The 57671-nt window shown below is 66.6% G+C and carries 39 protein-coding genes and 11 pseudogenes; 32 read left to right on the top strand and 18 right to left on the bottom strand.

The features are described from left to right. Positions 1-531 precede the first annotated feature (531 nt). The 3 genes and pseudogenes from AAFF41_RS42560 to AAFF41_RS42550 all read right to left on the bottom strand — a co-directional run bounded on the left by AAFF41_RS42560 (position 532) and on the right by AAFF41_RS42550 (position 5684). Positions 532-3264, bottom strand: coding sequence for an ATP-binding protein (locus AAFF41_RS42560; RefSeq protein ID WP_343325736.1), 2733 nt, complete (start codon positions 3262-3264; stop codon positions 532-534). Between the two features lie 500 nt (positions 3265-3764). Beyond that, positions 3765-4453: pseudogene (locus AAFF41_RS42555) on the bottom strand (transposase). A 727-nt stretch (positions 4454-5180) separates the two neighbouring features. Further along, positions 5181-5684: an SsgA family sporulation/cell division regulator gene (locus AAFF41_RS42550; RefSeq protein WP_343325735.1), complete on the bottom strand. Its 504-nt coding sequence runs from the start codon at positions 5682-5684 to the stop codon at positions 5181-5183. Between the two features lie 439 nt (positions 5685-6123). Here AAFF41_RS42550 and AAFF41_RS42545 point away from each other — a divergent pair, with 439 nt between their 5' ends. The 4 genes from AAFF41_RS42545 to AAFF41_RS51890 all read left to right on the top strand — a co-directional run bounded on the left by AAFF41_RS42545 (position 6124) and on the right by AAFF41_RS51890 (position 8900). Continuing rightward, positions 6124-6501 carry a hypothetical protein gene (locus AAFF41_RS42545; RefSeq protein WP_343325734.1) on the top strand — a complete coding sequence of 126 codons (378 nt, stop codon included), beginning with the start codon at positions 6124-6126 and terminating at the stop codon, positions 6499-6501. A 101-nt stretch (positions 6502-6602) separates the two neighbouring features. Further along, the gene (locus tag AAFF41_RS42540; RefSeq protein WP_319753063.1) at positions 6603-7097 is read left to right on the top strand and encodes a MarR family winged helix-turn-helix transcriptional regulator; all 495 of its coding nucleotides are present in this window, start codon (positions 6603-6605) and stop codon (positions 7095-7097) included. A gap of 569 nt (positions 7098-7666) precedes the next feature. After that, positions 7667-8335, top strand: coding sequence for a nitroreductase (locus AAFF41_RS42535; RefSeq protein ID WP_319753064.1), 669 nt, complete (start codon positions 7667-7669; stop codon positions 8333-8335). Positions 8336-8474: 139 nt separating this feature from the next. After that, positions 8475-8900 (top strand): hypothetical protein, encoded by a 426-nt coding sequence (locus AAFF41_RS51890; RefSeq protein ID WP_351524068.1) that lies wholly within the window; start codon positions 8475-8477, stop codon positions 8898-8900. Here the strand turns inward: AAFF41_RS51890 and AAFF41_RS42530 are convergent. After that, entirely contained in the window at positions 8897-9781 is an 885-nt protein-coding gene (locus tag AAFF41_RS42530) for a sigma-70 family RNA polymerase sigma factor family protein (RefSeq protein WP_343325733.1), read from the bottom strand. The genes AAFF41_RS51890 and AAFF41_RS42530 overlap by 4 nt on opposite strands. Before the next feature lie 669 nt (positions 9782-10450). Between AAFF41_RS42530 and AAFF41_RS42525 the strand changes: the two genes are divergently transcribed. From AAFF41_RS42525 to AAFF41_RS42515, 3 genes are all read left to right on the top strand, one after another. After that, on the top strand, positions 10451-11410 hold the full coding sequence (locus AAFF41_RS42525) for an IS481 family transposase (RefSeq protein WP_343325732.1): 960 nt from the start codon (positions 10451-10453) through the stop codon (positions 11408-11410). Positions 11411-11678: 268 nt separating this feature from the next. Then, complete coding sequence (locus AAFF41_RS42520) at positions 11679-12011, top strand: DUF5133 domain-containing protein (protein ID WP_343325731.1); 333 nt, start codon at positions 11679-11681, stop codon at positions 12009-12011. Positions 12012-12133: 122 nt separating this feature from the next. Further along, positions 12134-12784 carry an FMN-dependent NADH-azoreductase gene (locus AAFF41_RS42515; protein WP_319749065.1) on the top strand — a complete coding sequence of 217 codons (651 nt, stop codon included), beginning with the start codon at positions 12134-12136 and terminating at the stop codon, positions 12782-12784. A 304-nt stretch (positions 12785-13088) separates the two neighbouring features. Here AAFF41_RS42515 and AAFF41_RS42510 read toward each other — a convergent pair whose 3' ends face one another. Then, complete coding sequence (locus AAFF41_RS42510) at positions 13089-13574, bottom strand: MarR family winged helix-turn-helix transcriptional regulator (protein WP_319749066.1); 486 nt, start codon at positions 13572-13574, stop codon at positions 13089-13091. A gap of 216 nt (positions 13575-13790) precedes the next feature. Here AAFF41_RS42510 and AAFF41_RS42505 point away from each other — a divergent pair, with 216 nt between their 5' ends. Then, entirely contained in the window at positions 13791-16217 is a 2427-nt protein-coding gene (locus AAFF41_RS42505) for a SpoIIE family protein phosphatase (RefSeq protein WP_343325730.1), read from the top strand. 837 nt (positions 16218-17054) lie between these two features. Continuing rightward, positions 17055-17633 (top strand): annotated as a pseudogene (locus AAFF41_RS51885) (TetR/AcrR family transcriptional regulator); the annotation flags it as partial. 171 nt (positions 17634-17804) lie between these two features. Here the strand turns inward: AAFF41_RS51885 and aceE are convergent. Further along, positions 17805-20507 carry a pyruvate dehydrogenase (acetyl-transferring), homodimeric type gene (gene aceE, locus AAFF41_RS42500; protein WP_343325729.1) on the bottom strand — a complete coding sequence of 901 codons (2703 nt, stop codon included), beginning with the start codon at positions 20505-20507 and terminating at the stop codon, positions 17805-17807. Positions 20508-21030: 523 nt separating this feature from the next. Between aceE and AAFF41_RS42495 the strand changes: the two genes are divergently transcribed. Continuing rightward, a complete protein-coding gene (locus AAFF41_RS42495; RefSeq protein ID WP_060895391.1) occupies positions 21031-21504 on the top strand; it encodes a carboxymuconolactone decarboxylase family protein in 474 nt (157 codons plus the stop codon). Positions 21505-21746: 242 nt separating this feature from the next. Continuing rightward, positions 21747-22157, top strand: a complete 411-nt coding sequence (locus tag AAFF41_RS42490) for a cupin domain-containing protein (RefSeq protein WP_388415213.1) — start codon at positions 21747-21749, stop codon at positions 22155-22157. 765 nt (positions 22158-22922) lie between these two features. Here the strand turns inward: AAFF41_RS42490 and AAFF41_RS42485 are convergent. Continuing rightward, a pseudogene (locus tag AAFF41_RS42485) lies at positions 22923-23030 on the bottom strand (LysR family transcriptional regulator); the annotation flags it as partial. Positions 23031-23605: 575 nt separating this feature from the next. On the opposite strand from AAFF41_RS42485, the gene AAFF41_RS42480 reads away from it, so the two are divergent. After that, positions 23606-24103 carry an Ohr family peroxiredoxin gene (locus AAFF41_RS42480; protein WP_343325728.1) on the top strand — a complete coding sequence of 166 codons (498 nt, stop codon included), beginning with the start codon at positions 23606-23608 and terminating at the stop codon, positions 24101-24103. Between the two features lie 349 nt (positions 24104-24452). On the opposite strand, the gene AAFF41_RS42475 is transcribed toward AAFF41_RS42480, so the two are convergent. After that, entirely contained in the window at positions 24453-24989 is a 537-nt protein-coding gene (locus AAFF41_RS42475) for a DUF1003 domain-containing protein (RefSeq protein ID WP_319749072.1), read from the bottom strand. Between the two features lie 556 nt (positions 24990-25545). On the opposite strand from AAFF41_RS42475, the gene AAFF41_RS42470 reads away from it, so the two are divergent. The 5 genes from AAFF41_RS42470 (at position 25546) to AAFF41_RS42450 (ending at position 30527) form a co-directional block, all read left to right on the top strand. Beyond that, complete coding sequence (locus AAFF41_RS42470) at positions 25546-27246, top strand: L-aspartate oxidase (RefSeq protein WP_343326444.1); 1701 nt, start codon at positions 25546-25548, stop codon at positions 27244-27246. 192 nt (positions 27247-27438) lie between these two features. Then, complete coding sequence (locus AAFF41_RS42465; protein ID WP_319749073.1) at positions 27439-28185, top strand: SDR family oxidoreductase; 747 nt, start codon at positions 27439-27441, stop codon at positions 28183-28185. Positions 28186-28289: 104 nt separating this feature from the next. Further along, the gene (locus AAFF41_RS42460) at positions 28290-28886 is read left to right on the top strand and encodes a YceI family protein (protein WP_343325727.1); all 597 of its coding nucleotides are present in this window, start codon (positions 28290-28292) and stop codon (positions 28884-28886) included. A 42-nt stretch (positions 28887-28928) separates the two neighbouring features. Then, positions 28929-29099, top strand: a complete 171-nt coding sequence (locus tag AAFF41_RS42455; protein WP_319749075.1) for a hypothetical protein — start codon at positions 28929-28931, stop codon at positions 29097-29099. A 222-nt stretch (positions 29100-29321) separates the two neighbouring features. Continuing rightward, positions 29322-30527, top strand: a complete 1206-nt coding sequence (locus AAFF41_RS42450) for an IS256 family transposase (RefSeq protein ID WP_343326443.1) — start codon at positions 29322-29324, stop codon at positions 30525-30527. A 220-nt stretch (positions 30528-30747) separates the two neighbouring features. Here the strand turns inward: AAFF41_RS42450 and AAFF41_RS42445 are convergent. Both AAFF41_RS42445 and AAFF41_RS42440 read right to left on the bottom strand, forming a co-directional pair. Continuing rightward, positions 30748-31549 (bottom strand): annotated as a pseudogene (locus tag AAFF41_RS42445) (IS5 family transposase). A 654-nt stretch (positions 31550-32203) separates the two neighbouring features. Beyond that, entirely contained in the window at positions 32204-32812 is a 609-nt protein-coding gene (locus AAFF41_RS42440; RefSeq protein ID WP_099944008.1) for a TetR/AcrR family transcriptional regulator, read from the bottom strand. 161 nt (positions 32813-32973) lie between these two features. On the opposite strand from AAFF41_RS42440, the gene AAFF41_RS42435 reads away from it, so the two are divergent. Further along, positions 32974-34161 (top strand): ABC transporter permease, encoded by a 1188-nt coding sequence (locus AAFF41_RS42435; RefSeq protein ID WP_343325726.1) that lies wholly within the window; start codon positions 32974-32976, stop codon positions 34159-34161. Positions 34162-34450: 289 nt separating this feature from the next. Continuing rightward, positions 34451-34849 carry a winged helix-turn-helix transcriptional regulator gene (locus AAFF41_RS42430; protein ID WP_319749077.1) on the top strand — a complete coding sequence of 133 codons (399 nt, stop codon included), beginning with the start codon at positions 34451-34453 and terminating at the stop codon, positions 34847-34849. A gap of 178 nt (positions 34850-35027) precedes the next feature. Here AAFF41_RS42430 and AAFF41_RS42425 read toward each other — a convergent pair. Further along, positions 35028-35216: pseudogene (locus AAFF41_RS42425) on the bottom strand (SpoIIE family protein phosphatase); the annotation flags it as partial. 298 nt (positions 35217-35514) lie between these two features. Here AAFF41_RS42425 and AAFF41_RS42420 point away from each other — a divergent pair. Next, the gene (locus AAFF41_RS42420) at positions 35515-36180 is read left to right on the top strand and encodes a nitroreductase (protein WP_319749239.1); all 666 of its coding nucleotides are present in this window, start codon (positions 35515-35517) and stop codon (positions 36178-36180) included. A gap of 125 nt (positions 36181-36305) precedes the next feature. Further along, a pseudogene (locus AAFF41_RS42415) lies at positions 36306-36416 on the top strand (IS5/IS1182 family transposase); the annotation flags it as partial. Positions 36417-36447: 31 nt separating this feature from the next. Here the strand turns inward: AAFF41_RS42415 and AAFF41_RS42410 are convergent. The 3 genes from AAFF41_RS42410 to AAFF41_RS42400 are packed head-to-tail and all read right to left on the bottom strand — an operon-like array spanning position 36448 to position 40381. Beyond that, positions 36448-37200: a ferritin-like domain-containing protein gene (locus tag AAFF41_RS42410; protein ID WP_319749078.1), complete on the bottom strand. Its 753-nt coding sequence runs from the start codon at positions 37198-37200 to the stop codon at positions 36448-36450. A 41-nt stretch (positions 37201-37241) separates the two neighbouring features. Continuing rightward, positions 37242-39557, bottom strand: coding sequence for an HAD-IB family phosphatase (locus AAFF41_RS42405; RefSeq protein WP_343325725.1), 2316 nt, complete (start codon positions 39555-39557; stop codon positions 37242-37244). After that, on the bottom strand, positions 39554-40381 hold the full coding sequence (locus AAFF41_RS42400; protein WP_343325724.1) for a hypothetical protein: 828 nt from the start codon (positions 40379-40381) through the stop codon (positions 39554-39556). Before AAFF41_RS42400 ends, AAFF41_RS42405 begins: the two co-directional genes overlap by 4 nt. Before the next feature lie 536 nt (positions 40382-40917). Between AAFF41_RS42400 and AAFF41_RS42395 the strand changes: the two genes are divergently transcribed. The 8 genes and pseudogenes from AAFF41_RS42395 (at position 40918) to AAFF41_RS42355 (ending at position 50925) form a co-directional block, all read left to right on the top strand. After that, entirely contained in the window at positions 40918-41724 is an 807-nt protein-coding gene (locus tag AAFF41_RS42395; RefSeq protein WP_319749081.1) for an SDR family NAD(P)-dependent oxidoreductase, read from the top strand. Positions 41725-41763: 39 nt separating this feature from the next. Beyond that, the gene (locus AAFF41_RS42390) at positions 41764-42486 is read left to right on the top strand and encodes a lysophospholipid acyltransferase family protein (RefSeq protein WP_343325723.1); all 723 of its coding nucleotides are present in this window, start codon (positions 41764-41766) and stop codon (positions 42484-42486) included. Then, positions 42483-44183 carry an FAD-binding oxidoreductase gene (locus tag AAFF41_RS42385; RefSeq protein ID WP_319749083.1) on the top strand — a complete coding sequence of 567 codons (1701 nt, stop codon included), beginning with the start codon at positions 42483-42485 and terminating at the stop codon, positions 44181-44183. The genes AAFF41_RS42390 and AAFF41_RS42385 overlap by 4 nt, the downstream gene beginning before the upstream one ends. Before the next feature lie 567 nt (positions 44184-44750). Continuing rightward, on the top strand, positions 44751-45053 hold the full coding sequence (locus tag AAFF41_RS42380; protein ID WP_319749240.1) for a WhiB family transcriptional regulator: 303 nt from the start codon (positions 44751-44753) through the stop codon (positions 45051-45053). A 300-nt stretch (positions 45054-45353) separates the two neighbouring features. Next, complete coding sequence (qcrB, locus tag AAFF41_RS42375) at positions 45354-46979, top strand: cytochrome bc1 complex cytochrome b subunit (RefSeq protein WP_343325722.1); 1626 nt, start codon at positions 45354-45356, stop codon at positions 46977-46979. Positions 46980-47206: 227 nt separating this feature from the next. Continuing rightward, positions 47207-48510, top strand: a pseudogene (locus tag AAFF41_RS42370) (HAD-IA family hydrolase). Positions 48511-48580: 70 nt separating this feature from the next. Continuing rightward, the gene (locus tag AAFF41_RS42360; RefSeq protein ID WP_319749085.1) at positions 48581-49204 is read left to right on the top strand and encodes a DUF5134 domain-containing protein; all 624 of its coding nucleotides are present in this window, start codon (positions 48581-48583) and stop codon (positions 49202-49204) included. A 515-nt stretch (positions 49205-49719) separates the two neighbouring features. Then, positions 49720-50925 carry an acyl-CoA dehydrogenase family protein gene (locus AAFF41_RS42355; RefSeq protein ID WP_343325721.1) on the top strand — a complete coding sequence of 402 codons (1206 nt, stop codon included), beginning with the start codon at positions 49720-49722 and terminating at the stop codon, positions 50923-50925. Positions 50926-51322: 397 nt separating this feature from the next. On the opposite strand, the gene AAFF41_RS42350 is transcribed toward AAFF41_RS42355, so the two are convergent. Further along, a complete protein-coding gene (locus AAFF41_RS42350) occupies positions 51323-54175 on the bottom strand; it encodes a helix-turn-helix transcriptional regulator (protein ID WP_319749087.1) in 2853 nt (950 codons plus the stop codon). A 224-nt stretch (positions 54176-54399) separates the two neighbouring features. Here AAFF41_RS42350 and AAFF41_RS42345 point away from each other — a divergent pair. Continuing rightward, positions 54400-54634 (top strand): annotated as a pseudogene (locus tag AAFF41_RS42345) (CoA-transferase); the annotation flags it as partial. A gap of 41 nt (positions 54635-54675) precedes the next feature. Beyond that, positions 54676-54863 (top strand): annotated as a pseudogene (locus tag AAFF41_RS42340) (succinyl-CoA--3-ketoacid-CoA transferase); the annotation flags it as partial. A 538-nt stretch (positions 54864-55401) separates the two neighbouring features. Here AAFF41_RS42340 and AAFF41_RS42335 read toward each other — a convergent pair. The 3 genes and pseudogenes from AAFF41_RS42335 to AAFF41_RS42325 form a co-directional block, all read right to left on the bottom strand. Next, positions 55402-55773 (bottom strand): annotated as a pseudogene (locus AAFF41_RS42335) (cupin domain-containing protein). Positions 55774-56073: 300 nt separating this feature from the next. Continuing rightward, the gene (locus AAFF41_RS42330) at positions 56074-57003 is read right to left on the bottom strand and encodes a SpoIIE family protein phosphatase (protein ID WP_343325720.1); all 930 of its coding nucleotides are present in this window, start codon (positions 57001-57003) and stop codon (positions 56074-56076) included. Beyond that, positions 56966-57142, bottom strand: a pseudogene (locus AAFF41_RS42325) (SpoIIE family protein phosphatase); the annotation flags it as partial. The gene AAFF41_RS42330 and the pseudogene AAFF41_RS42325, both read right to left, overlap by 38 nt. Between AAFF41_RS42325 and AAFF41_RS42320 the strand changes: the two are divergent. Beyond that, a complete protein-coding gene (locus AAFF41_RS42320) occupies positions 57131-57556 on the top strand; it encodes a hypothetical protein (protein ID WP_343325719.1) in 426 nt (141 codons plus the stop codon). The pseudogene AAFF41_RS42325 and the gene AAFF41_RS42320 overlap by 12 nt on opposite strands. The last annotated feature ends 115 nt before the right edge of the window (positions 57557-57671 follow it).

Genomic DNA, 57671 nt, shown 5'->3' with positions numbered 1-57671 from the left:
CGGGATACTCCGAGGGTGCTGTCGGACTGATGAGGCATTTGGGCTCCGCTATGGTGCCCCCGTGGGGGCGTTGCTCTCCTGCCGCGACGGCGGCTCTGGTCGGTCGGGCCGTTCCTGCCACTACTGGTCCCCTTCGCTCACGCGCCTACGGTCGCGACTACGGAAGGGCCCGTCGACCGCCGCCTTCCACACCAGCTCAAGCGGCGCCTGGGGGAAAAGCCGCAGCCACAAGGATGCGGCGACAACCACGCGACCGTGCCGTGGGTCTCGCCGAGGTCCCAGGTCAGCGATGTCCGGTGGCGGGCGACGAGGACGAGCCCGCCCGGCCGCAACACCTCCACCAGAGCCCAGCCTGCCGCGCGCAGCCCGTCGGCTCGCCCGGAAACCGTGCAGCAGTCATACCGACGCGCCGTGGCTGTACTTCGTCCCACCGGGCCTTCAACCCTCACCTGCTCTGCTCGCTTCGCACGGTCGGCTGCCCCCAAGGAATCCGAAACCGTCATGACCGTCCCGGCCCTCCGAGTCAGAAGGTCACTCTGGGGCGCTGGAGACGTCAGACGTGGGCTGTTCATCGTGAAGCGCTGCTAGGGCGGCGGCGAGCTTGCCCCGGCCGGTGATGCCAAGACGTGGATAGATGCGGTACAGGTGCGCTCCGACGGTGCGGTGCGAGATGAACAGGCGCTGACCGATTTCCCGGTTGCTCAGCCCCTGTGACGCCAGCACGGCTATCTGCATTTCCTGGGCAGACAGCTGCTCACCCGTGTTCGCGTGCCGTCGACCGTTCGACTCACCGGTAGCACGTAGCTGCTCGCGGGCCATCTCGGCCCAGGGCTGCGCGCCGACACGGTCGAACTCGGCACGGGCGAGTCGAAGCGGGTGCCGGGCGTCCACGTTACGGCGTTGGCGGCGCAACCAGCGGCCGTGGTGCAGATGCAATCGGGCACGTGACAGCGTCCAGTCGGCCGGCAGGGCAGCAAGGGCCGCGGCGTAACGCTCCTCCGCGGTGTCGTCCGGAGCCAGCACCGCGTCGGTGTAAGCGTGAGCCACCACCATCATTTCCGAAGGCAGCCGTCTGGTCAGGTCCGGAAGATCGGCCAGCAGTTCCCGAGCTTGCTTCACGGTGCCCGCAGCGACTGCGGCGTCCGCCAAGTCCGGCGCCAACAGCCAACGGCTCACCGAATGGTAGTGCGGATCAACGGGATCGAAGGCGCGCGCAAGAACGTCGTATGCCTCCATGGCGCGACCGTCAAAGAGAGCGAGCAGGCCGTCGGTCTGCTGCGCCATCACCGTGACGAACGGCATACCCAGGAACAGACTGTGCAGGCGTAGTTCGCCGATCATCCGCGCTGCTTGCTCGGTTTCTCCGCGCAGCGCCGCCACCAGGCCGGCCGTAGCCTTCAGTCCTAGCCAGACGATCCATTCCCCGGTCTCCTCGGCCAGGGTCAGCCCCTCGGCAGACTCCTCACGAGCTCGCTCAAGCTGACCGAGGTACACCTGCGGCCAGCTGGCGGCCAGCGAACGGGCGAGCAGTCCGAGTCGGCCCTGCGACCGCCACGCCGCGGTCGCCAGCGCGAGGTACTGGGTGGCGCGACCGATGTCGCCTATGACCATTGCACCGCTACCGAGAAAATGCAGCATCCGGCCGTCTTGATGGTCTGCTCTGATTCCGCCGAGCCGCGCGATCACGTCGGCCCCGTGCCGGAACGGCTCGGTGTACGCCCGCACCGCCAGAACGTGGGGGGCATTCGGATCAGGGTTCCATCGATCCAGTTCTGCTGCGGCCTGGGCACGCACCTGCGCTTCGCCGTCCTCGAAGAAACACCGCGCGCTGGCTCGCCACAACAGGTTCTCCGCGACGTCTCCGGCTCCCGCGTCGAACGCTCCGGCCGCCGCGGTGACCATTTCCTGGATCCGTCGCTGCGGCTCGCCCGGTTCAAATGCATAACTGTCGGACACCACCATGAGGCGAGCCCGCTCCACCGGGCCCAGCATGCTCATGTCCATGCGGTCCAGCAGCATCTGGACGCTGATGCGGTGGTTGATCTCGCTGGACAACTCGGCCGCCCGGACCAGGATGCCGGTCCGGCGCTGTGTATCGAGGACAAGGTCGGCCGCCTGACGCAGCGCCGGGACGGCAGCCGCCGCCTTCCCCCGAGCCTGCGACACATCGGCGAAACGCTCAAGCCGGGCGGCCAGCTCCTCGTCCGGCCCTATCGTGGCCGCTGCCTCGTGGGCGAGTTGGCGCTCGGGTGTGTCGCCCATCACCGATGCGAGGGCACGGTGAGTGGCCAGCCGATCGGCGAGCGTAGCGTGGGTGTAGATCGCCGTGCGCATCAGCGGATGGCGAAACTCGGCGGTATAACCGACCAAGGTGACCAGATCCGCGTCGACCGCCTCCTGCACCGCGTCGACGGAGACCGCCGAGCCAGAGATGCGACTCGACAGATCCAGCAGGAGGTTCAGGGGCGCGGTCGGCTCGGCGGCAAGGACCAGGAGCAACGTACGACACCCCCGGCTCACCGAATCGGTACGCGCGGAGAACGCGTCCTCCAGCCGCTGGGTCAGCGGCAGGTCGTCCATCTGCGCGGTCACGCCCTGCACCGCCTTGGGCAGCTCCACCAGGGCCAGCGGATTACCCGCGGCACGCTCCAGAATGAGCGCCCGCAACGGCGCCGGCAGGTCAGGCGCGCGGACGTCGAGCAATTCGGCGGCGGCGGGTCGGCTGAGCGATTCCAGCGGGATGTCCTGGAGCACATACGATTCGGAGTACTGGATCCGGGCGGCAGCGATCACCTGTATGGCGAGGTCGTTGGTACGCCGGGCAACGAACTTGAGCACGTCCCGGCTTGAGGAATCGATCCATTGCAGGTCGTCCACCAGCAGCAGGACAGGGTGCTGGTTGGCCTCGTCGGCGAGCAGTTCAAGCACTGCCAGTCCGACCCGGTATATCTCGGGCTCGGTGTCCCTGACACTGAACGCGCCGCTCAGCGCCGACCGGTGCGGAGCGAACAGGTCTTTCATGCCATGAGCGACCGGTTGCAGCAGCATCTGCAGCGCGGCGAACGGCAGCCACTGCTCGGGCTCCACCCCGGATGTGCGTAGCACCTTGAAGCCACTTTCGATGGCCTCGGCCCCGACCGTGCGCAGCAGAGCCGACTTGCCGACACCGGCAGCGCCGTGGATCAGCAGCGCACTGCCGTGCCCAGCCGCAGCGTCGGCGAGCAGCCGGCGCAGGGTGCGCAGCTCCTTGTCCCGCCCGATCATCGGACCCGCGCAGATCCCGCCTTCTGCGGGGTTCCCCACAGCCCCGTCCCGACACGTACGCCCGCTGTGACCGTGAGCATGCGGACCTGAACAGACCGCAGGAAGACGAAGCCCTCTGCCGTCCGGCGGTGACCGCCTGCGGTGCTTCCGTTGACCGTGGCGACGGGATGCTCAGGCAGGGCCGGACGTTCACTCATCGGCACAGCAGGCATGGGGCACAGCACGTGAAGCTTCTCTCCATCAAGGGATCGTTCCGGCCACCATGGTACTCGTCAGGCGCGGTCTCCCTTATCGGTGAGGTTGAACCATCAGTCAAACGACTCTCGAACAACACAGCGAGCGGCGAGTCTCGGCCGATTCCGGGCGGACCCGCGACTTGTCGAGCATGATCCCGACGGGGGCGTAGAAGCCGTGGAGGCGCACAGCTGAAGCACCCATGGGCGCGATCCATTGCCCAAGAGCAGGATCAGGCCCATGACCAGCAGGTTTAGTGAGCTCTTTCAGCGTTGCCACTTCAGGGTGAGGGCGGCGGCAGTGATGGACGACATGCGATGCGGGCTGAAGCCTGGCCTTGCGAAAGGTGGGCCCGGACTTCAAGCGGGCCACGCCCGGCTCCACGGGTGCCCTGCACCGCCGAGAGAGCAAGGTTGACTGTGCGTTGGGTTGGCGACGGGCGGGCGTCGGACTGATGTTGTCACGCGGGGCTGGCGCCCAGTTAGGCGCGGCAGCGAGGACCGGATGCCCTGGCGGCCGCAGATCCGGATGACCCGGTGGGTATGGACAGCGGTCAGGGCTTCGGCTCGCCCGGGCAGAACGGGGGAGATCCACAGCAGCCGCCCTGCCTGATCGGATCCATCAGCACCTGTACGTTCGCCCCATGCCGACGGTGTCGCGAATCCGCCCGGCGGACGGCCCAGCTGTCGCCTATGCGGTAGCACTCCACGACGGTGCCATCGAGCAGCACGTAGTCGGGCTTAGCTGCGCGCCGGGCGCGCAGCAGACCGGGGCGTGGTCGGCGAGCAGGTAGATGACAGACGTCGTGGGTGCAGACGGTGCGGACGGAGATGCCGAAGCCGGCCTCGATCTGGGCGGGGTGTCCGGTCGGCGTGGGGTAAACCAGGCCGACCAGGCCACGCTGGGGCGGTGGGGGCTTGCAGCAGCGATCACCCTCACCGGTGACTATGAGTATCGTGGCCCGTCGAACATCCCTCTCGCGGCCCGGGAGCTTTGTGCCTTACTGACGCCGTTGCCGTTCCGCTCAATGGCCGCGCTGAGAGCTCAGCCAACCTCAGGTCGAAAAAGCATCGGCGAGCAGCCCTACGCCCGGCCGGCCGTCTACGGATTCACGGCACCGTCGGCTGAAGGTCCGGTCGACTCGTTGGGAATGGCCACTCGTTGCCCGGCCGACACAGTCCGGCCCGGATCGAGCGTATAGGGGAGACTCCGCCGTCGGTGATCGTCTCGAACCTACGACGAGGTTCTCTGAGGACGGGCGGAGCACCCCACTGGAGGTCGCAGCGTTGTTGAAGTTGCGTGGCGCGGCGACAATCACGACTCGCCTCAACAGCGGGGATTTCGGCAGCGTGGGGAGAGATACCTCGTCGCCGCTCTCGCCTGTCTGGGATGGCATACCGGCGAGCGTAGCGCCCCGCTCGCCTCAGGCTTGATCAGCGGTGGGCGCCACTCCGGTCCGAATGCTGGTCGGCTGGTGGTTCTGCTCCTGTACGGCGCAGGAAAATTAGTTGCGTTCTAAGCGGGAGGACTCCCACTGAACTCAATCCGCAATCGCTCCCATGTCATCCTCAACCGCGTCGCTACACCTGTTCCCTATGGGCACCGTGCGTCATCGGATCACCGGCCCCAGCCTGTATGCGTCCCAGTAGTAGCCGGACATTACTCGATCAAGATCGAAGATCTCATGTTTCATCCGACAACTGACTGACGAAACTTTCGACCGCCAGATAATTTCTTTCCTCTCCTAGGGGCACAACCTCGAAGGTGTACTTTAGGAATTCGTCGAGTACTACCGCCGATGCGGCCACAACAAATGATTCCCAGCCCGACCGGAACGACATGTACACCAAGCCATGACCGCGGATTTCAGCGGGCCAAATTTGAATATCGCCGAAACCATCGAGCCGCCGCCGACCGGAATGCAGAAGTTCGCGACCAAGTTCCCACTCAATGGCCATATCGGTTCCGGCATTAAACGCTATGACTATTGAATATGGCTCTGCGCTGTCATATCGGAGATCTGTTATGACCGGCAGAGGCACCTCCTCTTCGAGTAGAGCCACAACCGTCCGACATGTCACTGGCTCGGGCCAGATGTCCGACTCTGCGTGGCCATCTTGCCGGTGTCTGCGATCTTTGTGAACACACTCGGGCTCATCATCGGTGTCGGAGACCTTGCCACCCATGATCCGTCCTCTCTCGTCTTGCCGCCACGACGGCTACTGATCGGCGCCTATAGAGCCGTGAATTGGGCAACAGCTGGTTCGGAAGGTCCTCACCTGTTCCGGCAGATCGGGTTACCACGAGCCTGGGGCCGACTGAGATCTGATCCATCAGTCAAGTGACTGTTGGCGGACGAGCCAGGTCAGACCACGACTCTGGCGCGGCGCATCAGCCGAGCGACAGTGCCGGGTCGCTACACGACCGCCCGGTGGATGATCCGCCCGTCGGGGACCGAGCCCGATCACCTCAACGCTCTGTCTGCCGTCTGCATCGGCGGCTGGCCCACCTCGCGGGGGCCTGCAGGACCTACTGCTAAGTAGTCCAATCCCGACTCATGACGTCGGCCTTCATCTCCGCGGTTGCGGGTGGCGATGACCGACAGTGCACCTGGGGAGGGTGTCGGTGTCGCTGCGGGAGTCCGGCTTGTGTGCGACCGGACGTGCCACGCTCGACGCGGTACTCGCCGGCGAACGCAACCCGCGAAGCCTCGCCGACCGCGCCAAAGGGAACCTGGTCAAGAAGAAGCCCGCCCTCACCGAGGCCCTGACCGGACAGTTCGAGGACACGCACGGCTGGTACGGGTACTGCCGGGCACCGTCGACCGCCCACACCGACACCTTCCTCGGCGCCTGCTACCGCAGCATCGCCAAACACCGCGGACGCGCCAAAGCTTCGACTGGCAGACGTCCAGGCCGCCGGAAGCGTCACCTTCGGGCCACATTCCTCCATACATCGCGATCGCGGCTGATGCCCGGCCTCCTTACAGACACCGGAAGCTGACCTGCTGACCAGGGCAGATGCCTGAGAGAGACCCTTCTGCGGCGCACACTCAGTTTCAAGTGAAACCGTATCGAATGTACATATGGCTGTAATGTGACCCCGTGACCATCGACATCCCTCACAGAGCCACCCCTTCGGCCGGCTCGCGTGCGACCGACCATCCCGGGGACACCTCGCCCTTCGCTCTCGCCTTGCTGCTGCGGCGGGCGCACTGGCGGGTGGCCGGGGTGATGACGGAGGCACTGCGCCCGCTCGGTATCGAGCTGCGGCATTTCGCGGTGCTGCTTGTTCTGGTCGACCGGGGGCCCACGGTGCAGCGGGACCTGGGGCCGGCGACGGGGTCGGACAAGGCGGGGATCATGCGGGTCGTGGACGACCTGGAGCGCATGGGTCTGGCCGTGCGCAAGGCGGTTCCCGGGGACCGGCGGGTGCGGGCGGTGGAGATCACACCTCGGGGTGTCGAGCTTTTCGATGCGGCGCACGTGGCGGCGGAGCCGCTGGCCGAGCGCCTGGTTGCCGATCTGGGACCGGGTGAGCGCGAGCAGTTGACGGGGCTGCTGACCCGGTTCGCCCATCCCGTGGAGGGTCAGGCGTAAGCGCGCCCACGCGGGGGTGGCCCAAGGCGTGACCGGTTCCGGGCGGTACGTCCTTTACAGCGAAGGCGGCCCTGAGGACTACGGCCGCCCTTGCCACACGCCGACCCTGCTGCAGGCAGCACAGCCAGGGGCGTCATCGCCGGTGGGAACCGAACCACCGCACCGGTGCGCTAGCCACGCAGGACGGCTTCGGGATGACCGGCCGCCTACCCCTGGAGCCGACAGCATCACAAACCCTGTGAAGCAGTGGCCGAGTTGGGGACACTGCGGCAGCGCCGATAGAGGCTGGACAAGGCGGTCCTGACCGCCTCGGATCGGGCCCCGACATAGCCGAATGGGCCGAACACCCAAGCCGACACCTCGACCCGCAGCAAGCCCGCGGCGCGGAGCACACCCCGTCGGCCGACGCGAAGATCATTCCCTCAGAAAGCCAGCAGACGACGCCGGCGAACCACCCCTGGACGACAACCCTTCCCCAAGTGCACAGCTGGCGCTAGATAGTATTGGATGATACCGTTAAGAACGTGACGATTTCAGATGTGCCGAACAGAAAAGGGGTTCAGGCGATCATGAATGTCTATGAAGCGGTCGCGAGTCGGCGTGCTGTGCGGGAGTTCACCGACCAGCAGGTCCCGCGGGAGGTGCTGGAGCGCGTGCTGTCCGCCGCGGCCTGGGCGCCGTCCGCATCGAACCTCCAACCGTGGCACGCCTACGTGCTGACCGGCCGACCACTGGCTGAGCTCAAAAAGCGCGCCGGTGAGCGCATAGCCACAGGAGACCCCTGGGACGAGCCGGAGTACGAGCAGTACCCCCCGGTACTCAAGAGTCCCTATCAGGAGCGCCGATCCGCCTTCGGCGCGCAGCGCTACGGCGCACTCGGCATATCGCGCGCGGACCTGGAGGCGCGACAGAGGGCCGCTGCCGCGAACTGGGACTGCTTCGGGGCACCCGCCGCCCTGTTCTGCTACATCGACCGTTGCATGGGCCGACCCCAGTGGTCCGACGTGGGCATATACCTGCAGTCCGTCATGCTGCTGCTCCGCGCCGAAGGGCTGCACAGTTGCACACAGATGGCCTGGGCCAAATATCACAAGACCGTCGCGGAGGTCCTGTCACCCCCGGATGAGCTCCTCCTCTTCTGCGGCATGTCGATCGGGCACGAGGCCGTCACGGCAGGTGAACCCCGCATCGGCCGGGCGCCGCTTGAGGAGACAGTGACGTTCGTCGACGGTTGCTGACACCGTCGACCTCCGTGGGTGGCGCACTCTAGCCCGTCTGGACGCTCAGGCTCGCAGCGTGGCCAGCCACGCACCGATGCAAGCACGAAGGGCCTGAGCGGAGGCGACATCGGAACGACATCCGCGATCGAGAAACGGCGTGGAGCACGGATCACCGTCAGGCCACGTCCGCCACTGCGTCAACATCCCGTTCGGCTTCATCAAGCCCCCGGGCGGCATGGACGCGGCCCTCTTCGTCCCGAAGACCGCGGGCCACCCGCTGCTCCAGCATGAAGAGGGCTTCGTCGTCCCGTGTCTCATAACGGTGGAGCCAGCGCTTTCCTGTACGAAGGCATCGGCGACACACGACATGGGTCACCAGGGTGGCCTGCACCGCGGGACCCGAGATCGAGCTGTTTCAGCGACCACGATGAAGAAGGTCCTCACAGCACCATGCGCAACGGTAGGCCGACAGCAACGGCGATCGCAGGTCGCGTGGAAGGGCCACACGGCTACGCACAGAGGCGACCAGAGCCGGTCATCGCCTCGCTGTGACGGGCGTCCGTGCGAGCCGGGGTCGCCCTAAATGGGGGGCTGGTTCCAGGAGCGTAGCTTGTCGGGATTGAGGACGACCCAGACCTCTGCAACATGGTGTTCGGCGATGTCGAGGCTGATGACGGCAGCGACCTGGTGGTCGTAGCGGACGATGAGGCCGGTACGCCCGTTGACGGAGTGGGTGGTCAGGGTGGTGCGAGGATGGCGGGCCAGGAGTACCAGCAGACTGTGAGCGACCTGACGGCTGCCGTGCACGGGCCTGCTCAGTGCTCGGACCTTGCCGCCGCCGTCGAAGAACGCCGTGGCGTCCGGACACAGCAACGACTCAAGCAGTTCGGCATCCTCGTTCACGCAGGCCTCGCGGACGGTGCGGGCGAGGAGATCGTGCTCGTCCGGCGGGGTGGAGCGTGAGCGCTGCATCCGAAGACTGTGGCGGGCACGGTCGGCGAGCCCGACGCACTCGGACTCTGGGCGTCCCACGATGTCGGCTACCGTACCCGAGGCCATCCCGAAGACGTCATTGAGCACGAACGCCGCCCGCTCGGCCGGCGACAGGGAGTCCAGCGCGTTCAGCAGAACCCGGCTGACCTCCTTTGCCAGGCTCGCCTGAACTTCCTCGGCGCCTCCCGTCGTCGTGTGGTGCTCTTCTCTCTGGTCCCTCTGACCGGTCGCACCCCGTCGGGGGTGAGCAAGCAGGCCCAGACAGATCCCGCCAGCGGTCTTCGCGAGCCAGTATCGGGGAGCTGAGATTTCCCCACGCTCCACCTCGGACAGCCCGTACCACCGACGGTAGGTCTCACCCACGACGCTCTCCGCCTCACGGGAGTTGCCCAACATCCAGTAGGTGACTTCCAGCAGGTGCCGACGCTCATCGAGCAACTCCGCGACCGACACCGAGTCATCGTGGTTCATACGGCATCCTCCCCCCTCACAAGGCACGGCGCTACACGGCCGCAAACACTAATCCCGTCAACCTTCACGAGGGCTTCAGAGAATTCTGCGTGTCGATGGCAGGTTGCCAACATGCAGCCCCGCGCCCGGCAAAGGGGCTCCAGTGTCCGAGTCCTCACACACGACACACCTCCTTCATTCCTCGGCTCAATCCTTTGACCGGGCGTGCACGTGTCGTGTGACATCAGCTGTCCCGCATGGCTTCCACGCCGAGGACAAGCAGCACGCGAGGCGGCGATCAAGACCTTCACCCAGCTCTGCGGCGCGAAGTTCCCCGAGGGCTTCAAGAAGATCACCGACGATCAAGACCAACTGCCGACGTCCTACGACTTCCCCGCCGAACGCTGGGCTCCACCCGCGGCCCACGAACCCTGTCGAGTCGACCCTCTCCGCCCTGGGCCGCGGCCCAAAGTCACCGCGGCGCCGACTCTCCCATCGCGGCTCTGTCCACGGTCTTCAAGCTCGTCGAATCCGCCGAGCGGCGATGGCCAGCCGTCAACGCACCCCACTTAGTCGCCCTCATCCGCTCCGGAGCCCGTTTCGAACGGCGGCACCCCTCGAGCACCCCTGTCGATCTAAAACTGCCGATCGTCGTTGACACCTGGGTCTCTGATCAGTACGGAGATCGCCATGTCGAAGTCCACCCCCACCACCCCGCCGCTTGACCGTGAGGCCAAGCGGCGCCTGGCCGTCATACGCCACGTCGAAGAGGTCAGCGGAAACGTCGCGATGTCCTGCCGCTATTTCGGCATCTCGCGGCAGGCGTACTACACCTGGTACCGCCGCTACCAGGCCGAAGGCGTCGAGGGCTTGCGCACTCGGTCCAAGGCGCCGAAGACCTGCCCGAACGCGACCCATGTCGAGGTGGTCGGGAAGATCATCTATCTCCGGCAGAACGACCACTTCGGGCCCGAGAAGGTCGCCATGTACCTCAAGCGGTACCACGACGTCCCCATCAGCAAGTCCGGCGTCTGGCGCATCCTCAACCGCCTCGACATGGGCCGCCTGCCGGCCTCGCAGCGCTACAAGAGGCACGACCGCAGATGGAAGCGGTACGAGAAGCAGCTGCCCGGCCACCGCGTCCAGATCGAGGTGAAGTTCATCGAACCGCTCGCCTCGATGCCCCAGGGGCGCCGCGGCGGCCGCAACAAGTACTACCAGTTCACCGCGATCGACGACTGCACCCGCCTGCGCGTCCTGCGGATCTACCCGACGCTCAACCAGGCCACCGCGATCCAGTTCCTCGACTATGTCATCCAGCGCCTGCCGTTCCAGGTCGAGGTCCTCCAGACCGACAACGGCGCCGAGTTCCAGTCCGCCTTCCACTGGCACGTCCTCGACAAGGGCATCGCCCACACCTACATCAAGCCCCGCATCCCGCGGCTGAACGGCAAAGTAGAACGCTCCCACCGCATCGACGCCGAGGAGTTCTACCGGCTCCTCGACGGCGTCATCATCGACGACGCCGAGGTCTTCAACGACAAGCTGCGCGAGTGGGAGGACTACTACAACTACCATCGCCCCCACGGCGGCCTCGGCGGCCAGACCCCCTACGAACGCCTCAAGCAGAAGACCACGACCCAGGCGTAATCGGTGATCGTCAGTTGCACACCGACACACCCCGAGCCGGCACGACCAGCAAGGACGGCAAGTACGCGCGGGTCGAACGGGAGCGACGGTTATTTTTCGACACCAGACAGACCAGTCGAGCCAGGGCAGTGCAACACGGCCACGGCGATAGAGCGTTGAAGCCAATCTCGTCACAGAAGTCGGGGGCATCCGGTCTTCACTCAGGGCAGCGGTGTGGCCCACGACAGCAACCGAACGCTGTTGTCGCCAAGCGTGATGTTGGCATGAGGTGACTCGAACGTTGAGAGAGAGGACCCTGACTGTGCTCATTGTTCCGGATCCGAAGGTCGTCAGAAGGCTGCTGACCCGCTACGCGTCCCTGCAGATCGCGCCCGCCGAGGGCGAGGGGCGGGAAAGTGCGCGTGAGCTTGAGGACGTGAGTTACACGCTGTGCATCACGATGGGAACCCAAAACGTGCACGAGGCCATAGCCGCCGCGGACTCGCTGCTCGTGGCCCGGGTCAGGCGAAGCAGTGTCCAGGAGTCGGACAGCGAGGACGGTTTGCCGACGGTCCCATGTGGCTGCTCCGTGCCCGTTGACGGATCCTGCATCACTCCATAGAGGTCCGCGCTCGCCCGTCTCCTCGCCAGATCCAGGCGTCCATCTCACCCGTGATAGTCTCATTCAATACCATCTCGTGTTTGACTATCGCTGAGCGCCAATCCTCTCTTGGGAGAATGTCCATGGCCACGTTGCTGCACATCGACTCGTCCGTGTTCCCCGGCGAGGCGTCCTCGTCCCGTTCTGTCACTGCTACTTTCCGCAAGGTCTGGGAGGAGCAGCACCCGGAGGGCACCGTCATCTACCGCGACCTCGCCGCCGCCCCTGTCCCGCACATCACCGCCGACGCCTGGTCCGCTGGTTACACCGCCCCCGCCGAGCGCAGCCCGGAGCAGTCCGCCGCGTTCGCCGCGCGCGTGAAGCTCATCGAGGAGCTGGAGCAGGCGGACGCCGTCCTGATCGGCGCCCCCATGTACAACTACTCGATCCCGTCGACCCTCAAGGCGTGGCTGGACAACGTGCTCCTGCTCGGCCGCACCGCGGGCGAGACCCCCTCCGCCCAGGGCACCCCGGCCATCGTCGTCGCCAGCCGCGGCGGCTCCTACGCACCGGGCACCCCGCGCGAGGACTACGAGTTCGTACAGAACTACCTGGAGGCCGTCCTCAAGAACACCCTCGGCCTGGACCTCGACTTCATCGTCCCCGAACTCACCATGGCCCCCCGCAATCCGGCCATGTCCGAACTGGTCCCCCTCTACGAGGCCTCCCGCAAGCGTGCCTTGGAGGACGCAGCCGCCAGGGCCGAGGAACTCGCGGAACTCCTCGCCGCGTAGAACACCCCGCAACGGACACCGTGTGACGCCTCGACGTAGGACGTCACACGGAGTCTGCGTCGTCTGCACCCTGACCGAGACGGCGGCGCGCTCCCCCGGAAGGACGGTGCAGTGTCCCGACTCCGGGTTGGCCCACGTGTTCGGCCCGCCAGTAGGGTGCGCCTCGGAACAATGGCGACAAAGTCCCGCCTGCAGCAGGGTCGGCGTGCGGCAAGGGCGGCCGTAGTCCTCAGGGCCGCCTTCGCTGTAAAGGACGTACCGCCCGGAACCGGTCACGCCTTGGGCCACCCCCGCGTGGGCGCGCTTACGCCTGACCCTCCACGGGATGGGCGAACCGGGTCAGCAGCCCCGTCAACTGCTCGCGCTCACCCGGTCCCAGATCGGCAACCAGGCGCTCGGCCAGCGGCTCCGCCGCCACGTGCGCCGCATCGAAAAGCTCGACACCCCGAGGTGTGATCTCCACCGCCCGCACCCGCCGGTCCCCGGGAACCGCCTTGCGCACGGCCAGACCCATGCGCTCCAGGTCGTCCACGACCCGCATGATCCCCGCCTTGTCCGACCCCGTCGCCGGCCCCAGGTCCCGCTGCACCGTGGGCCCCCGGTCGACCAGAACAAGCAGCACCGCGAAATGCCGCAGCTCGATACCGAGCGGGCGCAGTGCCTCCGTCATCACCCCGGCCACCCGCCAGTGCGCCCGCCGCAGCAGCAAGCCCAGAGCGAAGGGCGAAGCGTCCCCGGGACGGTCGGTCGCACGCGAGCCGGCCGAAGGGGGAGGAGCGTCGTCAATCACAGCTCCAGGTTACCAGCCATCAATTCATCCAATACGGTATCGTTTGAAACGAAATGCGGCTATGCCTGCCTCCGCTGCGCCCCCAACACCTGTGCGGGATCACACCAGGGTGCTGGACCCTCGTGTTGACGGCGGGCGGTTGCGGAACGATCGTGAAGAGAGCCGATGGCGAGGGCAATCCGGCGGTCATCTGGCACAGCACACCAGGTAGGCACCATGGCACACTCCCACGCGTGGCCGGGCCCGCTGCCTCCAGGATCGGCACGGCTCCACGTCGACACAGCCATCGCCGTCTCGGACCCTTCTGGGCGGATATTCCTCTGGAGCAGCGCTGCACAGGCACTGTGGGGTTACGCACCCGAAGAAGTCATCGGCACCTCTCTCACCCGTCTCTTCACCACCGACGGGGCAGCGCTGTTGCACCGTGACGGCCGCGCCGTCGAGGCGAGGGTGTGTTTGTCGCCATTGGTGGCCCCTGAACTGCCGGGCGGGTTTCTACTGACCGCGGAGCCCCAGGTGGCTGCGGAGGCTCGATCGGGTGCGCAGGAGCCCGGAGACGAGACATTGATGCGGTGGGTGTTCGAGCAGTATCCAGCTCACCTCGGAGTATTCGACTGCGAAGCCCGGAGCCTGAAGCAGAACCACACGATGGCCCGGGCTACCGGTCTGCGCGAGGACGAACTCCACGATCGGCGCGTCAGCGAGCTGATCCCGGATGCCTCACTGATCGAGAACGACCGATGGATCCGGCGGGTGGCCGCGACGGGCGAGCCGGCACAGAGAGAGGCCTTCCTCAAGGTCCCCGGCGAACCGAAGGCGCACGCCTGGACCGTGGACTACTTCCCGCTCAAGGACCCGGTCGGCCGGGTGCGCGCAGTGGCGATGTCCGCGTACGACTACTCCCGGCAGTACGAGTCACGAGAGCGGCTGGCCCTACTCGGCGAGGCCCGCACACGCATCGGCGCCAGCCTGGAACTGGAGGGAACAGCTGACGAGCTCGCCGAGCTCCTCGTGCCCCGTTTCGCGGATGTCGTCAGCGTCGACCTGTTCGAGGCCGTCTTCGGCGGCGATCTGCCCGCGTCTGTTCCCTCCGGGCCCGTTCTGCTGCGCAGAGCCGCGCAACGGCCTGCATGCTTCGCGGAAGGGGCGCGTCCCGCCCTGGGCGAGACGCAGTGGCACCCGGCTACCTCACCGGTCAGCAGGTGCGTGGTGACCGGAAGGGCAGAACTGCACGACGTCACCGATCCACAGGGGACCCGTTGGTTCGCCGACGCCCCCGCGACAGCGGCAGAGCTGCGCGCCTGTGGAGCGCACTCGCTGATCACGGTGCCGATCCGAGCCCGCGACACAACTCTCGGAGCTGCCTCTTTCCTCCGCCATGGCGCCTCGCATGAGTCTTTCTCCGCGGACGATCTGACCCTCGCCGAGGACGTGGTCGCCCGTGCTGCGATCTGCCTGGACAATGCCCGCCGGTTCACCCGCGAACGCGGCATCGCGCTGTTCCTGCAGAGCACCCTGCTGCCTCGTGGCCCGATCGTGCATCCGGGCGCGGAGACCGCGACCCGCTACCTGCCCGCCGCCCGCGCCACCGAGGCAGGTGGGGACTGGTTCGACGTGATCCCCCTGCCCGGTACGCGCGTCGGCCTGGTCGTCGGGGACGTCGTCGGCCACGGCATCGGCGCCTCGGTCACCATGGGCCGGCTCCGGACGGCGGTACGTACTCTCGCGGACATCGATCTGCAGCCCGACGAACTCCTCACCCACCTCGACGACATGGTGACCCACCCGGCGGAAGAAATGGGCGACGAGTCCGATGGCGATGTCGTCGACTACAACGCGATCCCCGGCGACATCGGCGCCAGCTGTCTGTACGCCGTCTACGACCCCGTGTCCGGTACCTGCACGCTGGCCCGAGCAGGTCATCCGCCCCCGATTCTGGTGTGTCCGGACGGCACCACGCAGGTCGTCGACGTGCCCGCCGGGCCTCCGCTCGGGCTGGGCAGCCTGCCGTTCGAGGCGACGGAGCTGACCATTCCCGAGGGCAGCCTGCTGGCCCTGTTCACAGACGGACTCGTCGCAACCCGCGGCCACGACATCGATGAGCGAATCGACGAGTTGCGCGACGCCCTGGCCCGGTCCGTGCCCTCTCTGGAAGAGCTGTGCGACACAGTCCTGGAGTCCTTGCATACCGAGACGCGGACCGACGACATCGCCCTGCTGGTCGCCCGCACCCGCCTCCTCCGCAAGGAACAGGTCGCCGAGTGGGACGTGCCCGCAGACGCGGCCGCGGTGGCGGAGACACGCAAGATGGTGGACGAGCGGCTCACCGCGTGGAGGCTGGAGGAAGCCGCGTTCACCACGGAACTGGTGGTCAGCGAACTGGTCACCAACGCGATCCGATACGGCACCGAACCGATCCGCCTGCGGCTGATCAAGGAGCGGTCTCTCATCTGCGAGGTCTCCGACAGCAGCAGCACCGCACCTCACCTGCGCCGGGCCCGGGTCAGCGACGAGGGCGGCCGGGGACTGTTCCTCGTTGCCGAGCTCACTCAGCGCTGGGGCACCCGCTACACCTCAGCGGGCAAGACCATCTGGGCCGAACAAGCCCTGGGCCGATCGCCGCGGACAGCTCCCTCTTTCTGACAGGTCGATTCCTCCTGGTGTTTCCCCCTAATTTCTGGATTGCCGTCCGCGGGTCCGCTTCATGGCCCAGCGCTTCGCCGGCGCGTCCGGTGTCACAGACCTGAGGGTCGCCCGGTCCTACTTGGGAAACCGTTCCGATCCGACGCCATGGTCCGAAAGGCGGAGGGTTTACTTGTCGCAAAGACCAACCTCGTCGAGCCGCCCGCCCGGGGATCCGCCGTCGACGGGCTTGCGCTCCCGTCCGCGTCCGGTGGCCGTGGTGGTGGGCGCCGGTGGCGTACTCGCAGCGGCGTATGTCGGTGTCCGGTACGCACTGGACCAGCGCAGATTGGCCCCGGACGTGATCATCGGAAGCGCGGTGAGTGCTCTCGACGAAGCCATCACGGCCGCCCACCCAGGCAGGGCCGCGCCGCGGCCGCACCACGTGTGCCCCCAGATCGTCGCCAGCGGGATGGGCGCATTGCACGCCCGGCTGCGCTCTCTGCTCCTGCTGATCGTGCTCGGCGGATTCCGCAACGGTGCCATCGCTCTCCCCACGCCGAGCACGTGCATCAGCTCACCAGCGCGAACGGTCGGATCGAGTGGGTCGGCACCTGGACATTCCCTCAGCGCCGACGGTTGTTCCGCCGTAGCCAATGGACTCGGGGCCTTCGCGCCGGGAAGATCCCCCGTACATCGGCTCGACCCGGCCACCCACGTCGGGCCGCGCAACTGCATCAGCCCGACGGCGCATCTGTCCCATGAGCGCAGCTACCTGGACCGCAGCCCCAACACCGGCGCCCTCATCGGTGACCGCTACGGTGCGACCGCAGCGACAGATGTCGATGGCTGGTCGCCATGACGGGCGCCCGCAGGAAGCGGCCCTCACTGGGCGCAGGCCGCCGCCCGGGACAGAGCACTACCAGAGACCAGATCCTCACGGCTGCCCTCGATCTCTTCGCCGTCCAGGGCTATTCGGGCACGACGATGCGCGGAATCGCCCAGCGGGCGGAAGTGGATCCTGCTCTGATCCACCACTTCTTCGGCAACAAGGACGGCCTCTTCCGAGAGGCCGTTTCCTCCCGGATCGACATGTCCGCCCTTTTCGAATCCCTGCCGGAGAAGACGGAGGAGGAGGGGGAGGTCCGGGGGTTGAGCCGCGGGAAGCGGATTGCCCGGACGTTCCTCTCCCATTGGGAGGACGAGTCGACCCGCCCGGCGCTGGTCGCCGTCTACCGGGCCAGCCTGTCGGACGAGGCGACGGCCAAAACGTTCGGCAACGAGTTCGATGCGGCCTTCGTGTCGTACTTGGGCCGGATCACCTCCGAGGAGACCGAGCGGACACCGACGTTCACGTCTCTGGTATCCGCACACCTGGTCGGCCTCGCCATACTGCGCTATGTCCTCGCGGTGGAGCCGCTGGCCTCTCTTGAATTCGAGGACCTGACGCTGCGCGTGAGCGGTCCAAGAGGGAAGACGCCAGGTCGGATGTTGGGTTCCGGCTGCAGGGCGGCAGCACGGTCGGCGTCGGATCCGGAGACGCTCCGCGACCTGCGCTGTCTCGCCGACCTGCGTCAGCCGGCGGCCGACCGTGCTCTCGGTTACTCCTCATGCAATCGCAGGGCGTCCCGGGCGGCCGTAGCGATCGCGAGCCTGGACAAGCGTCTCCGGGGCGATAGCGTCCGCCCGCGCCAACTGGTCCAGGGCGGCAACGACGATCGACTCGGCGTCGACGTGAAAATAGCGGCGTACGGCATCACGGGTGTCCGACAGCCCGAAGCCGTCCGTTCCCAGCGACGTGTAGTCCTGCTCTACCCACTGGCTGATCTGGTCGGGCACCTGCCGCATCCAGTCACTGACCGCCAGAACGGGCCCTGGAGTGCCCGACAGCGCAGCCGTCACGTACGGAACGCGCTCCTCACCCCGAAGCCGGGCCCTGTCAGCACCCAAGGCATCGCGGCGCAGCTCCGTCCAGGAGGTCACCGACCACACGTCAGCCTGGACGCCCCACTGGGACGCGAGCAGTTCCTGGGCCTCGAGCACCCAGTGGATGGCCGTGCCGGAAGCCAGCAACTGGATCCGTGGTCCCGCGCCAAGTGGCTCCGCCTGCCGGAACCGGTATATGCCCCGTAGGATCCCCTCCTCGACCTCCGGCCCGGTTGGCATGGCCGGCTGCTGCTTGGGCTCGTTGTAGACCGTCAGGTAGTAGAAGACGTCTTCGGGCTGGTCGCCGTACATCCGTCGCAGCCCTTCCCTGACGACCACCGCGATCTCGTACGCGAAGGCAGGGTCGTAGCTCACAGTGGCCGGATTCGCGGATGCCAGCAGGTGGGAGTGTCCGTCGGCGTGCTGTAGTCCCTCGCCGGTCATGGTCGTACGACCGGCCGTCGCCCCGATGACGAACCCGCGCCCCATCTGGTCTGCCAGGGCCCAGAACTGGTCACCGGTTCGCTGGAAACCGAACATGGCGTAGAACATGTAGAAGGGGATCATGGGCTCGCCGTGCGTGGCGTACGAGGTCGCCGCAGCGGTGAACTCGGCCATGGAACCAGCCTCGGTGATGCCCTCGTCGATGAGCTGGCCGTTCTTGGCTTCGCGGTAGTAGAGCAGCTGATCCGCGTCGACCGGTTCGTAGGTCTGGCCGTGCGGTGAGTAGATGCCGGCTGTCGGGAACATGGATTCCATGCCGAACGTGCGGGCCTCGTCGGGGATGATCGGCACCCAGCGCCGCCCCGTCTCCTCAACGCGCATCAGGTCCTTGACCAGCCGGACAAGAGCCATGGTGGTGGCCACCTCCTGTTTGCCGAAGCCCTTCGTCAGGGTCTCGAAAGGCGCGGCCGGGGACAGCTGCATCGGCTTGACGACCACCTTGCGTACCGGGGCGGGACCTCCCAGAGCCGTACGCCGATCGCGCAGGTACTGCACCTCTTCCGAATTCTCACCGGGGTGCCAGTACGGCACCAGGTCGCCGCTCAGCGCGCTGTCGGGAATGGGAAGCTCAAGCACGTCCCGCATGTCACGGAACTGCGCCATGGTCAGCTTCTTCATCTGATGATTGGCGTTGCGGGACTCGAAGCCCGCGCCCAGCGTGTGCCCCTTCACCGTCTGGGCGAGGATGACGGTCGGTGCTCCGTGGTGCTCGACTGCGGCGCGATAGGCGGCATGGACCTTGAGCGGTTCGTGCCCGCCGCGCGAGTTCTCGAACAGATCGGTGAGCTGGGCATCGCTGAGCCGGGCGGCGATGCCGGAGAGCGCGTCGCCGGTGAAGAAATGCGTGCGTATGTAGGCGGCGTCCCGCGCGGCGTACGTCTGCATCTGGGCGTCGGGGGCCTCGCCGAGGCGGTGAACGAGGGCCCCTGTGGTGTCCTGTCGCAGTACGTGGTCCCAAGCCTCGCCCCAGAGGGACTTCACGACGTTCCAGCCCGCTCCGCGGAACCGGCCCTCAAGTTCCTGAACGATCTTGGAATTCGACCGCACTGGGCCGTCCAGGCGCTGGAGGTTGCAGTTGATGACGAAGGTGAGGTTGTCGAGCCGCTCGCGGGCGGCGAGCGCCAGTGCGGCCATCGCTTCGGGCTCGTCCATTTCCCCGTCCCCAAGGAATGCCCATACGCGGGACCCGGATGTGTCCTTGATGCCGCGCGCGTGCAGGTAGCGGTTGAACCGAGCCTGGTAGATGGCGGCGAGCGGACCAAGTCCCATGGAGACGGTCGGAAACTCCCACAGCCACGGCAGGCGGCGGGGGTGGGGGTAGGACGGCAGTCCGTGGCCGCCGGCCTCGCGCCGGAAGTTGTCCAACTGCCTCTCGTCGAGGCGCCCTTCCAGGAACACGCGGGCGTAGATGCCGGGCGAGGCATGCCCCTGCACGTACAGCTGATCGCCCGAGCCCTCCCCGTCCTTGCCCTGGAAGAAGTGATTGAACCCGACCTCGTACAGCCATGCCGCCGAAGCGTAGGTGGCTATGTGGCCGCCGAGCCCCAGGCGGGAGCCGCGTGTCACCATCGCTGCCGCATTCCAGCGGTTCACGGCGGTGATCCTGGACTCCATGGCGACGTCACCGGGAAAGACGGGCTGCGCGGACGCCGGGATCGTGTTGATGTAGTCCGAGGACAAGAGCCTTGGCAGAGCGAGTCCGGACCTGGCCGCGTACTCGTGCACGCGTCGCAGCAGGTAGACCGCCCGATCCGGCCCTGCGTTCCGCACGACAGCGTCGAGTGATGCCTGCCATTCGGCGGTCTCCTCGGTGTCCCAGTCGGGTAGCTGGTCGAGCTCGCTCGTCGCAGAGAACTCAGTGGGCCGGGACGGATCACTCATGGCAGCCTTTCTGTCACATCGTGGGCAGGGGAGAGACCGACGACCGACACAGAGGTACTCCGGTGTCGACCGGTCAGAAATGTGCGTCGATGAGGTGAAGTCAGCCCTTCACAACACCTAGGACCGCACTCGTGCCACTTTTGTGACGGGCCTCAACACTGTGCCGATGTGTCCGCTGCGAGCCCGGAGCGCGCTCCGGGCTCGCAGGCCGGGCACCGTGTGGCCCTCTCCGCCCACTCCTGCGCGTCCCGCAGGCAGGAAAGACATGGCACGACCCGGTTGGCGCTCAACGTCACGAAATCAGCGCTGTGCACCGAATGACCTGCATCGGGCTCTGACCGCCCGAACCCCTCGACACCGGATGGGATCCAGAGGTGGGCGCACAGCACGCAGAAGCCCTCGAACTGGCAGCTGTACGGCGACGACATGGCCGCTGAGACATGCATCACGCTGCGCTCTGGTGTCACACCTTGCCGGGCTGTCCGGTCAGTAGTGCGTACCAGCAATTCTGCTAGGAGGGCCAATGGACGCACGCCTTAACTACTACGGCAATCCCCTCGCGGGCAAGGCGCTTAAGCATTTCTTCTCGGCCAGCAAGGCGCTGTCGGACTCGACGCTGCCGGCCACCATTCAGCATCTGGTGGAGGTCCGCGCCAGCCAGATCAACGGCTGCGGTTTCTGTACCGACATGCACACCAAGGAGGCCACCCACGCCGGGGAAACCTCGGTGCGGCTCAACCTGATCGCCGCTTGGCGGGAGGCGACGGTCTTCACCGAGGCCGAGCGCGCCGCGCTGGAGCTGGCCGAGCAGGGCACCCGCGTCGCGGACGCGGCCGGTGGTGTCACCGACGAGGCTTGGGCGGACGCCGCCAAGCACTTCGATGAGGACCAACTCGCCGCGCTGACGACCCTCATCGCCATCATCAACGCCTACAACCGCATCAACATCATCACCCAGCAGCCAGCCGGCAGCTACAAGGTCGGCATGTTCGGCTGAGCCGGTTCCTTCGGGGCCCGGCACGGCGTGGACACATGTCCACGGCGCGCCGGGCGGCGCTCTCAATGTTGCAGCTGGCCGATTTGTGGCGACCGCCGACTCACTGTGCGTAAAGCAGACGGCTCGCGGCGTGTCACAGATGCGGGCCACGCCCTGTCTTCGCTGTAAAGCAAGTTGTTGTGGGCCTGGGATTGCCGACGCGAGATCGTCCGTTCCGGGCCTGTCTACGGAGGTGTAACGCAATGCACGAAATGCACTCAGAGGACGGCTTCGGACCCAAGATGTTGGCGGACATCAAACCGCCTTTCATTCCCGAGGGTGCTTCGGGGATGACTGTCCTCGTCGAGTGGGCTCCCGGTGACCCCGGGACTCCTCCGCACCGCCACTCGGGGCCGTGTTTCGGCTACGTCCTCGAAGGAGCGGTCCGCTGGGAGCTTGAGGGCGAGCCGGAGCACGTGATCAAGGCCGGTGAGACGTTCTGGGAGCCGGGCGGTGAGGTGATCCACTACCAGAACGGCAACGCCTCGTCGGACGTGCCAGCCAAATACATCGTGTTCATGATGTGTGCGCCGGACCAGCCGATGCTCACGCTGGTCGACGACGAGGAGCTGGAGAAGCGGGCCCACCTGCGCGCCCCGCGGCCCACCGGCTGACCTCCCGCCTGGGCACAGGCCGGTTCCGAACTGCGCGTGTACTGCATGCCGCAGTGCGCTGTTCGCGGCCGCGAACAGCGCACTGCGGCATGCCGTCGTGTCACGGAGTCTTGGATGGCACCGCCATGGCCAGGGTCATGGCGGTGCTGCCGTGGAACCGCGGCCCCTGGCTGCCGAGACTGTGGCAGACGGCCTTCTTCTCAGCCGCTACTTTTGGGTCCCGCTGACCACTGCCGGCTGCTGCCGACGGTCAAGACTGAGCGCAACCTCCTCATGGCGCCAGGGTCTCGTGTGACGGGCCCGTCGTGGAGAGCTTCATCCCCGCAATCGCGGCTACGCCGGCCCCGTACGGCACCCTTCGCGCACCAGCGCGAGGGGGCTTGCGGCTGGTGCGGACTGACGACGACTCTGGGAACGATCAGCATGGCCCATACGCTCTCGCCCGCCGCCAGTGCCCGGTCCCCGCAGGATGCGGCCGGCGCCAGGTTCGGCAGAGGATTCACTTCGCCGCCCTCGTCCTCACCCGAGTCCGCTTCGAACGCCACCAACTCATCGGGCGCCCCGTCGCGACGCCCGGCCTCTACCCCAGGAAACCGTGCTCTGCGCGATGCCGGCTCGCGTGCCCGGCGATGAGGCCGGACCATCCCGGTCACCGCTCTGAACGGCCGTGAACCGAAGGGGATTCTGTCCCTCGTCCACAAACGAAGTCGGCATCTCCAGAGTGGCCAGTGAGCTGCGGTCTGTTCGCCTGTGTGTGCGAGTTCCTCAGGAGAGCCAGTCGGTGTAGCGGGTGGGGGCGAGATGGGCGTTCTTGTCGGTGAGGACGTCGCCCTTGACCACGGCGAACATACCGGCGGTGGGATCGGTGACGACATGTGTGCAGTATGGGTCCGGCCTGGACACATGCCGCCCGACTGTCGGGGCCAGGTTCGCGCACTCGGTCCAGAGCAGGGACGGGTGACGACCACACTCGCTCGGCCCGCCGCGATCGCCTTGACCGAAGCGGTCGACGGCCCGACCAGGCGGTCACCTGCACGGAGATCCGTCGGCGCGGAACGCCTGATGACGCAGTGCCCTCGCCGTGGGCGAACAGGGGCGGTCCGGCTCCGGGGTGCGGCCGCCGAAGACGCCCGACACAAGCCCGTTGGCTTGGCCGGTGCTGTGGCACTCGCCAATCGAGCTGCGCACCTCCGACTGTCACAACAGCGCGGACGTGTCGGTCAACTAACTGTCCGCATCTGGAAACCCTCCATACGCGAAGGTGCACCAAATATGGCATACGACATTGCCAGTCCGTGGGGCTTTGCCCATGGCCCGGAATCTGGTATCGCATGGCGTCTCGGCATAAAGAGGCCGCATGACGCAAAAAGGCCGAAGGCGGCGACCTTTCCCATGCCGATTTCGGCTCAGCGCCCGACCGTGTACTGCACTGCTGACGGAGTCATGCCATGACCGAGTGGCCCCAGTCGCCCAATCTGTCCACCGACAAAGACTTCGAAGGAGAGACCTTCGCCCCGATCTACACCACGACCGTGACGGTGAGCGGGGGGATGGCGAGTCACGGGCGGGCCTCGGGAAGGGCACGCTCGGGCGACGGAGTCCTGGATCTCAACCTGCGCATGCCCGCAGAACTGGGAGGAGACGGCCAGGGGACGAATCCCGAGCAGTTGTTCGCCGCCGGAATTGCAGCCTGTTTCCACGGGGCGCTGAGTCTGGTCACACGGCAGGCCGCGCTCGACCCCGCAGCGATCTCCGTGGAGGCGAGCGTGGCTTTTGGACGGGACCCGGAAGACGGCGGCTACTTGTTGCACGTCGACCTTGAGGTCAAGTGGCCGGACATCGACCTCGCCGTCGCCGCCCCACTCGTGGAGAAGGCCGATTCGCTGTGCCCTTACACGAAGATGGCCCTGCGGGGAACACCTTCAAGTATCAGGCTGGTCTCATAGCCAACGGCGAAGGCCGCCCGTCCAGCTGTACGTCGTTTCCGTAGTCGTTGTGTGCCTCATGCCGGCACACAACGACTACGGACAGGGGAGTCCAGCCGGCCCGTCGCCGGTCGGCAGGGAGCAGGCCACTACCTGATCACCGACGGGAACGGCACGCGGCTGCCGGTCTTCCTGACCGGCAGCAACCGCGACGGCTCACCCAGTTGCCGGCACTGGTGGACGCCGCAAAGCCTTCCGCGGCCAGGTCGGCCGACCGCACCGCAGACCCGTCACGCTCTACGCAGACCTCGGCTACACCCGTTACCACAAGCTGGTCCGCACCCGAAGCATCGTGCCCGCCACCGCACGTTCACAGCGCATCCGGGGCCACCGGCGGAACCCCGGACCCGGGTTCCATCGCGCTCTTGCTCTGCTGGATGATCTCCTGGACGTGAAGCTCGATCTCCTGCGGATTCAGGCCGAGCGCCTTGCCTATGTGCACCGCCCAGACCTCGGCGCGAAGATTGGTCTCAAAGTCCAGATCGGCCCGGATGTTTTCACGTGCGGCCTGGCGATTTTGGCTCACCATCACGAATGTGGACAGGAAGATGGCCTCCAGGCTCACGATCATGGTGAGCAGCCCGAACGGGTAGGGGTCGAAGACTGCGACGGAGCCGAACAGTCTGAGGTTGAGGGCGATCCACACCGCGAACCAGACTGCATGGACGTACACGAAGCCCATCGTGCCCGCGAAGGCGGTGATCGCGTCTGCGAACCGGTCCTGGGACGTGCGCATCCTGGCGAACGCCACCCGCTCATGACGCAAGCGGAGGTCGAGGCGTTGCGTACCGCCGGAAGCGGAGTTCGGCCGGAAGGCCCGGCCTCCGGAGTGAACGGTCCTTCCCACGCACTGCCTCATTCCCTCACCGGGGACGCCATCCCCACCAACCACCCATGGCCCCGCAGCTTGCATGCTGAGAGCCACTGCACGTGTGCTTCGCCATGTAGGTGACATCGAGCACGGTGCAAAGTTTCGACACGACCAAGTGGGGCAAGCACGCCACCGCGTTCGCCTCGGGACACCTGGGAGTACTCGGCATTGGTCGTCTACTGCGCCCAGCTGGGCGCTCGATGAGGCAAGCTCCGTCATCGATCGACGTCGGCGCAAGGCTGTGCAATGACGTACGGCATCTTCCGCTCCTTTGCCCGACGGACATGATCAATGGTCAGTCAGCTCGCCGAGGCAATGTTCGACTGAAGGTATGACCATGAAGCCCACGAGGTTGTGACAGCCGACGCCCGCCCGCCGAGGTCGTCGATGGGATCGATGTCAGTGGACGTCACCTGCCACGAGAGCGTCCACGAACGGTGTCACACATTCCAGGACGTCCTGGTCCTACTGAGTGACAATCCCTCGGCGATCGGAGTAGATCGTGGCTATCACCGAACAACGTATTTCCACCATGGTGCTGGTGATCGGAACCGGAGGTGCTGGGCTGCGAGCGGCGATCGAGCTGGCCGAGGCCGGTGTCGACGTCCTCGCGGTCGGCAAGCGTCCCAAGGAGGACGCGCATACGGCGCTTGCTGCTGGAGGAATCAATGCGGCCCTGGCCACCATGGATCCCGAGGACAGCTGGCAGCAGCACGCCGCCGACACTCTCAAGGAGAGTTATCTGCTGGCCGATCCCCGCACCGTGGAGATCGTCACCCAGGGCGCCGCTCAGGGCATCGGCGACCTGGAACGCTATGGCATGGCCTTCGCCCGGGAGGAGGACGGCCGGATCTCCCAGCGCTTCTTCGGCGCGCACAAGTATCGGCGGACCGCGTTTGCCGGCGACTACACCGGTCTGGAGATCCAGCGCACGCTTATCCGGCGCGCGGAGCAGCTGAACGTTCCGGTGCTCGACGGTGTCTACATCACCCGGCTTCTGGTCCACGACGGCGCCGTCTTCGGTGCCTACGGCTTCGATCTCACCCATGGAACGCGGTACCTGATCCACGCCGACGCCGTCATCCTTGCCGCTGGTGGTCACACCCGCATCTGGCGGCGAACGTCCTCCCGGCGCGACGAGAACACAGGCGATTCCTTCCGCCTGGCGGTGGAGGCCGGAGCCCGTCTGCGCGACGCCGAGCTGGTGCAGTTCCATCCTTCCGGGATCATCGAGCCGGAGAACGCGGCCGGAACCCTGGTCAGCGAGGCCGCCCGAGGTGAGGGCGGCATCCTGCGCAACGCGCTCGGCGAGCGGTTCATGAACCGCTACGACCCTGCACGCATGGAGTTGTCGACCCGCGACCGCGTGGCCTTGGCGTCCTACACGGAGATCAAGGAAGGGCGGGGGACGCCCAAGGGCGGAGTATGGCTCGACGTCTCCCATCTGCCACGGCAGACGATCATGACGCGTCTCCCCCGGGTCTACCAGACCCTGCTCGATCTGCAGATGCTGGACATCACCCGCGATCCGATCGAGATCGCGCCCACCGCGCACTATTCGATGGGTGGGGTGTGGGTACGTCCCGAGGACCACCGCACCGACGTGCGCGGTCTGTACGCCATCGGTGAGGCGTCGAGCGGCCTGCACGGTGCCAATCGCCTCGGCGGGAACAGTCTCATCGAACTGCTGGTCTTCGGCCGCATCACGGGCCGGGCGGCCGCCGCCTACTCGCAGTCCCTGACCGCCCAGCCCCGGTCGGCGTCGGCCATCGCAGAGGCCCGCGCGGAGATCGACGACCTTCTCGTCGCCGACGGGCCGGAGAACGTCCGCGCCCTGCAGCGCGCCATCCGCAACACCATGACCGAGCACGCCGGAGTCGTACGCGACGAACAAGGCCTGCGCACCGGGCTCGCGGAACTCGCGGCGATCGAGAAGAGGATGGCGGACATCGGCGTCCACCCGGACATCGCCGGCTTCCAGGATCTCGCCCACGCCTTTGATCTCAAGTCCGCGGCACTGTCGGCCCGGGCGACCCTCGAAGCAGCACTTGAGCGACGCGAGACCCGTGGCTGCCACAACCGCAGCGACCACCCCCACCAGGACCCCGCCCAGCAGGTCAACCTCGTGTGGTCACCCACGACCGGTATCACCCGCGAGAGCATTCCTGCCATTCCCGACGAGATTTCCGCGCTGATGACAGAGGTCTCGACCGACGGAAAGCTCGCCGAATAACGCCCCTCCACGACTGGCTGAACAGTCTCATTGAGGGTCCGTTCCAGGGATTTTCCCGATTCTTACGAATCCCTGTCACAAATGGATCTGCTGTCCGGTCTCTCCCAACGCAGACCAAAATTCTTTCGGCGCCGACGAGGAACTCGTCGCAGCTGCGCGCCGCAGCATGAATACCTATGAAAGGACACCGCTATGAAGGTCGTAGTGATCGGCGGAACCGGGCTCATCGGCTCGAAGCTGATAGGCAAGCTCAACGAGTACGGGCACGAGGCGGTCGCAGCCTCACCCAACACCGGCGTCAACACACTGACCGGCGAAGGGCTTGCCGAGACACTGCAGGACGCGTCGGTCGTGGTCGATGTGTCCAACTCCCCGTCCTGGGACGACGAAGACGTCATGAACTTCTTCCGCACCTCGACCACCAATCTCCTGCGGGCCGAGGCGGACGCTGGTGTGACGCACCACGTGGCGCTGTCCGTGGTCGGTACCGACCGCCTTCAGGAGAGCGGCTACTTCCGTGCCAAGCAGGCGCAGGAAGAGCTGATCAAGGCCTCCGACATCCCGTACTCCATCGTCCACGCCACTCAGTTCTTCGAGTTCGTGAACGGGATCGCGGACATCTCGACCGAGGGCGACACCGTGCGTCTGGCCCCCGTCAAGTTCCAGCCCATCTACTCCGACGACGTGGCCGCTGCCGTCGGCCGCACTGCGGTCGGTGCCCCGGTCAACGGCGTGGTGGAGGTCGCCGGCCCGGACGTGTTCCAGCTCGACGAACTCATCCGTCAGATACTCGCCGACAAGGACGACACCCGCACGGTCGTCACGGACCCGAGCGCCCCGTACTCCGGTGCCGAGCTGAAGGAAACCACGCTCGTGCCAGGTCCTGACGCGCATATCACCGAGACCCGGTTCTCCGACTGGCTTGGGCAGAAGCGGTAGGCCCTGCGAGTGGCCCCTGGCGGCAGTCAGGGGCCGGTCCGGTCGCAGATTCACCGCAGAATGCGCCCCTATCTGAGATCCACGCCCGAAGGAACCGGCTCGCCATGTTCAACCGCACGGAAACCACTATTTTTCGCAGCGCCCCCTTTGCAGGGCTGACCGGCGTCTACGCTATCGACCCGGTCCACAGCACGATCGGTTTTTCCGTCCGGTACGGCATGGTCACGAACGTACGCGGAAAATTCACCACCTTCGAGGGGATTCTCAAGCTTGACGGGAAATGTCCCGCTCGGTCCGAGGCCTACCTCAGTGTCCAAACCTGCAGTGTTGACACAGGCTATCCGGAACGGGACGTGCATGTCACCGGCCCTGATTTCCTCGATGCCACGACGTTCCCCCTCATGAGCTTCCGCTCGGGCGGAATCCTGCATGCCGGTCACGATCACTTCCGCATGGCGGGATACCTCCTGCTCAAGGACATCGAACTGCCCGTTCACGTCGACCTTGGGTTCGGCGGAGCGAGCCGGGACGCTCACCGTCAGAACCGTGTCGGCTTCACGGGCACGGCCACCTTGCGGCGTTCCGACTGGGGGCTTGGCGGCAACAGGGCCCTGGCCACGGGCGGAGTTCTGATCAGCGACAAGGTGAAGCTGACTCTCGACATCCGTGCCGTGCGGCTGGACCAGACACAGGGCGCATAGGCCGCGAGAGGCCTGCCGGCGTATCCAGCAGAAGGACACACGATGACCCAAGCCGGGGAGAACGGCATCGACCCGGCGGCCACAGTCGTAACACCGACCGCCGAAGCCGCCGAACTTCAACCCCGAATCAACGCGCTGCGCGAAGAACTCATGGCGCTCAACGAGCGGATGAAAGCCATCTTCGCCGCTCTGCAGCGGCCTCCGTCCCGTTGAGCAGTCGAACGGACCGCAGTCGTCCGGCACTCGGCCAACCCCAGCCGGGCATCGAGTCGTAGTCCGGCTTGGCTTGTGGGAGTGTAAATCTAACGGCGGATCCGACGATCATGGGAGAGACGTCAAGTGACTGACACCGCCGTGGAGTTGGAGACCGTGAAGCTTGCCGAGAGTGCCCAGTTGGGGCAGCCTGCGCCCGTGTCCGACGAGCAACTAGTCGCGATGCTGGTGGAGCGGGCCCGGTGGGAGGGGCTGCAGCTGACCGGGCAAGGTGGGCTACTGCAGCAGCTGACCAAGCGGGTCCTGGAGTCTGCGCTGGAAGGTGAGATCGCCGATCACCTCGGCTACGAGAAGCACGATGCCGCCGGCCGGGGCAGCGGCAACTCCCGCAACGGGGGCCGGGCCAAAACCGTGCTGACCGACGTCGGACCGGTCGAGGTCAAAGTCCCGCGTGACACCTCGGGCACGTTCGAGCCGCAGATCGTCAAGAAGCGGCAGCGGCGGCTAACCGGGGTCGACGAGATGGTGCTGTCGCTGTCCGCGAAGGGGCTCACGCACGGCGAGATATCCGCCCACCTGGCCGAGGTCTACGGCGCCGAGGTGTCCAAGCAGACCATCTCCACCATTACCGACAAAGTGATCGAGGGCATGGCCGAGTGGCAGAACCGGCCCCTCGACCGTGTCTACCCCGTCCTGTTCGTGGACGCGATCAACGTCAAGATCAGGGACGGGCAGGTCGCCAACCGTCCCGTCTACGTGGTGATGGCGGTGACCGTGGACGGCACCCGCGACATCCTCGGCATCTGGGCCGGCGACGGCGGCGAGGGCGCCAAGTACTGGCTGCACGTGTTCACCGAGCTGAAGAACCGCGGCCTGGACGACGTGCTGATGCTGGTCTGCGACGGGCTCAAGGGCCTGCCCGAGGCCGTGGAGACCGTCTGGCCTCGCACGATCGTCCAGACGTGCGTGGTTCACCTGCTGCGGAACTCGTTCCGATACGCCGCCCGTCAGGACTGGGACAAGGTGGCCAAGGCCCTCAAGCCCGTCTACACCGCGCCCAGCGAGGACGCGGCGACGGAACGTTTCCTGGACTTCCAGGAGGCGTGGGGGAAGAAGTATCCAGCGATCGTGAAGCTGTGGTCGGACGCCTGGGCCGAGTTCGTGCCCTTCCTCTCCTTCGACGTCGAGATCCGCAAGGTCATCTGCAACACGAACGCGATCGAGAGTGTCAACGCCCGCATCCGCAGGGCCGTCCGCGCCCGCGGGCACTTCCCCAATGAGGCCGCCGCCCTCAAGTGCATCTACATGGCACTGATGAGCCTGGACCCGACCGGGAAGGGCCGCAAGAGGTGGACCATGCGCTGGAAAGCACCCCTCAACGCGTTCCAGATCGCCTTCGAGGGCCGCCTGACCCCGAGCAACAACTGACCATCAACAACCAAGATCAGCCGTTAAATTGACACACCCTGGCTTGTGGCGCCGACCGGTCGTGGTCGGCCGAAGACGGTGTACGGCCGGGTGGTGTACCAGCGACCGACCAGTACATTACCTCCGGTCATGGGTCGCCCGTCTCACAACTCCCCAGGTGGCAAAGCTTATTGAAGTAGGTAACGCGTTGTTCTCGTCCGAGCGTGGCTTACTGATCGTTTCAGAATGAGGTTCGGAGTCGTCTCAAGATGATGCTGCAGGCGAGTTGGAGCAGTACGAGGTGGAGGTCGGCGCGTATCTCGTAACGGATGCGCAGTCGTTTGAACTGATGCAGCCAGGCGAAGGTCCGCTCGACGACCCATCTGGTCCTGCCCAGCCCGGAACCGTGCGGGGTGCCGCGGCGGGCGATCTTCGGTGTGATCCCCCGAGCCCGGACGAGGCGGCGGTACTTGTCGAAGTCGTAGCCGCGGTCGGCGAACAGCCGCCGGGGCCGGCTGCGTGGCCGGCCCGTAACCCGCGGATGGGTGGGATGGCGTCCAGCAGCGGCATGAGCTGGGTGACGTCGTGACGGTTTCCGCCGGTCAGAGAGACAGCGAGTGGGGTTCCATGCCGGTCGGCGATGAGGTGGTGCTTGCTGCCCGGGCGGGCACGGTCGACCGGCGAAGGTCCGGTGTGAGCCCCCTTGAGCGCCCTGACGTGCGAGCCGTCGATGGCGGCGTCGTCCATCTCCACCAGGCCCTCTTGACGCAGTTCCGCCAACAGGACCTCGTGCAGCCGCGGCCAGACGCCCGCTTCGGTCCAGTCCCGCAGACGCCGCCAGGCCGTCACCCCACTGCACCCGACCTGTTCTGCGGGAACGTCCCGCCAGCTCACACTCTTGCACAGCACGTAAACGATGCCCCGCAACGCAGCCCGGTCATCCACCGGCAGACGCCCGGGATACCGAGCCGTCTGGCCGGCCGAACCGGCAACAGCGGGGCTATGCGCTCCCAGAGGTCATCAGGCACAAGATCAGCAGACACCCGACAGATCCTGCCGACACAACACCCAACTACCAAGCCACCACACGGATCTCATTCTGAAATGATCAGTTACTCGGCTGCTGAAGAGTGAAGCTTTCGGCACGAGTCCTGATCGAGTGCCGCCGACGAGAAACACAACGCACGAGGCCGCAACCACTGCAGACACAGCGCGATCGTGCAACTGGTGACCGCTCCGGACGGCCGGCTGCCCGTGGATCTGGCCCGCACTGCCGGGCCACACACAGCCTGACCACGCCCCGCCCACAGAGACATGCAGATCTGCGAACGGCAAGACGCCCTGATCCTCGCCGCCCGCGCGTACCTGGGAGCCGACTCGTGGATGACGAAACCCTCCGCCGGGCCGCGACCTCACACCCACCGAGCAAACCGTCAACCACGCACTGCCCGCAGCAGAGTCGCCCGGCGAAGGCGGCGCCGCACGACTGAAGTCCTGCCGTTCCTCCGCAGAGCACGATGCAGCCCGCGTCGAATGTCGTCAGCCTCCACTGCCGTCCGCACCCTGAAGCGGCAACGCTCAAACAGCTTGCTGATCCGAGTCGGTCCGCGGCCGCTCCCGGCAAGCCCTGGACATCTCTCTGCCCACGGACATCCACCAGAGACCAGCGCATGCAGCGCTGTAAGTGGTGAGGACGCTCAGCGCTCACCGGCCGGCCCCGGCCACAACGCCCGCACCGCGTCAGGCACCTCGGCCACAACAGCCGGATTGAGCAGAGCCACTTGGAGGATATAGCCGGGGAGGATGGAGAGCATCGTTGACGCGATCCCCTCGGCTGTCGCGTTCGTGGGCAAAACACCGCTTTCCTGGTGGTCATGGACCAGGGTGATCAGATTGGCACGTATGCGACCCAAGAGATGGTCGAGCTTGCGCGCCAGCGAGCGGTTGCGCATAGCCTCTCCCCAGACCAGAACCGCGAGGCCGGCCACGTCTTGCCCCTCGACGGACTTGGCGCGAATCACGTCGAGCAGTTCCGCCAGGATCGCCCCCATGGATTGACCTTGCCGGTTCGTGGCGACAGCGAGCGTGATGTCGAGGACATCCCGCATGTTCTCCTCGGCGATCGCGAGGATCATCTCGTCCTTGCTGGTGAAGTGCCGGTACACCGCACCCGAGGACAGCCCGGCCTCCGCGAACAGGTCCTGCATGGACGTGGAGTGGAACCCGTCGCGGAGGAAACAACGGCGCGCTGCGTCCAGGATCTGCTCGCGACGGGCGTCCATGTGCTGCTGGGTGACCTTGGGCATATGACCAGCCTACCAAAGAAAATGAACATTCCTGTTGACGCGTCCCGGTACGACAGGCCAAGCTGAGGACCTAATAAAACGACCATTCTTTTTCGTGAGGCCGTACTGTGAGAAACCCCTTGTCAGGACACCAGGCATGGCGGGAAGTAGCCATCGCCGCCGTGGCGCTGCCCATAGCGATCACCCTGGCGGTGTTGGCGTTCGCCTGGCCGGCGGGGCGGATCTCGCCGCGCGACGTCTCGGTCGGAATCGTGGGCACGGGGCCGGCCAGCCAGCACGCGGTGGAGGGGCTGACCCGTGAGAAGCCCGGCGCGTTCGACTTCCGCCTCTATCCCGACCAGCAGGCCGCGCGGTGGGCGATCAAGAACAGGGACGTCTACGGCGCCTTCGCCATCTCCGACCACAGCGTCACCGTGCTGAAGGCCACCGCCGCCAGCCCCTCCGTGGCCCAGCTTCTGACCGATGTCGGACAGCAGTTGGCCGACAAGGCCACCCAGCAGATGACCGCCCGGCAGAAGGCTGCCGAACAGAAGACCGACGGTGCACATTCCCCGGCGAAGGCCCACAAGCAGACAGCCGCCCAGCAGGGTGATGCCCGCCCGAAGGCCGCCCCGCAGGGAGCCGCCGGTGCTGATTCCTCGGTGAAGGTCCTCGTGAAGGCGATGGACGTGGTGCCCGTCGCCACAGATGACCCCCGGGGCGTGGTGTTCAGCTCATCGGTCTTCCCGCTCACGATCTGCGGCATCCTGATCGGGGCGTTTGTCACGATGGCTCGCGGCCTGGCACGCCCGCGGCATCGAGTGCTGACACTCCTCGTCGCATGCGCCGTCGCGGCCCTCGGCGTCTATCTCGTGGCCCAGGGTTTCCTCGGGGCACTGCCCCACAATCACGTGGCCACGTGGGCGATCCTGGCGCTCGACCTGCTCTCCATCAGCGCCACCACTGCCGGCGTGATCCGACTCCTCGGGCCGGCGGGCCTCGGGCTCAGCGCCGCGCTCATGGTCTTCGTCGGAAACGCCTTCTCCGGCGCCACCTCCGCTCCTGAGATGCTTCCCAAGGGTGTGGACTACGTCGGCCAGTGGCTGCCCCCGGGCGCCGGAGCCAGTCTGCTTCGCGACACCACATACTTCGACGGCAACGCCGACGCCGGCCACCTGGCCGTCCTCGCCCTGTGGAGCGTCTGCGGGCTCACGGCAGTCATGTACGGCCACTGGGTCATCAGGGAACCCCGCAGCAAGAAGACCGGTGCGCCGGCTTCCGGGGAATTGCTCCCGGCCTTGCCGGGGTCCGGCAACGCTTTGTCGGTTCGACGTCACGCCCACGCCCGTCGCCATGACGGCGACGACTGATGCCGATCGCTACATGTGTGCAATCAGGCCCGGGTCGCCGGCAACTTCGGTCCAGTGTCGAAGGCGAATGAGGCGCTGACGCGCGGCTGCTCCCTGGCCTTCGTCGCCTCTGGCGCCATGTTCCTGGCCGGGGCGCGGTCCTGGCTGTCAACGCGCGCTAGCAACACACCGAGGGCGCGGCCCGGCAGACACACGGGCTGACTCCCGACACGAGTACGACTACGACCACCGAGTACCGCGCGAGTGTTGAACCGCGATGGCTCGCGCCGTACCGGAACGGATACACACCATGCCTGTCCCACAACACCCTCAGCCGGCCCGCCGGACCGAGCATCCACAGTCGACCGATGCCTCTCCGGCCATCACTCGGGCCTTCGCCCTGCTCAGCAGTCGTTGGAACGGCCTGATCCTCATGGCTCTGGCCAAAGGCCCGGCCGACTTCGCTCAGATTCGCGAGCGCCTCCCCGGCATCAGCAACCGCATGCTCGCCCAGCGGCTCCAGGAACTGACCGTGATCGATCTGGTCGCCCAGGACGTCCGGCCCGGGCCGTCATCGCGAACCCGTTACGCACTCTCCCCGCACGGCAAGACCTCCCTCATCCCCCTGGCCGTTCTGTTCCTGTGGGCGGAAGATCACCTTCCAGCGAGCAGCTCACCACCAGATCAACCGGCCGCGTCAGGTCACTGACCTCCCTTTCCGCACCGGCCGGAAGAGCTGGAGCCGGGCACATGCCTCAGGCGGGGAATCGACCGACACCGGGATGGAGGGGGCGCTGTTCTCGACTGCCGCAGGGCGAGGAACGACGGTGACTTCGCTGTCCTCCGCGGGATCTGACCGAGCACACGGAAGTAGTGGGCTGGGTTCTCAGGCGCACCATGACCAGGGCCGTGTCGTCGGTGGCGTCGCCGGGTGGGAGCAGGTCGGTGAGCACGGCGTCGGCGCAGGTCTCGGAGTCGTCTACCTGGTTGCGGACCAGGGAGTCGGCGAGCCGGGACGGACCGGTGTCGATATCTTCGTGCCGACGTTCGATGAGGCCGTCGGTGTAGAGCGCCAGGGGCTTCGGGGTATCCCACGCCACCGCCCCGAGGAGGGCCCGGAACACCGCTGTGCAGCCGGCCTCCGGCTCCGTCATGACTTTCCTGCCTCACCGCCACCGCTGCGTCTCTGTTCACGAGGCGAGCGGGAGCTCACGGCGATCGCAGCGCGGAGCAGTGCCTTCCTCGTGGTCGGCTGTGCGGGACGCGTCTCGGCACTAGTGCCGTATATAGCATTTTGCGCATATTGTTACGTTCTAGAGTCCTCCGACTGGCAAGGTGGAAGGCATGTAGAGCAGATGAGGGAGACTGGTGATCTTGGACGTCTACGAGGCAGTCACGAGCCGACGAGCCGTACGTGGATTCATCGACCGGCCCGTCCCGAGGGAGGTACTGGAGCGGGTGCTCTCCGCTGCCGCTTGGGCGCCATCCGGGTCCAACCTCCAGCCCTGGCACGTCTACGTGCTGACCGGCCGACCGCTGGGCGAACTCAAGGAGCTCGCCGACGGGCGTGTGACCGCGTGCGATCCCTGGGACGAGCGGGAATACGAGATGTACCCGCCGACACTGAAGTCCCCGTACCGGGAGCGCCGATCCGCCTTCGGTGAGGAGCGCTACAGCGCACTCGGCATCGCGCACGAGGACTGGGAGGCCCGCCAGAGGGCCGCTTCCGCGAACTGGACATGCTTCGGCGCGCCCGCCGCGCTGTTCTGCTACATCGACCGAGGTCTGGGCCGGCCCCAGTGGTCCGACTTGGGCATGTATCTGCAGACCGTGATGCTGCTGCTCCGTGCCGAAGGCCTGCACAGCTGCCCGCAGATGGCGTGGTCGGTTTATCGCAAGACCGTAGCGGAGGTCCTGTCACCCCCGGACGACCTCATCCTCTTCTGCGGTATGTCGATCGGATTCGAAGACAGCGCAGTGCCCTACAACCGCACAGGCCGAGCACTGCTCGACGAGACGGTCACGTTCGTCGATGATTAGTCAGCGGTACTTTTTGCGCGTTACAGGTGGGCGGGTGATGTGGCAGCAGGACTGCATCTCACGACGCAGCCTGTGACGTTGCCCCGGAGCCGCGCCAGACACTGCGGGGAACAACGGGGAAAGCGCACGGCTTCCACCGCCTTCGCATCCGCTGAGAACGCCGTTCCAACATCCATGAAGCGTTCCTCAAACTCACCTGCTGCCTCATCACCCACCGACAACTCGGCTCATTACGTCAGCTGTTGTACCAGCCGTTTGACATCAACATCAGGAAGCGATCCCGCGCTTGTCCATGGCGTCCTCGACAATGCGCAGCCCGTCCATGCCCGGCAGCTTCGCGATGTGCGAGTCGATGTCGCGGATGAATTTGCGGCCCTCGGAGCCGGCGAAGAGGTGAGTCATGACGTGCGTGACCTCGGTCTCGGGCATGACGCCCGAGCCGACCGGGCCCCAGGCGTTTTCGAGCGCCAGCCGAGCGACCACGCGGGCTTTCTTGCTGGCCGCGAGCCGGTCACGTGCCTGCGATGCGTAGAACGCGACGTGCTTCGTCTCCTGCTGTGCGATCCGCTTCAGCAGCGGTACCAGCACTGGGTGGCTCTCCAGCGCAGCAAGTCGGTGATACGCCGCTGTCGCCGACCACTCGTTCGCCGCGCCCCACGCCATGTGCACGGCGACGAAGTCGTTTCCGACCAGCCGGCCAATCACCGTCTGCTTCACCGTCCCCAGGCGGTCCTTCCAGCCGAGTTTCAGACGGGTCGCCTTGAGCTCGTCGAAGTCGACTCGGTGGCCGTGGCGCTCCAGCACGGCCGCGAGCGCTTCGCCGTGCCAGAACTCCTCGCGGTTCCACATCGTCATGAAAGCGCCCACCGCGGGCTCGTCGTGAGACGGGGTCGTCAGCAGATCACGCAGGTAGCACACTGTGTGGTATTCGATGTCACACATATAGCGCAGCGTACGCAGCGTCTCCTCGGGCAGCGGGTTGCGCTCGAACTCCTCGAAGTCGAGGTCGGCCCACTGCACGCCGGTGGAGTTCTTCGTGTACTTGTCTATGTCGAAAGCCATCAGTCGCTCTTCTCGTCGGTGCGCGTCGGAAGCGTCGTCCGTGCCGCGATGACGTCGCGGCGCACACCCGAACCGCCGCTCTTCCAGCGGTAGATGTTCCAGTTCCTCTTGTGCGACTCGCGCGCCAGTACGGCGTCGGGGTTGATCGCCGAGGGCTTTCCCAGCAGAGACAGCCATGGCAGGTCGGAGTGGCTGTCGCCGTAACCGTAGGAGGCGGCGAGGTCATAGCCGCCCTCCTCGGAGTACCGCTGAAGCCACGCGGCCCTCGCTTCGTCCACAAGCGGAGGCTTCGCCAGGTAGCCGGTGAGCACACCGTCCCTCACGTGCATCGAGCTCCCGACGACCTCGTCGAACAGGTCGGCGAGCGGAGCGGCGAGAAGGCCGATGGAGCCGGTGACCAGGACGGTCCGGTGACCTGCCGCACGGTGCTCGCGGATACGCGCCAGGGCGTCCGCGCTCGTGTGCCGCAGCATCGTATCGGCGTACCCGCGCTGCACGACCTCCTCAAGGCGGGCGATGGGCATGCCGCGGTAACGGCGCAGGAACGCGCGGATGAACTCGCCGCGGTCACGTCTTTCGGCGCGGAGGTAGCCAGGCAGTGAGGCGAGCAGGTCCGCCACCTCCTTCGGCCAGGCCGCCTTGTGGAAGCCCGCGGTGCGCACCCAGAGGTACTGCTCGACGATGTTGGAGTCGACGACGGTCCGTTCGAGGTCGAAGACGGCGACTACGTCGGTACGCAGCGGCAGTTCGCCTTGCGGCCTGGCGTTCGCCGGCCGGGCGGCCGCGGCCTTCCGGCGACGGTAGGACGCTGTCATCTCACTGAGGGCGGGGAGGTGCACCTTCTGCAGGTACTCCTCCCAGTCGATCCGCTCCACATCGAAGCCACGGTCCTCGCGCACCTCAGCCGGAAGGGCGTTGTTCAGCGCGCGGGCGTTGCGGTCGTCGAAGACGATCTCGGTCTGCGCATACGCGCGGTAGAGGTCGATAAAGTTGCGGAGGGTGGCGATACCGGCGCGCAGCTTGGCGTTCTGGGTTGCGAGAGCGCGCTTGCGCTCGTCGTTCGGCATCAGCCGCAGAGCGGCGTCCCACAGGTCGGCCTTCTTCTTCGCCAGCCGAAGGCCCCGGTTGAACTTGCGCTCGCCCGAGAACTTCCAGGCCGGCACTTTGACGAATCCGTCGTCCTTGGGAATCGGGTGCTGCGTGTAGTAGTCGCGTACGTTCTCGTACATGCGGTGGAAAGGCAGTGGATTCGACGCGCCCGAGGCGATGTGGAAGTACCTCGGCTCGTCGACAGAGGTCGGGTTGGCCGCCACGGCCAGGATGGCGTTGACGACGAAGTCGACGGGGATGACATCGAGGATCGAGTCGGGGAGCCCCGGGAAGTCGGGCAGCTGGCCCCGGCCGTAGGCGAAGATCAGCGGATCGGCGACCTTGAAGCCGTCGATCCAACCGGGGAACGGATGCTGGAACGCGCTCTCGATGATCGCGGGCCGAACCACCGAAAGCCGGTGTCCGGCCTCGCCCCAGAGGTCTTCCGCGGCACGTTCGGCGAGTGCCTTCGTCAGGGTGTAGACGTCGGTCCACCCCAGACTCTGCGCGCGCCGCCGGCCAGCGGCGACGAGCTGGGAACGCACCCACTCGCGGCGCGCGTTCTCGCTCGCGCGGGCCGCCGCGATCGGGCCCTCCTTCCCGTGGTTGCCGCGGGCGCGGGACATGAACTGCTCAAGCATCGCCGGCTCCCGCGAGGTGAGTTCGGTCTGCTCATGGGTTCGTGTCGCCAAGGTCCACTCGGTGTGCCAGAGGACATCGTGTTCGAGCTTGGCCTCGGGCACCACACCGCGACGGAGCCCTCCGACGTAACAGGTCGACACATGGACGACGTGCGGGTCGAATCCGGACGCGAGCAGGGCCTCGTAGAGGCTTACGGCGCCTTTGACGTTCGTGTCGAACGCCTCGTGGATGGGCGGGTCGAACGAGACGGTCGACGCCGAGTGGATGACGACATCAAGGTGGGAGGGCAGCTCGGGGATGCTGGTCATACTGCCGTCGAGCACTGTGATCCGTGTGCGGACGATGCGCTCGGCCTCTTCGGCGCCCACAGCATCTCGCCAGCGCTCGAACACGGGTTTGCGCAGAAGCTGTCGGAGCCGGTCCTGCCCGGTCTGACTGCCCTTCCGGCGCACGAGAAGTGAGATGTGGGTGGCGGGGTGGTCGGTGAGCAGCCGCTCAAGCACCGCCTGCCCGACGAAACCGGTCGCGCCGGTCAGCAGGACGTGCGCGTTGCCGAGTTCGGTCTTCGCGTTGTGCGATATCACGGAAGGAGCCTCGATTCCACGGTGGATGCGACACCGGGACGGATGCCGGGGAGCGCGGCGACCATCCCGCGGATACGGCGCGCCTCGGCTCGCCCGCTCTGGTCGCCGAAGACATGGCGTTCGAAGAAGATGCGCTCGTGCCCGGAGCGGTCGACCGAGCCGAGCGGCCAGGCGGCGTGCCGGAGGGCTCGGCGGGTGATGCGCTGGGCGCGGGCCGAGCGCTGGAGTCGGCGCTCCGCCTCCTCCGCGAGGAAGCGGATGTGGCGATGCTTGATCTCCACCACAGGGTTGATGATCGCCGCCATGGCGGAGGACACGCCGGCCAGACGCCGATAGGCCGCGTGCGTGATCCATTCGTCCACGAGGCCCGTCGTCACGTGTTCGGCGACGATCTGTGTACCGGTGATGTTGGCGATGAGGGAACGACGGATCGGGCCACGGCGTTCGCGGCGCTCCGACAGTACCCACCGTGCCGGACCGGCGCTCGACGGGAGGTCGCGGGCGGCGGGAGACACATCCAGGACGGCGTCGAGGGCATCGGCTATCCAGAACCTCTCGAACATCCACGTGGTGAGGAACGCGGTGACACGGGCGTCCTTATGTGTCGCCGTGACGAGGAGGTCACGCACGCGGTGCAGCGTCGCACGTTCCATGTCGCGCAGCGCGCGAACGAGCCGGACGGATTCGGTGTCGAGCGGCTCTTTGGCGAGCGACCCGAGGTCGAGCGTTCCGCGGTGGCTGCCGTGTGCCGTACGGGCGAACTCACGCACGTCGAATCCCGCTGTCTCGGGCGGCGCGGTCGTCGTCTCGTTGTTCGAGTTCATACACGGGCTTTCTGGGGCGGGAGCAGGGGAAACTCTGCAGAAGCCCCGGAGCATGCGAGAAGCCGTCGGGGGCCGTCACGTTAGACCAGGCAACCGGCGCATGTGTGACATGTGAGTTGGTTCCGTATGGGGGCCTGCGTTTACGGCCTGTGCTGGGAAGAGCGAGAGATCCCGCGGATCGGTGTGGTGTCTCGGCGCAGGCGGCGTGCGCCGGACCTTGCTGGGCATCGCTCTCCTCGGTCATGTGCGGAAGCTCGTGTCACAACACGGATGCATGCCCGGTCTAACGCCATGAGCCCAGAAACGAAAGGTGTGTCATGCGCGAGGACTCAGTCATCTGCTGTTGTACGACCGTGGCCATTCACCTGGGCCGGCTCGTCGGACGTCGAACATGGAAATCTTGCGGATCTTCAAGTTCCCATGCAGAAGCGGGTTGTTGACCAGGTGGCTCGGAAGGCCGGTGTCGGGATCGACGGCGTGGACCCGCTCGCCGCCCCACGAAATGGATACGAGCGGGGAGCTCGGATGTCGCGCAGATGGCAGATGAGACTGTGCTGAGCCGCACGCGGGTCGCACTTGTCACCGGTGCCACGTCGGGTATCGGAGCGGCGTTCGCGCGCGCTCTGGCAGACCGCGGATGGGACCTTGTCCTGGTGGCGCGCGACAGGGAGCGGCTCGGCCGGATGGCGGCCGAGCTCGAGTCCCGGGGCTGTGCTGTCGAGGTGCTGCCCGCAGACCTGTCCGATCGTGCCGACGTCGAGCGTGTCGCCGCCCGGCTGGAGGATCCCGCCCGTCCGGTGGACATGCTCGTGAACAACGCCGGTTTCGGCGTGCACGCACCGATGACCTCGGCCGACACCACTCCGCACGACCGGGCGATCGAGGTCATGGGGCGCGTGGTGCTGGTGCTCGCCGGCGTCGCTGGGCGGGCCATGCGCGAACGCGGGCACGGTGCGATCGTCAATGTGTCGAGCACGGCTGGGTTCGTCACCATGGGGAGCTATTCGGCCGTCAAGGCCTTCGTGACCTCGCTCTCAGAGGGACTGGCGAACGAGCTCCATGGAACGGGCGTCACCGTGACGGCACTCTGTCCGGGCTGGGTCCGCACGGAATTTCACACGCGGGCCGGAATCCGGTCGTCGAGCATTCCGAACTTCCTCTGGCTCGACGCCCGGCGACTCGTCGAGACGAGTCTGCGCGACGTGCGCCGCGGACGGGTGATCTCCGTGCCGAGCTTCCGGTACCAGTTGCTCATCTGGTTCACACGTCATCTTCCACGCCGCACAGTGCGGTGGATCTCGCGACGGATCTCCTCCAGCCGCAACGACAGTCTCACTCACTGAAGGAATCAGTGCGGGCGAACCCGCACGGGAAGGAAACGGATGCCCGCGACGATACGCGACCGTTTCACCTCACGCTCACACGCCGCGGCGCGTTTCATCGCGCAACGGGGGCTGCTGAAGCCCCTCGTCTGGAGCGTGACCAGCGTCACGATACTCGGGCGCGAGCGCTTGGCTGACGTCGAGGACTCGTATGTCGTCGTCGCCAATCACTCCTCGCACCTCGACACGCCACTCATCATGGGCGCGCTGCCTCGCCGACTGGCGCGCTACCTCGCGGTGGGAGCCGCCGCCGACTACTTCTTCGACGTGTGGCGGCGGCGCGGCCTCACGGCCCTCTTCTTCAACGCCTTCCCGGTCGACCGCACCGGAATGAACGCGCGCGGAGCGAGCGCCAAGGCTTTGCTGAGTCGGGGAGTGCCGCTCCTGATCTTTCCCGAGGGGACCCGCTCGCGCGACGGATCGCTCGGGGCGTTCAAGCCGGGGGCGGCGGCGCTCGCCTCGTCGGCCGAGGTGCCGGTGCTCCCCGTCGCGGTCATCGGCGCGCATGCGGCGCATCCTCGCGGATCGAATTGGCCGAAACCGGGCCGTCTGCCGGTCGGGGTTGTCTTCGGCGAACCGCTGACTGCTTTTCCCGGGGAGTTGAGGAGCGAGTTCACCGAACGCATCCGCTCGGCAATCCTCACCCTGACCGAGGAGAACTCCGACCGCATCCTCGGCGTGAGTGCGAACTCACGTCGTATACCTGAAGGAGACCGTTCGTGACTGAACCCACCGACCGCACCGACGCGATGCGCACCGATGATGTGAAACACATGAAGTGGTGGGGCTGGGGCGTGGAAGGTGTCGGCTTCCGACACGAGGACAAGCCTGGTTTCGCGCCGTTCGTACAAGAGGCCATCGGCCTCGATCTCTGGGCGGGCGAACGCACCGAACGGCCCGACTTCTCGCGGTTGAGGGTGTCGGCCTCGACGGCGTCCGAGGAGTTCGTCGCGGTTCTGGGCGGCATCGTCGGAGCCGGGAACACCGTTGTCGATGACCTGTCCCGGGTCGTCCACACGTACGGCAAGAGCCTGCGTGACCTGGTCCGCATCAGAGCCGGCGAGATAGCACGCAGTCCCGATGTGATCGTCTACCCGGCCGACGAGGCAGAGGTGCAAAGCGTCATCCACGCGTCCGTCGAGGCGGACGCCGTGATCATCCCCTTTGGGGGCGGCAGCAATATCGCGGGCAGCCTTGAGCCGCACATGGACGAGTCCCGGGTGGTCGTCTCACTCGACCTCGGCCGCCTCAACCGGGTGCTGGAGATCGACCCCGACTCCGGGCTGGCGCGCGTCCAGGCCGGGGCGCTGGGCCCTGATCTTGAGGCTCAACTCAACCGGGACGGCTGGACGATGGGGCACTTCCCCGACTCGTTCACCCACTCGACGCTCGGCGGGTGGGTCGCCACGCGCTCGTCCGGCATGCAGTCGGACAAATACGGCGACATAGCGGACATCGTCAAGGGGCTGCGTGTCGTGCGGGCCGGCGGGGTCCTCGTGATCCGTGCCGTTCCGAGCGCGTCGACCGGGCCGAGCGTCCGGGAGATGGTGGTGGGCTCCGAGGGGCGGCTCGGCGTCATCACCGAGGTCACGGTGCAGGTGCACCGACTCCCCGAGAAGCGGGCCATCCACGCCTACTTCTTCAAGAATCTCGACCACGGCCTCGCTGCGATGCAGAAGATCGCCGAGAGCGACGTCTCGCCCTCGGTCACCCGTATCTCGGACGCGCACGAGACGGCCTTCTCCCTGGCGACGAGCAAGGAGTCGAAGGGCATTCAGAAGAAGGCACAGACAGGCCTCATGGCGTATCTCAAGAGGCGTGGCTGGAGCCTCGACGAGATGTGCCTCTCCTTCATCGGCTTCGAGGGCGACGGGGCACACGTGAAACGGCAGAAGTCGCTCGTCGACCGGATCGTGCGCAAGCATCACGGCATCGGCGTCGGCAGGGGCCCCGGTGCGCTCTACGACCAGAAGAAGTTCGACACGCCGTACATCCGCGACTTCCTCCTCGACCACGGTGCCGCCGGCGACGTGAGCGAGACCGCCGGTCCATGGTCGAAGCTTCGTGGCATCCACGCGGCGGTCTACGACGCGGCCGACCACGCCTACGAGAAGATCGGCCGCGCAGGCTGGACCATGTCGCACTTGTCGCACTCATACCACTCTGGAGCCTGCCTCTATTTCACTTTCGCCTTCGTGTTCGGTGACGACCCGCTCGGCGAGTACGACATCGTCAAGCGCGGGATCCAGCAGGCGTTCGTCGACGCCGGCGGCACGATCTCGCACCACCACGGGGTGGGCCTGGAGCACGCGCCTTGGCTGGAGGAGGACATCTCGACGGAGGGTGTCGCAATCATGTCGGGCCTCTTCGGCGCTGCCGACCCTGGCGGCAACTTCAATCCGCGCAAGATCGTGGTCTGAGCACGGCGGACGATGGCCCGCGCGCGTGACCGGCACTCGGGCATCGGCACGGCCACGCCGCGCACCGGTATGGATCACACACGTCCGCGTGTGATGCATACCGGCTGCGTGGTGGGTGTCGGACACCGGCCCGCCCTCGGCCAGGCGACCTCGGGGTCCACGACCGGCGTACAAACGGAGGGCCGCCCGCTGCGCCTGCCCGCCGACCAGTTCACCGAGGCCGCTGTCCTCCTGGCCCTTCAAGCCCGGCGGTCCGAAGCACTGGCGTGCCGGAAGTGCCAAGTTCTCCAGCGCCAGGCAGTTCGGGCAGCGGCTCCTCCCTCTCCCTCGAGGTCGAGATACGAGAGGTGGACCATGCCACTGGAAGGCATTCCTGAACACGTTCCAGGTCGCCTTCGAGAGTCGCCTGACCCCACGCAACAACCAAGATCAGCAGTTGAATTGACATACCCGGTGTCCGCTGCCGTGTCACACATGTGTCAGGTGCCCGGTCTCACATGACAACCCCTGGAATCCTTCCCGGAGACGAGAAAGACCGTGACCGCAGCAGAACAAGGCAACCACGCAATGCACTGGCGCGAACGGGGAGCCTGCGTGCGCATCGACCCCGAACTGTTCTTCCCCATAGGTAACGGCGTCCTGACGCATGTTCAGATCGCCGAGGCCAAGGCCGTCTGCTGTCGTTGCCCTGTCATGGATCAGTGCCTCAGCTGGGCCATGCGGGTCGAGCAGGTGGAAGGCATCTGGGGTGGAAGGACGGAGGGCGAACGCCGCCTGATGAGGCGGCGTGACAGCGCTGAGCACCATCTCGGGGCCACACGTGTCACATCCAAGCCTCATGCCCGGTCATATGGGTGGAAGCAGTCATGAGCCTGCTCGCCCAAGGAGTGCAGCCACCATGAAGACCGTCCGTGATCCCGGATTCGGCGCGGGGGCTGAGTCGACGCGGCGTGGCAGGGCTGCCCAGCTATGCGCAGCACGTCGGAAAGTCCGACCTTCGGTCGTACGCACACACGGAACACGGATGGAAACAGATTTGATGCCCCGCCTGTCTCAGCTCTGCCCACGACAGGCGACTAACCTGCCGTATCCATTTCCTGTCGGCTACAAAACAGGCTCATGACATCAAGAGCGTCCCTTTCGGTCCGGATGAGGAATGGTTGCAGGGGCATGGATGATCAGAGCCAGAAAGAAGAAGCAGGCGAAGGAGGCGGTGGCGATCGGATTGCCCGCTGGGCGGACGGACGCCTGGGCCCCTACGGCCTGATCCGCGCTAAAGCACGTAAGGTCTTCCCGGACCACTGGTCCTTCTTGCTGGGAGAGATCTGTCTCTACAGTTTCATCGTCATTATCGTGACAGGGGTCTATCTGACCCTGTACTTCCATCCGTCAATGAAAGAGGTGCAGTACAACGGCAGCTACATGCCGTTGCGGGGGCAGACGGTGTCGGAGGCGTTCGACTCGACCATGCACCTCTCCTTCGACGTCCGGGGCGGCCTGTTGATCCGACAGGCCCATCACTGGGCAGCGCTGGTGTTCATCGGGTCCATGCTCGTCCACATGCTGCGCGTATTCTTCACCGGCGCCTTCCGCAAGCCCCGTGAATTCCAGTGGCTGTTCGGATTCCTGTTGCTGATCCTCGGAATGTTCGGAGGGTTGACCGGATACGACCTTCCGGATGACCTCCTCTCCGGAACCGGGCTCGCCGTCGTGAACGGGACGATCCTTTCCATACCGATCGTCGGAACCTACCTTTCGATGTTTCTCTTCGGGGGCGAGTTCCCGGGCAGTGAACTGGTGGCGCGCTTCAACACAATCCATGTTCTGATCATCCCAGCCATCATGGTGGGACTGCTCGTGGTCCATCTGATCCTGCTGCTCCACCACAAGCACACGCAGTATCCAGGCCCTGGACGGAGCAACAAGAATGCGGTGGGCCTGCCGCTCAAGGTGCGGGCGGTGAAGTCCGCGGGCTTCTTCTTCCTGGTCGCCGGTGTCATCTTCGCGATCGCGGCACTCGCGCAGATCAATCCCATCTGGCTGTACGGCCCCTACCGCGTCGACCAGGTCTCGGCCGGATCGCAGCCCGACTGGTACATGGGCGTGGCGGACGGACTGCTGCGAGTCATGCCCGGCTGGGAAATCGCCTTCTGGGGCCACACCCTGGCACTGGACAACCTGATTCCGCTGGTGGCAGGCGTCGGCCTCTTCCTGGCCATGGGCGCATATCCGTTCATCGAGGCATGGGTGACCGGGGACGATCGTGAGCAGCACCTTCTTGACAGACCACGCAACCGCCCTGTGCGAACGGCACTCGGTGCCGCCTGGATCAGCTTCTACCTGGTGTCGCTCATCGGCGCCGCGAACGACATCATCGCCACCCGGTTCCATCTCTCGGTCGAATCAGTGACGTGGACGGTCCGCATCGGCCTCTTCGTCGCGCCTGTCGCAGCCTACGCCGTGACGAAGCGGTGTGCCCTCGGTCTGCAACGCAGAGATCGGGACAAGGTGCTGCACGGTCGCGAGACCGGTGTCATCAAGCGCTTGCCGCACGGCGAGTTCGTCGAGGTGCACGCGCCTCTGAGCCAGGCGGAACTCCACCTTCGTACACAGCATGAGCAATACACGCCGATCGCACCCGGCCCGAACGGCAAAGCGGAGAGTCCAGGTGCCGACGCCCGCCTTTCTCGGCGCCTGCGTGTCAAGTTCAGCCGCGCCTTCTACGGCGAGGGCTCGCAGATCCCCAAGCCGACCTTGCAGGAGTACCAGGAGATCGCCAATGAGCACCTGCGCTGAACGGAGCGGCCATAGGTCGACGGTGCGAAACCGCACTGCCTCAATTCCTCGATCACCTTCTCGGGGGAGGCCGACCACATCCCGAAGGTCTCATTGTGCTCACTCAGTACGCCCCCCTCGTCCCGTACCCAGTAGGCGAAACGAATCCGGATCCGGCCCGCCTCGGCCGGCGTCATCAGGCGTCCCCCCGTACTCGTGCTCGCCAACTCGCTGGATCGGCAGGTCATATGCGGTGTCGCGAAGGGGGAGACGGGTCAGCGAAAGCTGACGGAGCAAGGTGCCTCCAGGCACGGGTACGTCGGCGACGACCGGCCACAGTGCACGCCGGGCTGTCGGGGGATGGCAGACGACCGTGTTGTGGCATATCGCAACGCAGGCCACCTTGCGAAGGCCGGTCTGTTCGACGCGAGCCGAGACATCAACGGCGAACGCATGGCATGTGTCGGCTCGACAGCACCTACCGGTACCTGCGACTCGGTGAGGCTCGTCAGCGTGACACGGCCAATTCCGGCACCGACATCCAGCACACCGACACGGGCTTGCTTGACATCACCGGCATACCGTCGCCGTACCCGTGCCCTGTCACGCTCCGCCTGCAGGATGTCATAGGACGCGGCGCTGATCTGGTAGGCGCCCTGCGACAACATGAGTCAACCAGACGGCGTGGAAGAGAGGTTCGGAACACTGTGCCGAGAACATGTCTCATAGTCGACTACGGGGGAGTGCTCACGACATCGCTCGATGATGCGGTGCGTGGCTTCGAAGCCCGTGAAGGCCTTTCCGAAGGAGCGGTGGAGCACTCCTGGTATCGGAACCCGGCAATGGTCTCGCTCACTCACGACCTCGAACGCGGCAGGGCCACTCAGTTCGATTGGAACCGTCGCATGGGCCAGGCACTGGGCATCGACAGCACCAACCTTCTGGGACGGATCTTCGCGGATTCCCGTCTCGACGAATCCATGGTGTCGGTGCTGGCCAGGGCCCGCGACTGCGGACTGAGGATTGGTCTGCTGTCCAACAGCATGGGCTTGGCGCCATGGAACATGTATCGAGGCTTCGACATCGACGCGGCCTTCGACGTGGCGCTCATTTCCGGGCAGCACGGACTGCGGAAACCGGAGCCGGCTGTGTACGAGCTCATCCTCAAGATGCTCGAAGTACCCGGCGAGGAATGCGTCTTCATCGACGACAACGCGGTGAACCTGCCGCCCGCCGGGGCACTGGGAATGGCCACTGTCCTGCATCGCAGCGCAGAGCACTCCACGACACGACTCGGAGAACTACTGGGGGTCGAAGGAGCGGTCCCTTCGAGCTTGAGGGCGAGCCCGAGCGCGTGATCGAAGCCGGCGGGACGTTCTGGGAGCCGGGTGGTGATGTGATCCATTACCAGGACGGCAACGCGCTTGGGGATACGCGGACTCGGTTCGTCGTGACCATGATGTGCGCACCGGGCAAGCCCATGCTCGAACTGGTCAGTGAGAGGGAACTGGCCGAACTGGCCCAGCTGCGCGCCCCACGCCCCACAGACTGACCAACCACCCACTCACACAATGCAGTTCCGACACGGATTCTGCCCGCTCCATGGGAGGGTGCGATTCGGCATGAGTGCCACTGAAGTTGTCGACTACATGCTGACCGCCCTGTTCACAGCGGCCGCTGTCCGCGCGCTCCGGCAGGGTGTCCTGACACGGACTCGCGCTTGCCGCAGCCGCGTCGACCATCTGCTGCACGCCGCCATGGCCCTGGCCATGGCCGTGATGCCGTGGAGCTGGGGCCGCGCTCTGCCGGAGCTGCCGCAGTCGGTCTTCTTCGCCGCCGCCGCACTGTGGTTCCCGCTGACCGCTGTCAACAGTGGCCAGGAGCGACAGCTGTCGGCAACCGCGAGGAGGCTGCCCTACGCGGTCGGCATGGCGGCGATGACCTGGATGTCGTACCGCGCGGCGGGCCATTCGCACCAGACCATGGCCGAGGGCGTTCCGACAGCGCACCAGGCCATGCATCTCAGCCACTCCATGGGTGAGTCGAAGGCCGACAGCGTCGTCACAGGAGTGCTCGCGCTGTACCTCCTCACATGTTCTCTTCGCTCGCTGACCCGTGGCATGCCTGCACTGCGCGCAACCACCGAAACGGCCGACAACTCGACCAGCGTCAAGAGTGCTTGCAACCGCTTCTGGGACGGTGCGACCGCCATGGGCACGGTGGTCATGCTTCTGATGCCCCATTGACTCCTCGCACTCTCACCCCTCTCAGTCGGACGAACCACGTGTCGGCAGCCGTCACAAACGGGGTGGCTCGTCGGTCAACTGGTGGTCTGGAATCGAAGAGCCTCCAAGACGCGAAGGTGCGCAGAATATGGAGTTGGACACGACTTGTTGGATGGGCTCAGCCAGAAACCGGGCCGTCTGGCAGCGTCTGTCATGGTGAGACGGCAACGGGAACGGACGCCGGCTTCCCGCCGTCGAGCCGTGCCCTCCGTGGTCCGTCGCCATGCTGGACCTCGACCTGCGCACGCCTGCCGAACTGGCCGGCCATCGATCCGGCCGTCACTGACCCGCTCCTGCAGAAGGCCGACGCGCCACACCCTTACGCGAAGACGGCCTGGCAGCGAACGCCGACAACATCACGCTGACCTTTGAGGACACCCCTGGTCAGGACAGCGAGGCCCGCGGCCACGGATACCTCGCCAGCTCGTTCGCCCTGGACCGCCTCTGCCATGTCCGACACCAAAAGGAGAACTGACATGACCACCACTCCCCCTGCACCGCCGGACGACCTGCTGGGCGCCGACTTCTACCTCTACGAGGCGCTCCTCCCGGACGACGAGCGCAAGATGCTGCGCAAGGCCCGCGCCTTCCTGCGTGACGAAGTGAAGCCGATGGTCAACAGGTACTGGGACAAGGGCGAGTTCCCCATGGAACTGATCGAGAAGTTCCGCGGGAGCGGGCTGACCGCCCTGTCTTACGAGGGTTACGGTGAGCACCTGCCTGCAGTCAGCCATCTGCTCGGCGGCATGCTCGCGATGGAGATGAGTCGCGTCGACGCCTCGGTCGCCACCTTCTTCGGCGTTCACAATGGGCTCAGCTTCTACTCCATCTACACCGGCGGCGACCAGGAGCAGCGTCAGAGGTGGCTGCCCGCCATGGCCTCGATGGAGAAGATCGGCGCTTTCGCCATGACCGAGCCGCTGGGTGGCTCCGACGTCTCCGGTGGCATGCGCACCACCGCCAAGCTCCAGGGCGACACCTGGGTCCTCAACGGCGCGAAGCGGTGGATCGGCAACGCCACCTTCGCCGACCACGTCGTGGTGTGGGCGCGGGACGTAGACGACAACCAGGTCAAGGGCTTCGTCGTCGAGAAAGACACCCCCGGCTTCGTGCCGGTGAAGATCGAGGGCAAGATTGCGCTGCGGATCGTACAGAACGCCGAGATCGCCCTGAACGACGTACGGGTGCCGGAGGCGAACCGCCTCCAGAACATCAACTCCTTCAGGGACGTCGCGGAGATCCTGCGCTTCACGCGCAGCGGTGTCGCCTGGCAGGCTCTGGGTGTCATGATCGGTGCCTATGAGCTCGCACTCGCCTACGCCAAGGAGCGTCAGCAGTTCGGGCGTCCTATCGCCGGGTTCCAGATGGTGCAGGACCTCCTGGTGAAGAGCCTGGGCGACATCACCGCCTCCTGGGGCATGCTGGTACAGCTCGCTCGACTGCAGGACCAGGGCATCTTCCGCGATGACCACTCGGCGCTGGCCAAGGGGTTCACCACGTCCCGGATGCGGGAGGTCGTCGCGTTCAGCCGCGAGATCTTCGGCGGCAACGGCATCGTCCTCGACTACGACATCGCACGGTTCTTCGCCGACGCCGAGGCCCTCTACTCCTACGAGGGCACCCGCCAGATGCAAACCCTCATAGTCGGCAAGTCCATCACCGGGCAGAGCGCCTTCGTGTGAGCCGTGCTGCACTCTCCGAGGAAGTAAGCAGCCCCTGGGGGAACCAGGCTTGCGTCAGTGTTCAACTCGCGACGGCAGTCATCACCTCGGCTGCCACTTGCGCCACAACTAGTCGGCGTTCGCCGGGATACACAGGTCGCAGATCCGGTTCGCAGACGCGGAGCAGGAGCGCGAAGGCCGCAGAGTCGGGAGTCCAACCTGTTGCGGCCGCAGAGGCCGGCTGTGTGCACGTGTCCTCACGACAAAGCGCGATGCCGGCCGGCCCGCACAGACCCTCGCGGGGGTCGAAGGCCCGTTTTCGGGCATGGCGCCGAACCCGTCGGTGCTCGTCGTAGGCGCATGCTCATCGGCTTCACCCTCAGCGTTGCAGGCCGCACCTCCCGGGCCGGGGCACCGCTCACTCGGCCCCGTCGGCGATATCGCCCCGTTCGACGGCCAAGCGGGTCAGTTCGACGCGGGTGTTGATGCCGAGTTTGGTGAAGATGTGCCTCATGTGGGTGTTGACGGTGTGCACGGAAACGTGGAGCCGGTCGGCGATCGCCCGATTGGTGAGGCCGTCCACGACGAGCGGGATCAGCTTCCGCTCGGATTGGGTCAGACTCCCCCACCCCGGGGAGCTGACCGTGTCGTGCCGCGCGGCGCCCGCGCGCACGCCGAGCTGCCGTAGGCGCCGCCGGATCCGTTCGTGATCGCGCAGGGCTCCCGAGGCCAACGCCAGCTGACCCGCTTCTTCGAGGCACCGGATCGCCTGCGCCGTATCGACTGATGTGGACATGAGCTCGCCGAGGTCCTCGCATGCCGCGGCCAGAGCCAGTCGCCTGCCGGTGCTCCGGTAGCTGGTGATGGCGGACGTGAGTGCACGGCGGTCGCTGTGGAGCAGACCGTCCACATGGGCACGGACGGCCGCGATGATCTCCTGACTGTCGTCCCGGGCGGTCAGGGTGCGTAGTACGCCGGACACAGCCTGCGCGACCGACGGCTCCTCGCCGCGCAGCGCGATACGCACGATTCCAGGCCAGTGGGACGGCGGAAGGGCGAGCAGCCGCGTCGGCTCGTTGTCTTCGAAGCTGCCTGTGAGTGCCGCTGCCGCTGCCTTGTCCCGGCCCTCCGCGTCCGCCAGGCAGGCGCGCGCGAGAGCCACCCACAGGCCGTACCGCTGCGCGTTCGTGCCGGAGCCGGCTTCGGCGGCGCGGAGATGGTCCCTCGCCCTGGCAAGGTCACCGCGCCTGATCTCCACCAGTGCCAGCACGGAGCGAGCCAGCGGATTCGGCTGGGTGATCTCAAGTTCGTCCGCCACCGCCAGACCGGCCTCGGCCTCCACGGCCGCGTCGTCCAGCGCGCCCTGTTCGAGCAGGGCGCAGGCACGGCGAGCGTGCCAGTGGGGAAGTGACCAGCCGAGGCCCAGCGCCTCCGCTTCGTGCTGTCCCTCGCGCAGCACCCGCTCGGTGTCCGCAAGCCGGTCAGTGGTGGTCAGCACAATGGCCAGCCACAGCGCCGGAATTCTCGGGGGCCGCAGGTAGGGCACGGTGGGCTCGGTGTAGGCGCGTGCGGTGGCTGCCTCGGCAAGCTCCAGAGCTCGGGCCAAGCGCCCACGGTAGAAGAACGTCTGCGACTGGAACACCATGCCGCTGACGACGACTGCCGGATCGTGGCTCCGGTAGGAGGTCGCGACCAGGCCGGTGTCCGTCTGCTCGGCAGCGGTGATGTTCCCGAGGTACACGTGGCCCGTCGCTTGGGTCTTCAGCAGCAGGGCACGTAGGTCTGACGGCAGCGCGGGGAGGTCCAGAGCCTCCTGCAGGTGTGTCATGGCGGCGGCGTCGTCTCCCGCGGCCTGGTGTATTTCGGCAGCCACCAGGCGCAGGTTTGCCTCCGGTAGCGGCTCCAGGCCGTCCGAGAGGGCGGCGTCGACCAGATCGAGCGCCTCGTGAACCCGGCGGGTCCTGCCGAGGTACTCGGCAGCGTCGGTCAACAGACTGACGCGACGCCGGTCGCGCGGGGGCAGCAGGCCGGCGATCCGCTGAGCGAAGTCGGCGGCCGCGTCGGGTGCCGTCGAGGACAGTTCCCGTACGGCGGTGTGCAGCGAGGCCACGGCGTCGTCGTCGACCGGGCCGCCCGCCATGACGACATGCCAGGCCACCTCCGCCGATCGTGCCCCGGTGGCGCGCAGACTCTCGGCGGCCTCCCGGTGCAGAGCGGTCCGTACGGCCGGCGGTAGGTTCTCGTGGACGGCCTGCCGCAGGAGATCGTGGCGGAAGGCGAGTCGCGGGCCTTCCGCCGCGAGCAGACCGGCGTTCAGGGCGGCCTCCACGCCTGACAGCAGGCTGCCGACCTGCCTGCCTAGCATGCGGGCGACCGTGCCGAAGTCGAATTCGCGGCCGAGGACGGAGCCGATCTGGAGCAGGCGCACGGCATCCTCCGGGAGCTGCTCCAGCCGGGCGGCGACACTCTGGCGGAAGCCGACGGGGATGTCGCGGTACAGCCGGCCGGCCGCGCTCGCCTCCACTTTGACCGCATCCGTGTCAGGAAAAGAGCGCACCAGTTCGATCGCCAAGAACGGATTGCCCGCGACGCCTCGCAACATCCTGGCCAGATGTGGGGAAGGCTTCGCCCCGAGCATGTCGGCCGCGATGTTCTCCAGTTCCTGCTGTGGCAGAGGGCCGAGGGTCAGCCATCGGGCCCCGAGCCGTTCGAGGTCCTCCCGCACCCTGGCCACGGTCGGCCGCTCGGCCTCCGACCGTACCGCCAGCACCCACAGGATCCGCGAGGCTGCCAGTCGTCCGGGCAGCGTACGCAGCGCGAAGAGCGTGGCCGGATCCGCCCATTGCGCGTCGTCCACGAGCACAAGCACCGGCGCGCGCTGAGCCCGTTCCTCCAGAGCGTCCGCGATGCTGTCCAGCAGCCAGAGCCGCTGGTCGTTCACGGCTGCGGCAGCTCGGGCGGAACCGTCGGAGGCCTGCAGGACGGACTGCAGGGCGGCTCCTGCCGCATACTGATCGAACTCGTCGGCCCGTACGGAGACCACGTCGAACCCGCACCGCTGCGCCCGCTCGTCCAGCTCCGCGAGCAGCCGGCTCTTGCCGACGCCGGGCGCGCCTTCCACGACGACGCAGGCGCCCCGTCCAGCACGCACCGTCACCAGAGCCGCGCGGACAGCCGCGATCTCACGGTCCCGTCCCCTGAGGCGCAGCCCCGTCCCAGCCTGGTTCCCGCGCCCGGGGTCCAGGTCGCCCGTGGGGTCTGTGCTGCGCATGGGGCAAGCATGCCGCAGGCCATGCGTGCCCTCAACGCCGGTCCCCCTGTGACGGGCGCTCGCACTCGGGGGACTGTCGGTTGCGCGCCGTCCCCTCCTCCCAGCCCGACGCAGGTTGCGCGCCGACCAGATCTCTTCGCCGGAGAGGAGCACGCCGTACGTACGGGCAAGACGTACCTGGCGGCGCCGAACGACGGCCGCAAGTTGCGGGGGACGAACTCTGGTCCGGCGGGGTCGCTTTGACCTCGCCGGCCATGGAGGGCCGGGACTTCGACGGCACCGAGTACCTGCTGGAGCGGGGGATCCAGCACAGACTTCGCGCTGGTGCGCGCCGCTGAGGGAGACCGGCACGGGAATCCGGTGTTCAGCAAGTCGACCCGCAGCTTCCCCCTGGCCGCGACGGCCGAGCGGATCATCGTCGCCCAGGTGGAGGAACTCGTGGAGCCGGGTGGGATCGATCGAGCAGCGGACGGTGAGTAACTGATGGCCTTGGACACCTGTATCCCACCGAGGACCAGGTCGATTCGGATCTGGTCAACGCCCGGATGGAGGCCGTGACGGTCCTGCCCGGAGCCTCCTTCTTCGACTCCGCCTTGTCCTCCTCGCTGATCCGCGGCAGGCACATCGGCGTCGCCGTACTCAGGGCGATGAGGCCTTCGCCAAAAGCGATCTCGCGAACCTAGCGATCCGAGTGGCGGCGACGCGCGGAGCTCGATGAGCCACGTGTCAGCGGACCGGAGGGCGCATACAAAGAGGGCAACGCCAGCACTTCCGTGGACCGCACCGCCGGCCTTCGATTCCGGTGCGAAATGACCGCAGAGCGCGGCTTGAGGCGCTGCCCGGAGACCTGCGGCCAGGATCTCGCGCGACGGGCCCGCCGGGGAGTGCATCGTCCAGGCCATCAGTGCCATGCCGGCTGCGTACGGCAGCCACGGTGCGTTTGCGGTCGGTCTCGACATCTGGAAGCGGCGCACAGCGCAGCACGCGTCCCCTGTTGTACGGCACCATGGCCCTGGCCAGGGCCATGGTGCCGTACAACAGATGATCGCCCTGGCCGTGCCGTCGCGGACTTCGTGACACGGCACCATGTCGCAGTGTGTGCATGACTGCCGCCGCGAATAGCGCTGTCAGTGTGTCGTACAGGACATCGGCGGCGCTCCTGCCTTATCGCGCCCTGCCAGGGAGTCGACGGGCTCCTTCGGAATCGGCTTGCGTGAGGTGGCCGGTCAGTCGGTGGGGCGCGAGGTGCGCAAATGGGCCCGCTCCGTCAGCTCCTGCTCCTCGACCAGGGTGAGCATCGGCTGACCCCGGGCGCACATCATGAACACGATGTACTTGGCCGGCGCGTCCGACGAGGCGTTGCCGTTCTGGTAGTGGATCACCTCACCGCCCGGCTCCCACAACGTCTCGCCGGCCTTGATCACGTGTTCCGGCTCACCCTCAAGCTCTCACCGGACCGCTCCTTCGAGGACGTAGCCGAAACACGACCCCGAGTGGCGGTGCGGAGGAGTCCCGGGGTGGCCAGGCGGCCACTCGACGAAGACGGTCATCCCCGATGCTCCCTCGGGAATGAAGGGTGGCTTGACGTCCGCCAGCATCCTGGGGCCGAACGTCGACTCGATGTCCCGTTCGGCGGTCTCGTTCGCTGGGTCCTCTGCCGACACTGCTACACCTCCGTAGGCCTGCCCGGAACGGGCGGTCCGGCACCGCTCGCGGGCTGGTGTACCGCATCTGCGGCGGGCCGTGCGCCTGCTGCCACGCGCAGAGCTCCAAGATCACCCTGCCCCCTGTCGGCGGCCTTCACAAACCAAGAACCCGCGGCATGGAGAACACACATCGCACGGAAGGCGATCTGCCACCTCGTCTCTCCTGGACACGGGTGGACACCGGCGAGCGCATTACCAGGGCGCGGAACCGCGTCCCGGGACGACGCCGGGGTCTGTGGGTGTCGCGGGCCACGCGGAGCCGAGGACGGGTCGCTCCTTGGCCATGGGTGGTATCCCAAGGGCCTGTGCGTGTGCTGATGCGGGGGCCAGATCTTCTTCGGCCCAGACCACCTTGCCACCCGATACGGTGCGGAAACCCCATCTGCGGGACAACTGGGCGACCAGGCAGAGGCCGCGGCCATTCTCGTCATGGGTGCGTGCGCTGAGCAGACGTGGGGGGCAGGCGCTCGTGTCGAACACCTCGCAGGTCAGGACCTGGTGCCGGATCAGGCGCAGAGTGATCTGGCCGCTGCCGTGGCGGACGGCGTTGGTGACCAGTTCGCTGACGATCAGCCTCGTGGCGTCCTCAAGACCTCCCAGGCCCCATTCGGTCAGCTCACGGGCTGCCATGTGCCGGGCAATGCGGGCAGCGGTCTGGCCGCTGGGCAGCACCCAGGAGGCTACCTGGGTGGGGCTGAGCGTACGGGTCCGGACGAGGAGCAGCGTGGCGTCGTCGGAGGGTGCCTGCCCCGGGAAGGTCTCCATCGCGCGACTGCAGAGTTCTTCCAGGGAGCGGCTCGGTTGCGCCAGAGCGGTGTCGAGGCGTTGCATTCCCACGTCGATGTCGTGGTCGCGGGTCTCGATGAGGCCGTCGGTGTACAGGCCGAGGAGACTTCCCTCGGGCAGTTCCAGCTCTACGGCCTCGAAGGGGACTCCCAGCCCGATACCCAGTGGGGTTCCGCTGGGCAGGTCGGGGAAGGCAACCCACCCCTGCGGGTCGATGATCGCGGGCGGGGGGGTGCCCGGCCCGGGCCATGGTGCACCGGCGGGTGACCGGGTCGTAGACCGCGTACAGACAGGTGGGCCCCACAGCCCGGGGGTACTGCTCCGGGGCGTCGGCATCCTCCTCGGCCAGCCGCTGGACCGTGTCGTCGAGGTGGGCCAACAGTTCGTCGGGGGGCAGCTCCATGTCGGCGAGCGTGCGCACGGCGGTACGGAGCCGGCCCATGGTCGCGGCGGCGTCGATCCCGTGTCCGACCACATCACCGACGACAAGGGCCACCCGCGCGCCGGACAGCGGGATCACATCGAACCAGTCACCCCCCAAGGGATGCTGCCGCGATGGTCGGCACGGCCGGTCCTCCCGCGCGCGGACGTACGGTGCTGGTATGTGCGCCATGCGGGAAGACGGCGCGGTACAGCCCTATGGGCCTCGTCCGTCCTCCCCCGCCTCCGGGTCGATTCGCCGGGCGAGCTGGACCGGCTGCTGGAGTTCGCCGTGCGCGACACGGGGGGGCTCGCGGGTGCGGTCTTCCTGCTGGCGCCCGACGGGCTGGCGCTGCGGTTGGAGGTGGCCGCGGGGCTGCCGGCGGAATATCTGACGCCCTGGTCCCGAGTGGCGCTGTCCAGTCCTGTTCCGGTGCGGGAGGCGCTGCGTCAACGACGGCTGGTCTGACTGAGCGACCTTTCGAGGAGTTCGCCCGGCGCCATCCGCGTACGGCGATCGCACTTCCGTACCACTGCGCGGCGGCCACGGCACCGTTCGTCACCGGCACCAGAGCCTGGGGTAC

Origin of the sequence: Streptomyces mirabilis (assembly GCF_039503195.1) — a bacterium.
GTDB lineage: Bacteria > Actinomycetota > Actinomycetes > Streptomycetales > Streptomycetaceae > Streptomyces > Streptomyces mirabilis_D.
The sequence above is the reverse complement of the archived record's forward strand: the minus strand, read 5'-3'. Positions and strand labels throughout refer to the sequence as shown.

Bases quoted from the DNA above. Each gene is read 5' to 3' on its own strand.
- AAFF41_RS42505 (WP_343325730.1), top strand. From the start codon at position 13,791: ATGGCACACTCCCACGCGTGGCCGGGCCCGCTGCCTCCAGGATCGGCA.
- AAFF41_RS42535 (WP_319753064.1), top strand. From the start codon at position 7,667: ATGAATGTCTATGAAGCGGTCGCGAGTCGGCGTGCTGTGCGGGAGTTC.
- AAFF41_RS42465 (WP_319749073.1), top strand. From the start codon at position 27,439: ATGAAGGTCGTAGTGATCGGCGGAACCGGGCTCATCGGCTCGAAGCTG.
- AAFF41_RS42525 (WP_343325732.1), top strand. From the start codon at position 10,451: ATGTCGAAGTCCACCCCCACCACCCCGCCGCTTGACCGTGAGGCCAAG.
- AAFF41_RS42450 (WP_343326443.1), top strand. From the start codon at position 29,322: ATGCTGGTGGAGCGGGCCCGGTGGGAGGGGCTGCAGCTGACCGGGCAA.
- AAFF41_RS42350 (WP_319749087.1), bottom strand. From the start codon at position 54,175: ATGCGCAGCACAGACCCCACGGGCGACCTGGACCCCGGGCGCGGGAAC.
- AAFF41_RS42460 (WP_343325727.1), top strand. From the start codon at position 28,290: ATGTTCAACCGCACGGAAACCACTATTTTTCGCAGCGCCCCCTTTGCA.
- AAFF41_RS42390 (WP_343325723.1), top strand. From the start codon at position 41,764: ATGCCCGCGACGATACGCGACCGTTTCACCTCACGCTCACACGCCGCG.
- qcrB (WP_343325722.1), top strand. From the start codon at position 45,354: ATGGATGATCAGAGCCAGAAAGAAGAAGCAGGCGAAGGAGGCGGTGGC.
- AAFF41_RS42400 (WP_343325724.1), bottom strand. From the start codon at position 40,381: ATGAACTCGAACAACGAGACGACGACCGCGCCGCCCGAGACAGCGGGA.
- AAFF41_RS42490 (WP_388415213.1), top strand. From the start codon at position 21,747: ATGCACGAAATGCACTCAGAGGACGGCTTCGGACCCAAGATGTTGGCG.
- AAFF41_RS42480 (WP_343325728.1), top strand. From the start codon at position 23,606: ATGACCGAGTGGCCCCAGTCGCCCAATCTGTCCACCGACAAAGACTTC.
- AAFF41_RS42530 (WP_343325733.1), bottom strand. From the start codon at position 9,781: ATGAACCACGATGACTCGGTGTCGGTCGCGGAGTTGCTCGATGAGCGT.
- aceE (WP_343325729.1), bottom strand. From the start codon at position 20,507: ATGAGTGATCCGTCCCGGCCCACTGAGTTCTCTGCGACGAGCGAGCTC.
- AAFF41_RS42455 (WP_319749075.1), top strand. From the start codon at position 28,929: ATGACCCAAGCCGGGGAGAACGGCATCGACCCGGCGGCCACAGTCGTA.
- AAFF41_RS42515 (WP_319749065.1), top strand. From the start codon at position 12,134: ATGGCCACGTTGCTGCACATCGACTCGTCCGTGTTCCCCGGCGAGGCG.
- AAFF41_RS42550 (WP_343325735.1), bottom strand. From the start codon at position 5,684: ATGGGTGGCAAGGTCTCCGACACCGATGATGAGCCCGAGTGTGTTCAC.
- AAFF41_RS42380 (WP_319749240.1), top strand. From the start codon at position 44,751: ATGCACTGGCGCGAACGGGGAGCCTGCGTGCGCATCGACCCCGAACTG.
- AAFF41_RS42440 (WP_099944008.1), bottom strand. From the start codon at position 32,812: ATGCCCAAGGTCACCCAGCAGCACATGGACGCCCGTCGCGAGCAGATC.
- AAFF41_RS42355 (WP_343325721.1), top strand. From the start codon at position 49,720: ATGACCACCACTCCCCCTGCACCGCCGGACGACCTGCTGGGCGCCGAC.
- AAFF41_RS42430 (WP_319749077.1), top strand. From the start codon at position 34,451: ATGCCTGTCCCACAACACCCTCAGCCGGCCCGCCGGACCGAGCATCCA.
- AAFF41_RS42360 (WP_319749085.1), top strand. From the start codon at position 48,581: ATGAGTGCCACTGAAGTTGTCGACTACATGCTGACCGCCCTGTTCACA.
- AAFF41_RS42470 (WP_343326444.1), top strand. From the start codon at position 25,546: ATGGTGCTGGTGATCGGAACCGGAGGTGCTGGGCTGCGAGCGGCGATC.
- AAFF41_RS42560 (WP_343325736.1), bottom strand. From the start codon at position 3,264: ATGATCGGGCGGGACAAGGAGCTGCGCACCCTGCGCCGGCTGCTCGCC.
- AAFF41_RS42330 (WP_343325720.1), bottom strand. From the start codon at position 57,003: ATGCCGACGCCCCGGAGCAGTACCCCCGGGCTGTGGGGCCCACCTGTC.
- AAFF41_RS42495 (WP_060895391.1), top strand. From the start codon at position 21,031: ATGGACGCACGCCTTAACTACTACGGCAATCCCCTCGCGGGCAAGGCG.
- AAFF41_RS42395 (WP_319749081.1), top strand. From the start codon at position 40,918: ATGGCAGATGAGACTGTGCTGAGCCGCACGCGGGTCGCACTTGTCACC.